This window comes from Parafrankia sp. BMG5.11 (assembly GCF_004337455.1).
Map to the genome: position 1 here is coordinate 1 of NZ_SJXI01000058.1, position 51424 is coordinate 51424.

General features: G+C 73.2%; 36 protein-coding genes. 15 read left to right on the forward strand and 21 right to left on the reverse strand.

The annotated features are described in order from the left end of the window. Positions 1-339 precede the first annotated feature (339 nt). From E0504_RS32810 to E0504_RS32820, 3 genes are all read right to left on the reverse strand, one after another. On the reverse strand, positions 340-2103 hold the full coding sequence (locus tag E0504_RS32810) for a biotin carboxylase N-terminal domain-containing protein (RefSeq protein WP_112105624.1): 1764 nt from the start codon (positions 2101-2103) through the stop codon (positions 340-342). 134 nt (positions 2104-2237) lie between these two features. Then, positions 2238-2489 carry an acyl-CoA carboxylase epsilon subunit gene (locus E0504_RS32815; protein ID WP_112105625.1) on the reverse strand — a complete coding sequence of 84 codons (252 nt, stop codon included), beginning with the start codon at positions 2487-2489 and terminating at the stop codon, positions 2238-2240. A gap of 160 nt (positions 2490-2649) precedes the next feature. Further along, positions 2650-4245 carry an acyl-CoA carboxylase subunit beta gene (locus E0504_RS32820; protein WP_071066305.1) on the reverse strand — a complete coding sequence of 532 codons (1596 nt, stop codon included), beginning with the start codon at positions 4243-4245 and terminating at the stop codon, positions 2650-2652. An 83-nt stretch (positions 4246-4328) separates the two neighbouring features. On the opposite strand from E0504_RS32820, the gene E0504_RS32825 reads away from it, so the two are divergent. Beyond that, positions 4329-5258 (forward strand): biotin--[acetyl-CoA-carboxylase] ligase, encoded by a 930-nt coding sequence (locus E0504_RS32825; RefSeq protein ID WP_112105631.1) that lies wholly within the window; start codon positions 4329-4331, stop codon positions 5256-5258. A 73-nt stretch (positions 5259-5331) separates the two neighbouring features. After that, a complete protein-coding gene (locus tag E0504_RS32830; RefSeq protein WP_112105626.1) occupies positions 5332-5841 on the forward strand; it encodes a PH domain-containing protein in 510 nt (169 codons plus the stop codon). 24 nt (positions 5842-5865) lie between these two features. On the opposite strand, the gene E0504_RS32835 is transcribed toward E0504_RS32830, so the two are convergent. From E0504_RS32835 to E0504_RS32855, 5 genes are all read right to left on the reverse strand, one after another. Beyond that, a complete protein-coding gene (locus E0504_RS32835; RefSeq protein ID WP_112105627.1) occupies positions 5866-6546 on the reverse strand; it encodes a hypothetical protein in 681 nt (226 codons plus the stop codon). Continuing rightward, positions 6543-8654, reverse strand: a complete 2112-nt coding sequence (locus E0504_RS53610; RefSeq protein ID WP_131626525.1) for a hypothetical protein — start codon at positions 8652-8654, stop codon at positions 6543-6545. Before E0504_RS53610 ends, E0504_RS32835 begins: the two co-directional genes overlap by 4 nt. Before the next feature lie 230 nt (positions 8655-8884). Then, entirely contained in the window at positions 8885-10174 is a 1290-nt protein-coding gene (locus E0504_RS32845; RefSeq protein WP_131626526.1) for a hypothetical protein, read from the reverse strand. A gap of 426 nt (positions 10175-10600) precedes the next feature. Continuing rightward, positions 10601-11203 carry a TetR/AcrR family transcriptional regulator gene (locus E0504_RS32850; protein ID WP_020463351.1) on the reverse strand — a complete coding sequence of 201 codons (603 nt, stop codon included), beginning with the start codon at positions 11201-11203 and terminating at the stop codon, positions 10601-10603. A 245-nt stretch (positions 11204-11448) separates the two neighbouring features. Further along, positions 11449-12024, reverse strand: coding sequence for a GtrA family protein (locus E0504_RS32855; protein WP_235014902.1), 576 nt, complete (start codon positions 12022-12024; stop codon positions 11449-11451). Positions 12025-12450: 426 nt separating this feature from the next. On the opposite strand from E0504_RS32855, the gene E0504_RS32860 reads away from it, so the two are divergent. Next, complete coding sequence (locus E0504_RS32860; protein ID WP_112108887.1) at positions 12451-13029, forward strand: carbonic anhydrase; 579 nt, start codon at positions 12451-12453, stop codon at positions 13027-13029. Positions 13030-13071: 42 nt separating this feature from the next. Here the strand turns inward: E0504_RS32860 and E0504_RS32865 are convergent, their stop codons facing one another. The 4 genes from E0504_RS32865 to E0504_RS32880 form a co-directional block, all read right to left on the reverse strand. Continuing rightward, positions 13072-14502, reverse strand: coding sequence for a UDP-glucose/GDP-mannose dehydrogenase family protein (locus tag E0504_RS32865; protein WP_165938682.1), 1431 nt, complete (start codon positions 14500-14502; stop codon positions 13072-13074). A gap of 40 nt (positions 14503-14542) precedes the next feature. Continuing rightward, positions 14543-15508 carry a TIGR03089 family protein gene (locus tag E0504_RS32870; RefSeq protein WP_112108886.1) on the reverse strand — a complete coding sequence of 322 codons (966 nt, stop codon included), beginning with the start codon at positions 15506-15508 and terminating at the stop codon, positions 14543-14545. Between the two features lie 202 nt (positions 15509-15710). After that, positions 15711-17252, reverse strand: a complete 1542-nt coding sequence (locus E0504_RS32875) for an LCP family protein (RefSeq protein ID WP_112108885.1) — start codon at positions 17250-17252, stop codon at positions 15711-15713. Between the two features lie 165 nt (positions 17253-17417). After that, positions 17418-19304, reverse strand: a complete 1887-nt coding sequence (locus tag E0504_RS32880) for an LCP family protein (protein ID WP_131626527.1) — start codon at positions 19302-19304, stop codon at positions 17418-17420. A gap of 282 nt (positions 19305-19586) precedes the next feature. Between E0504_RS32880 and E0504_RS32885 the strand changes: the two genes are divergently transcribed. Continuing rightward, complete coding sequence (locus E0504_RS32885) at positions 19587-20657, forward strand: glucose-1-phosphate thymidylyltransferase (protein ID WP_112108883.1); 1071 nt, start codon at positions 19587-19589, stop codon at positions 20655-20657. A gap of 516 nt (positions 20658-21173) precedes the next feature. Here the strand turns inward: E0504_RS32885 and E0504_RS32890 are convergent. Then, positions 21174-23216 carry a glycosyltransferase family 39 protein gene (locus E0504_RS32890; protein WP_243657727.1) on the reverse strand — a complete coding sequence of 681 codons (2043 nt, stop codon included), beginning with the start codon at positions 23214-23216 and terminating at the stop codon, positions 21174-21176. Positions 23217-23356: 140 nt separating this feature from the next. Between E0504_RS32890 and rfbD the strand changes: the two genes are divergently transcribed. From rfbD to E0504_RS32915, 5 genes are all read left to right on the forward strand, one after another. Further along, complete coding sequence (gene rfbD / locus E0504_RS32895; protein ID WP_112108881.1) at positions 23357-24262, forward strand: dTDP-4-dehydrorhamnose reductase; 906 nt, start codon at positions 23357-23359, stop codon at positions 24260-24262. 108 nt (positions 24263-24370) lie between these two features. Then, positions 24371-26068 carry a methionine--tRNA ligase gene (gene metG / locus E0504_RS32900; RefSeq protein WP_112108880.1) on the forward strand — a complete coding sequence of 566 codons (1698 nt, stop codon included), beginning with the start codon at positions 24371-24373 and terminating at the stop codon, positions 26066-26068. A 66-nt stretch (positions 26069-26134) separates the two neighbouring features. Continuing rightward, a complete protein-coding gene (locus tag E0504_RS32905; RefSeq protein WP_112108879.1) occupies positions 26135-27778 on the forward strand; it encodes a hypothetical protein in 1644 nt (547 codons plus the stop codon). Continuing rightward, positions 27775-28632 (forward strand): NAD(P)-dependent oxidoreductase, encoded by an 858-nt coding sequence (locus tag E0504_RS32910; protein ID WP_131626528.1) that lies wholly within the window; start codon positions 27775-27777, stop codon positions 28630-28632. The genes E0504_RS32905 and E0504_RS32910 overlap by 4 nt, the downstream gene beginning before the upstream one ends. 88 nt (positions 28633-28720) lie before the next feature. Then, complete coding sequence (locus tag E0504_RS32915) at positions 28721-30436, forward strand: hypothetical protein (RefSeq protein WP_243657728.1); 1716 nt, start codon at positions 28721-28723, stop codon at positions 30434-30436. Positions 30437-30625: 189 nt separating this feature from the next. Here E0504_RS32915 and E0504_RS32920 read toward each other — a convergent pair whose 3' ends face one another. The 5 genes from E0504_RS32920 to E0504_RS32940 form a co-directional block, all read right to left on the reverse strand. After that, on the reverse strand, positions 30626-31765 hold the full coding sequence (locus tag E0504_RS32920) for a glycosyltransferase family 1 protein (protein WP_165938683.1): 1140 nt from the start codon (positions 31763-31765) through the stop codon (positions 30626-30628). Between the two features lie 64 nt (positions 31766-31829). Beyond that, the gene (locus E0504_RS32925; RefSeq protein WP_071066289.1) at positions 31830-33479 is read right to left on the reverse strand and encodes a glycosyltransferase; all 1650 of its coding nucleotides are present in this window, start codon (positions 33477-33479) and stop codon (positions 31830-31832) included. Next, positions 33476-34876: a glycosyltransferase family 2 protein gene (locus tag E0504_RS32930; RefSeq protein ID WP_235014903.1), complete on the reverse strand. Its 1401-nt coding sequence runs from the start codon at positions 34874-34876 to the stop codon at positions 33476-33478. Before E0504_RS32930 ends, E0504_RS32925 begins: the two co-directional genes overlap by 4 nt. Before the next feature lie 26 nt (positions 34877-34902). Continuing rightward, on the reverse strand, positions 34903-36159 hold the full coding sequence (locus E0504_RS32935; RefSeq protein WP_071066288.1) for an ABC transporter ATP-binding protein: 1257 nt from the start codon (positions 36157-36159) through the stop codon (positions 34903-34905). After that, positions 36159-37091, reverse strand: a complete 933-nt coding sequence (locus tag E0504_RS32940) for an ABC transporter permease (RefSeq protein WP_071066309.1) — start codon at positions 37089-37091, stop codon at positions 36159-36161. The genes E0504_RS32935 and E0504_RS32940 overlap by 1 nt, the downstream gene beginning before the upstream one ends. A 341-nt stretch (positions 37092-37432) precedes the next feature. On the opposite strand from E0504_RS32940, the gene E0504_RS32945 reads away from it, so the two are divergent. Beyond that, positions 37433-40024 (forward strand): HAD-IA family hydrolase, encoded by a 2592-nt coding sequence (locus E0504_RS32945; protein ID WP_071066287.1) that lies wholly within the window; start codon positions 37433-37435, stop codon positions 40022-40024. Next, positions 40021-42336, forward strand: coding sequence for a class I SAM-dependent methyltransferase (locus E0504_RS52470; protein ID WP_243657729.1), 2316 nt, complete (start codon positions 40021-40023; stop codon positions 42334-42336). Before E0504_RS32945 ends, E0504_RS52470 begins: the two co-directional genes overlap by 4 nt. A 114-nt stretch (positions 42337-42450) precedes the next feature. Here E0504_RS52470 and E0504_RS32955 read toward each other — a convergent pair whose 3' ends face one another. The 3 genes from E0504_RS32955 to E0504_RS32965 form a co-directional block, all read right to left on the reverse strand. Then, positions 42451-45060: a WD40 repeat domain-containing serine/threonine protein kinase gene (locus E0504_RS32955; RefSeq protein ID WP_131626531.1), complete on the reverse strand. Its 2610-nt coding sequence runs from the start codon at positions 45058-45060 to the stop codon at positions 42451-42453. A 63-nt stretch (positions 45061-45123) separates the two neighbouring features. Next, positions 45124-47220 (reverse strand): DUF2142 domain-containing protein, encoded by a 2097-nt coding sequence (locus E0504_RS32960; RefSeq protein WP_131626532.1) that lies wholly within the window; start codon positions 47218-47220, stop codon positions 45124-45126. 4 nt (positions 47221-47224) lie between these two features. Beyond that, positions 47225-47857, reverse strand: a complete 633-nt coding sequence (locus E0504_RS32965) for a DapH/DapD/GlmU-related protein (RefSeq protein WP_112108872.1) — start codon at positions 47855-47857, stop codon at positions 47225-47227. A gap of 182 nt (positions 47858-48039) precedes the next feature. On the opposite strand from E0504_RS32965, the gene E0504_RS32970 reads away from it, so the two are divergent. The 4 genes from E0504_RS32970 (at position 48040) to E0504_RS32985 (ending at position 51379) form a co-directional block, all read left to right on the forward strand. Continuing rightward, a complete protein-coding gene (locus E0504_RS32970) occupies positions 48040-48984 on the forward strand; it encodes a glycosyltransferase family 2 protein (RefSeq protein WP_020463328.1) in 945 nt (314 codons plus the stop codon). Between the two features lie 8 nt (positions 48985-48992). Next, a complete protein-coding gene (locus E0504_RS32975) occupies positions 48993-50177 on the forward strand; it encodes a glycosyltransferase family 4 protein (protein WP_131626533.1) in 1185 nt (394 codons plus the stop codon). Between the two features lie 130 nt (positions 50178-50307). Then, a complete protein-coding gene (locus E0504_RS32980; protein ID WP_071067006.1) occupies positions 50308-51021 on the forward strand; it encodes a class I SAM-dependent methyltransferase in 714 nt (237 codons plus the stop codon). A 163-nt stretch (positions 51022-51184) separates the two neighbouring features. Beyond that, a complete protein-coding gene (locus tag E0504_RS32985) occupies positions 51185-51379 on the forward strand; it encodes a hypothetical protein (protein ID WP_071067007.1) in 195 nt (64 codons plus the stop codon). Positions 51380-51424: the final 45 nt, after the last annotated feature.

Here is a 51424-nt window from a genome sequence, read left to right on the forward strand (position 1 = left end):
GACTACCTGACCGGCGCTCTAGAGTGTGGCGGAGCTTCGGCGCCCCGAACCGCGTGACGCCACCGTGCGGCGCACCCGATCGGAGTACCACGGCGGGAGCGTTCCGCATCGCGGCCGGCGCGCCGCCCACCGCGATCAAGCCGCCGCCCACCGCGGTCGAGCTGAAGCTCAGAGTGATCGGATCGGGGGCCGGGACGATCGGGCCAGCGCCGACCGCGGATGGCTGCCACCGCCACCGCCAGTGTCACCGCCAGTGTCACCGTCACCGCGGCCGTGCCGGAAACGACGGCGGCGGCGCTCCCCGCCTGGGGAACGCCGCCGCCGGTGGGCGTCGTTCGGTCAGTCCTTGATCTCGCAGAGAATGGCACCGCTGGTCACGACAGCCCCGACCGCTGCCGCGAGCCCGCCGACGGTCCCGGCCCGGTGCGCGTTGATGGGCTGCTCCATCTTCATCGCCTCGAGGACGACGATCAGGTCGCCGGCCTCGACGGTGTCGCCGTCGCTGACCGCGACCTTGACGATGGTGCCCTGCATCGGGCTGGTCAGCGCGTCGCCGGTGACCTTGGCCGCGGCCTTGCTCGCCGAGCGCCGCCTGGGTGCCGCGGCACCGGCGGAGACGGCCGCGCCGCCGCCCGCGCCGAACCCGGCGGGCAGGACGACCTCCAGCCGCTTGCCACCGACCTCGACGACCACGGTCTCCCGCGGGTCGGTCTCGGTGTCGGCGTCGGTGCCGCCGGCGAACGGCGGGATCGTGTTGTCGAACTCGGTCTCGATCCAGCGGTTGTGCACCCGGAACGGCTCGTCCGCCGCCTCCGGTGCGAACGCCAGGTCGCGCACGACCGCGCGGTGGAACGGCAGCGCGGTGGCCATGCCCTCGACGACCATCTCGTCGAGCGCGCGCCGGGCTCGCTCCAGGGCTTCCTGACGGGTCGCCCCGGTGACGATGAGCTTGGCGAGCAGCGAGTCGAACGCCCCGCCGATGACGCTGCCGCTCTCGACGCCGGTGTCCAGGCGGACCCCGGGGCCGGCCGGAGCCGTGAACGTGGTGACGGTGCCCGGCGCCGGGAGGAAGTTGCGACCCGGGTCCTCGCCGTTGATGCGGAACTCGATCGAGTGGCCGCGCGGGGTCGGGTCGACCGGGTCGAGGGCCTCGCCCTCGGCGATGCGGAACTGGGCCCGCACCAGGTCGACGCCGGAGGTCTCCTCGGTCACCGGGTGCTCGACCTGCAACCGGGTGTTGACCTCGAGGAAGCTGATCATTCCGTCCTTGGCGACGAGGAACTCCACCGTGCCGGCACCGACGTAGCCGGCCTCGCGGATGATCGACTTGGACGCCTCGTACAGCGCGGTGTTCTGCTCCTCGGTGAGGAACGGCGCGGGGGCCTCCTCGACGAGCTTCTGGTAGCGCCGCTGCAGGGAGCAGTCGCGGGTGCCGACGACGACGACGTTGCCGTGCGTGTCGGCCAGGATCTGGGTCTCGACGTGGCGGGGCTGGTCGAGGTAGCGCTCGACGAAGCACTCGCCCCGGCCGAAGGCCGCGACGGCCTCGCGTACCGCGCTCTCGAACAGCTCGGGCAGCTCCTCGGCGTTCCACGCGACCTTGAGCCCGCGGCCGCCGCCGCCGAAGGCGGCCTTGATGGCGACCGGCAGGCCGTGCTCGTTCGCGAACGAGACCACTTCGCCGACCCCGGCGACCGGGTCGGCGGTGCCCGGGGCGAGCGGGGCGCCGACGGCCAGCGCGATGTGGCGCGCGGCGGTCTTGTCACCGAGTCGGCGGATGGCCTCCGGCGGCGGGCCGATCCAGGTAAGCCCGGCGGAGATCACGGCTTCGGCGAAATCCGCGTTCTCCGAGAGGAAACCGTAGCCGGGGTGCACCGCGTCCGCGCCGGAGAGCTCGCACGCCTGAAGAATCTTGTCGATTCTCAGGTACGAGTCGCCGGGCGTTGTCCCGCCCAGCGCGTACGCCTCGTCCGCGACCCGGACATGCATGGCGTCGATGTCGGGCTCCGCATACACGGCGACGCTTGAATATCCCGCGTCGCGGCAGGCCCGCGCCACCCGGACGGCAATTTCCCCCCGGTTGGCGATGAGGATCTTACGCACGTTCCTCCCGTCCTCGTCCGGCCTGAGTCTAGGCGAGTCGGGCCGCACCATATTTCTTCTTTGCCATTCCTGCTCTGCCAGCGAGGGTGGAAAGGACCGGCCCCGCCGCCGACGCCATGATCGGTTTTGTCTGGTCACCCGCCCGCGGGAAAGCGTATGCCGCCCGTGCGGGCCGACCGGCTCCAGCCACCGGGCCCGGCCGCGACCCCGCAACGCAGGCGGAACGCCGGGTCGGCCCAGGTGGACCTGACCCGTGCGGGCGGCGCGGCCGGGGCCGACCGTGCGGCCAGGACGGCCACGAGCGCGGCGATCTCCTCCGGGGTCGCGTCCCCGCGGACCAGCCGCAGGTGCGCCCGGCCGGGAAGCTCGTCGGGTCTGTCGGCCACCGGCCGTTCCTCCTCGGTCCTTGGTCGTTCGGTCCTTGGTCGTTCGGTCCCGCGATCCCGGCTCCGGCGGGCTGCCCGTCCCCGCGGCGGCGGTGCGCCACGACCACCGCGGTGCGCCGCGACCCCGGCGGATGCGCCGGCTCCGGCGGAGTGCCGCGGCCTACAGCGGGATGTTGCCGTGCTTCTTCGGTGGGAGCGTCTCGCGCTTGGTGCGCAGCAGGCGCAGCGCCCGGATGACCTCGCGCCGCGTCACCGACGGCGGAATGACGGCGTCCAGGTATCCGCGCTCCGCGGCGATGTACGGCGTCGCGAAATGCTCGGTGTAGTCCTGGATCAGTTCGCTGCGGCGTTGCTCGGGCGCTTCCGAGCCGGCGAGCTCGCGGCGATAGATGATGTTCACCGCGCCGCGGGCGCCCATCACGGCGATCTCGGCCGTCGGCCACGCCAGGTTGATGTCGGCGCGCAGATGCTTCGAACCCATGACGTCATAGGCGCCGCCGTAGGCCTTGCGTGTGATGATCGTCACCTTGGGAACGGTCGCCTCGGCGTAGGCGTAGATGAGCTTGGCGCCGCGCCGGATGATGCCGTTCCATTCCTGCGACGTTCCCGGCAGGAAGCCGGGAACGTCCACGAACGTCAGCACCGGGATGTTGAACGCGTCGCAGGTGCGCACGAAGCGCGCGGCCTTCTCGCTGGCGTCGATGTCCAGGGTGCCGGCGAACTGCATCGGCTGGTTGGCGACGACGCCGACCGAGCGGCCGTCGATGCGCCCGAAGCCGACGATCATGTTCTGCGCGAACTGGGCGTGGACCTCGAGGAAGTCCTCCTCGTCCAGGACCCGCTCGATCACATGGTGCATGTCGTACGGGGTGTTCGGCGAATCCGGGATGAACGTGTCGAGCTCCGGGTCGACCTCGGCCTCGACGTCGGCGACCTCGGTGTAAGCCGGCACCTCGTCCATGTTGTTCGACGGCAGGTAGGACAGCAGGGCGCGGGCCAGCTCCAGGCAGTCGGCCTCGTCCGCGGCCTGGAAGTGCGCGACGCCGCTGCGGGAGTTGTGGGTGGTGGCGCCACCCAGCTCCTCCATGCCGACGTCCTCGCCGGTGACCTCTTTGATCACGTCCGGGCCGGTGATGAACATGTGGCTGGTCTGGTCGACCATGAGCGTGAAGTCGGTGATCGCGGGTGAGTACACCGCGCCGCCCGCACACGGGCCCATGATCAGCGAGAGCTGTGGCACGACGCCGGACGCCATGACGTTGCGGTAGAAGATCTCCCCGTACAGGCCGAGCGAGACGACGCCCTCCTGGATCCGCGCGCCGCCGGAGTCGTTGATACCGACGACCGGCACTCCCGTCCTGAGCGCGAGGTCCATGACCTTGACGATCTTCTCCCCGAAGACCTCGCCCAGGCTCCCGCCGAAGACGGTGAAGTCCTGGCTGAAGACGCAGACCTGGCGGCCGTCCACCGTGCCGTAGCCGGTGACGACGCCGTCGCCGTAGGGGCGGTTGCGGTCCATCGCGAAGTCGTGCGAGCGGTGGCGCGCGAACGCGTCCGTCTCCACGAACGAGCCGGGGTCGAGGAACGCCTCGATCCGTTCCCGGGCCGTCATCTTTCCCTTGGCGTGCTGCGCGTCCACCGCGCGCTGCGAACCAGCATGGACGGCCTCGTCGGTCACCGCTTGCAGCCGGGCGAGGCGGCCGGCTGTGCTGTGCGGTTCGGGCGTCGGTTCTTGCGGGGAAGCCGGGAGAGCCATACCGCGAAGCGTACGGCGGTCGGTGGTCCACGTGCGCGATTGTTGTGGAGACCGTCTCACCCGACCTCTGGGAAGGTGGTCCCGTGCCAGTGCATCCCGCCGAATCCCCCGGGCGTCGAACGGCCCCCGCCGCGCCGGCCATCTCGCCCCCTGCCGCAGGTCACAGCCCAGCCCCGGCGGTGCCGCCAGGGGCACGACGGCCGCTGGACGCCGACACTCTCCGCCCGCTCGCAGCCCGTCTCGGGCTGGCGCTCGCCGTCGTCGACGAGATCGACTCGACCAACGCCGAGCTCGGACGGATCGCCCGCGGCCTGCCCGGCGCGGTGGGACTGCCCGCGGTCACCCGCTCGCCCACGGTTACGGACGGTGCCCCGGCCGGGCTCGTGCTCGCCGCCGAGCGGCAGATCGCGGGCCGCGGGCGGCTCGACCGCTCCTGGGAGTCAGCGGCCGGCGCTGGGCTCATGGTGTCCGTGCTGGTGCGCCCCGAGATCGAGCCCCGGTGGCTCGGCTGGCTGCCGATGGTCGTCGGCATCTCGCTCGTACGCACGCTGCGCGGGTACGCGGGCGTGCCCGCGGTGCTGAAATGGCCGAACGACGTGCAGGTCGACGGGGCGAAGCTCGCCGGCATTCTCGTGGAGCTGGCCCCGAGCCCGGCCGTGCCGCCGGCGGCCGTGATCGGGTTCGGGCTGAACGTCACCGCCCGCGCCGCGGAGCTGCCGCCGCGCTCCACCAGCCTGCTGCTGCTCGGCGCCGACCCCGCCCGCCTGGACCGCTCCGCCCTGCTCGGCGCCCTGCTGACCGACCTCGTCGATGCGTTGGGCCGGTGGGAGGCGGCGCCCGAGCGGGCCCGCGGGGAGTACCGCGACACGTGCGCCACGCTGGGCCGGCGGGTCCGCGTCGAGCTTCCGGACGGGACGTCCACGCACGGCACGGCGACCGACGTCGACGAGCTCGGCCGGCTCATCGTCGACGGCCGGGCGTTCAGCGCCGCCGACATCGTCCATCTGCGCTGACGACGGCTGTGTTGTGCCAGCTGGGGGCGGCCCACCGGTGTGCCGCGGTCGTCCGGGATGCGACGATCAGGCGGTGGCGTTCCCCGACGACGTTCTGACCGACGACGAAGATGTGGTCCTCCACCTGCACCCGCACTGGGGCAGCCTGGTGGTGCCGGCATTCTCCGTCGTCGCCGCGCTCGCCCTCACGACCTTCGGCGTGTTCTTCGTTCCGGACGGCTTCCTGCGTGAGGCGGTCCAGTACCTCGTCCTCGCCCTGGGGCTGGCCGCCATCGGGTACTTCGGAGCGGCCCCCTGGCTGCGCTGGATCACCACCCACTATGTGATCACGACCGAGCGGCTGATGATCCGTGAGGGGATCGTGACCCGCTCCGGGCGCGACATCCCGCTCGTCTGGCTCAACGACGTCTCCTATGAGCAGAGCCTGCTCGACCGGATGCTCGGCGCGGGGACGCTCTCCATCGAGAGCGCGGGCGAGCGTGGGCGGATGGTCCTCTCACACGTCCCGCGGGTCGAGGATGTGCACGCCACGCTGTACGAGCTGGCCGAGGCAGCGGACGGCCGCCGCCGCTCCGGCGGCTGACCGGATTCACTGCCGGGCCACGGCTCAGAGTGGGTCGAAGCCGCGCCACCAGGTGATCAGCCCGGCCGGGTCGTCGCTCTGCGCGACGAACGCCACCCGCTCGCTGTCGATCGTCCAGTAGGCGGCGAAGCGGCCGGGGGCAGCCTGGCAGACGAAGGTGCCCGTACGCCGGGACGGCAGCAGGTACGCCTCGGTGCTGGTCTGGCCCGCCTCGCAGGAGCCGACGTCCACGATCGCCGCCGCGCGCCGGGCCGCGTCGGAGGCCACGGCCGCCTCGTCGATGTAGCCGAGCACGAGGACGTCTGCCGGCGGCGTCCCGGAGGCCGCCACCCCCGGCACGCACCGTAGCGCGGCCTGGACGCCGGCCGCCCGCGGGTCGGCCGGGTCGCCCGATCCGCCCGGGGCGGTGGCCTCGGTGGTCGCCCCCCGGCAGCCGGTGATCTCGAACGAGGACAGTCGGGCCGCCAGCTCGCGCTCAGGGCCGTCCAGGTCCGCCGGCTCGGGCGAGGTACTCGTGCCCCGGGGGGCCGGTGGCGCGGAGACCGTCGCCGGCGGCTGTGATCTCCCGGTGTCCGGGTCAGCCGAGGTGGACGGCCCGCCGGCCGCGCGGGCGATCAGCACGCCCGCCGTGGCGACGGCGGCCAGGGCCAGCCCGCCGGGGATCAGGACGCGCGTCCGCCCGCCCGCCGGCAGGAGCCGCCTCATCGGCGGATGGGGTCAAACGTCTGCCACCAGGTGATCAGCCGCTTCGGGTCGGAATCCGAGGCGGAGAACGCGACCAGGTCGTCGTCGATGGTCCAGAAGGTGATGAAGCGCTGGGCGAACAGGTAGCACAGCCGTGACCCGCCGTTGGGCTCCAGCGGCGAGTTCCACTCCTCGGAGCTCTGTTGGCCGTCGTCGCAGTTGCCGACATCGGTGTAGTAGGTCTCGCGTGCCCCGATCTGGCGGTCGAGCGCGGAGTGGTCCGGGAAGTGGTAGGCCGTCACCGTCACGCCTTCGGCGCCCACGCACTGCAGCGTGGCGTCCGCGTAGGCGCCGTCGCTGACCGGCGGCGTCTCGCAGCCCGTCATCGTGACCGGGTTGAGCAGCGAGCGCAGGGTGTCCTCGGGGCTGCTGGTCTGCGGCGTCGGCTGCTGCCCCGCCGGGGCTTCACCGGGGATGTCCGTGGGGACGCCCGCGGCCGCGGGCGGGATCGAGGTGGCGGTCGTCTCGGCGCTGTCGTCCCCGCGGGTCGCCAGCACGATGCCGATGACCGCGCCGATCACGATCACGGCGGCCACGGCGGCAATGATGATCACGCCGCGGCTCGGTCGGCCGGCCGGCTCGGGCACCTGACCGCCGTCGCCGGCGGGCGGGAGCCCCGATCCGGACGGGTACTCCGAACCGGCCGGGTACCCGGAGCCGGCCGAGAAGTCGGAGCCGGCCGAGAAGTCGGATGAGAACTCGGACTCCGGCGAGCGGCGGGACCCCGGCGGGGGGTCGCCGGCCGCGCCGTCCCTGGTCATCGTGATGTCGGGCGGGATCGCCGGCAGCAGACCGCCGCCGGACGGCGAGTCGAGGTAGCTGGGCGGCGGCACCGGCCAGACGGGCCCGTCCGTGATACGGCCGGGTGGCGGCAGCATCGGGCGTCGCATGGTGAACGACTCCCTGGGCGGCGGCGGCAGCGGATGCGGCCCGGTCAGGGCCGGGAACTCGGAAGACCGGTCCTCGTGGTTCCCGCCGTCGGACGCGTGGGTGGCCGGCTCGTGGCGAGTGCTCTCGGCGCGGCCGGCGTCGGCGTCGGCCGCGGCCGTCAACCCGGGGCCGTCCCCGGCGGGGGAGTCCGCCCGGTCCGGGACGGCGGGGGGCGGCCCCGGCGGGGCGAGCCGGTAGGTCAGCTCGTCGTCCGGCGGCTTGACCTGGGCCTCGGCCGGCGTCGGCGACGCTGCGGGCCCGGGGTCCTCCGCGGCACCGGGACCACCGGGGGAGCCGGCCCACCCGGTGGGAGCGCCGGCTGGTCCTGGGGGGAAGGGCGTTCCGGGCGGGTTCCCCTGGCCCGGTGGGATCGGCGGGAGGTCCGGCCCGGGCCTGCCGGGCGGCCCGGGCTGCCCGTACGGGGCCGGCTGCCGGTACAGGTGCCGGCCGTCCGGCACCTGCCCGTAAGGCGACCGGCCATACGGCGGCTGGCCGGGCTGGCCGGGCGGGATCTGGCCGGGGGGCAGTGGCTGGCCGTACGGGGCCTGGCCGGGCGGCAGCGACTGGCCGGGTGGCGGCTGGCCGTAGGGCGTGTGCGCGCCGGACGGCGCGGGCTGGCCGTAGAGCGCGTGCGGCGCCGGTGGTCCGAACTGCCCGGGCGGCACGGCCGGGCCTGGCGACCCGGGCCCCCGGGGCGGTCCGCCCTGGCCGGGTGGCACCGGCGGCGGGGGCGGGAAGCCACGGTCACCGGGGTGGGGTGGGTAGCCGGTGCCGGGTCCCGTGCCGGCAGGCGGCCATCCCGGCCCGCCCGCTCCTCCCTGCGCGGGCGGCTGCGGACCGGTGTGCGGACCAGGGCGCAGACCCGGGAAGCCACCGGGAGCGGGACCGCCGCCGAACGACACCGGACCACGCGAAGGCACCGGCGGGCCCGGAGGCGGTCCGGTCCACCCCGATCCGCCGGGCGGCGGGGCACTGAGCGAGAGGCCGGTCCGCGCGCCGTCCGGCCTCAGTATCTGCGTGCTGTCCAGCTCGTCCTCGATGTCCGCGGCGGTCTGCGCGTCGTCACGCGACGAGAGCGGGCCTGCCGGCGGCTCAGGGACGGGCGACACGCCGTCGTCGCCGGGGCCATGGCTGGGCACGATTCCTCCCGAGAGGGGATCTGGCCGGAATAGATGCTGCCGGGACGGATGATGGCACCATGCTGATGATGCCGCGCGTCACAGGGTAGGCACACGGTTCCGCCGGATCGTCCCGAGGCGTCCCGACCAGGGGCCTGTTGCGCCGGTGACGGGCCGTCCGCGGCGGGCGCTGGGCATCCGGCGGGAGCCCGGCGGGGATCCGGGCGCCGCCGCCGGATGCCGGCGGCCGCTCAGCCTCGCGGGATCGGGTCGAACTTGGCCCACCACTCGTACAGCGCGGAGGCGTTGTCGTTCAGCGCCATGAACGAGACCTGATCGCGGTCATAGGTCCAGAAGATGAAGAAACTGTTCTCGTAGTAGTAGCAAAGGGCCGTGCCCTCGGTCTGACCTTCCTTGAAATTCCACGTGAAGATGTCGGGGTCACCGGATGCGCAGTCACCCTGGTCCTCGACCTGCGTCTTCCGGAACTCGACGTCGTTGTCGAGGTGCGAGGCGTCCACATAGTGGTAGGCGGCGACGAGCTGGCCGTTGTCGGCGGTGCAGAACAGCGAGGCGTCGATGTCCTCGTCCTCGCCGCCCGGGTTCGCCTCACAGTCGGTCATCGTCGTCGGGTCCAGCTTCGCGAGCAGCGCCGACTGTGCCGCCGTGAGCGCGCCGGAGCTCGCCGACGGGGACGCCGACGGCGACGGCGACGCGCTGGTCGGAGCCGTTGACGGGCTGGCACTGGGGCTCGTGGAGGCGGACGGGGTCAACGATCCCGAGGCGACGGGCGGCGACGGCTTGTCGTCGGAGCCGCCGGTCGCGACCAGCGCGACCGGAATCGCGATGGCGAGTGCCACGGCCGCGGCCACCGCGATGATGATGATGTTGCGGCGCTTGTTCGGGTTGGGCGCGCCGGGGCCCCCCGGGCCGCCCGGGTAGCCGCCACCGGGCGGGTAGCCCTCGTAGCCCTGCTGGCCGTAGCCGGGCTGCTGGTAGCCCTCGGTCTGGTAGCCCTGCTGGCCGTAGCCGGGCTGCTGGTAACCCTCGGTCTGGTAGCCCTGCTGGCCGTAGTCGCCGTAGCCGGGCTGCTGGTAGCTCTGGCCCGTCTGGCCGTAGCCCTCCGCGCCCGGCGCGGCGCCGTAGCCCGGAGGGAAGGCCTGGGTCTGCTGGTAGCCCTGCTGCCCTGGCGGGTTCTGCTGGCCGTAGCCGTCGTATCCGGGCTGGCCGTATCCAGGCTGCTGGTAGCCCTGCTGGCCCGACTGGGGCTGGCCGTAGCCCGCGCCCGGCTGCTGCGCGTAGCCACCGGTCGACCCGTAGCCGGGCTGCTGGTAGCCGCCGCCCTGCTGGTAGCCGCCCTGCTGGTAGCCGCCTGCCGCGCCGCCGTCGACGCGCCGCGTCGCCTCGTCACCGGGGTGCGCCGCGTAGCCGCCGTCGTTCACGAGCCGGGTCTCGGCGTCGTCGCCGTAGCCCTGGCCACCGCTGTCGACCCGCCGAGTCTCGGCGTCCGGGTCCTGCGAACCCGGGTTCGGTGGCTGCATGACGTTCCTCCTGATGTGCCTATGTCGCCCGCGTCGACGGTCGGCATGGACCGTGGCCGGCGGTGGAGCGGCGGTACCTGAGACCGCCCCGCGGGACGGCGCCGTATGGGCTGGGCGCCGAGGCGCCGGGCGTTTGCGGGCGCCCGGTCGTCCCCCGTCTCCGAAGGGCGTCGAGCGCGTGCCCGCGGAGGGTCTTGTGAGGGTTCGACACCAGGCGCCGGCTCAAGCGTAGGAGTTCCGTGTTGATAACGAAGGCGCGGGTCGTATTTCGGACATGACTGATCGGTTCTGGTTCTCGCACCGTCACAGCACGGAGCGGATGCGTCGCCGATCTCCCGCGGACCTGTCCCGCTGTTGTCCCGCCGCCGCGGTCTCCAGGTGGCCCGCTACCGGCGGGCCCGTTTCGGAGCTGGCCGGGCCCCGCGGTCAGCCGCGGCTGGCGTAGGCGATGATCACGTCGTCCACGACGTGCTCGATGAAGGCGGAGTCGACCGGGTCCCCGGTGATGAGCAGCCGCTGCAGGATCAGCGCGGTGCCGATCTCCATCAGGATGGCCGGGTCGGCCTCCGGGGTTATCTCGCCGCGCGCGATCCCCCTGGTGATGATGACCTCGGACATCATCTTGCGCTGGCTCCACATGCGCTCGCGCACGGCGGCACGCAGCTCCGGATTGCGCGGCATCTCGGAGACCATCTCGGCCATGATCCGGCCCTGCTCACTGCCGACCAGCTCATGGAACGCGGTCAGGAACAGGATCATCTCGGTCCGCAGCGAGCCGCTGTCGGGGATCTGCAGCGTTTGTTCGGTGAACTGGGTGATCGAATCCATCACCAGTGCGACCTTGGACGGCCAGCGCCGGTAGATGGTGGCCTTCCCGGCCTTGGCGCGGGTGGCGACCCGGTCCATGGTCACGCCGTCGTAGCCGTGCTCGGCGAGTAGCTCGAGGGTCGCCTGGCGGATCGCGCCGTCGCGGCTCTCGTCGCGCGGGCGACCGCCCGGCCGGGGCGATGCGAGCGTCGGCCGCGTCACGGCGCACCCTCCTGGCTCTCGAACCGGCTGCGCGGCGGTCCCGGTGAGCGAGTCACCACTGGTGGAGAACCGGGCACGCTGTGCATGGGCTGGCCTCGAGAGCCTAGCGCAGCCGGGCGCCAGGAGAACTGATCGGTACCGGAACCCCGTGGTTCTCTTAGAGTCCCGATGGGATGAGAACGGGACAGGGCGCCGTTCGGCGCCGGGTCGCGAAGAACCCGGAGCCTTGCGGCGCCCTGGGTGGATCAGGCCTGGCCGGCGGGCTCGGGGACCCGGTCGGCCTTCACCGGAGGTGCCGCCACCTTTGGGTGGTCCGGGTGCAGGAAGACGTATTTCTTGTACGCCCAGAAGCGGAAGACCGTGCCCAGCCCGGTGCCCAGGACGTTCCCGAACAGGTTGAACGCGAGTACGCCCTCGAGGTGGAGCACGTACTTCGCGAAGCCGAGGCAGGCCAGCGCGATAGCCAGCCCGACCGCGTTCAGGATCACGAAGAGCGTGTACTCCCGGCGCAGGCCCGTTCGGGCGCGGTGGTTGAACGACCATTGCCGGTTGCCGACGTATGAGCAGGTCGCCGCGACCACCGTCGACACGGTCTTCGCGCTGAGCGGGCCCATCCCGAGAAGGGTGTGGCACAGGTTCGAGACGGCGAAGTCGATCGCGTAGCAGACCGCGCCGACGACGCCGAACTTGCCCACCTCATGGATGAGGACCTGAAGTGGTGAACGTGGAACCCGATGGCTCACCACGGGCGGCGCCGATCGACTTCGAGAACATCGATTTTGACCACCAGGAGAGACTACCGACGACCTGCGCGGCGCCATCTGCCACCCCCGAATGCGCACTCCGCCGACGCCTGTCCGGTCGCCGTCCCGAATCGTCCGTTTACCAACTGGCGTCCGTTCCTTGAGGGGAACCGCGCCCGCCGCCCGGGCGCTCCGCCGGGTTCGCCGCCCTGTGGCGCCTGTCATCGTGCCCCGGCCGGGCCAGGTGCGCCGGCCGGGAGCGACGCCTCGGCGTGGCCAGGGCAAAGACAACGTCAGGTGACGGGTCACTGCCTTAGTGTTCCCACCTGTGCGCTGCGTGATACGTCGGCACTCCTGGGCGTGTCCGTGATCCGATGCACCTGCCCGATCGCGGCAGATGGGTGGCGGTGGACGTCCCGTCCACTGCATTCTTGTCAGAGTGGCAAGCCTCCGCGGCGGTGACGCCGTGTGAGCGACGTAACCGACGGAGGTGACCCCCCGGTCATGAGCGCGCCCGAAGAACTCGGACACGCCCAGGGCACGACCGACATCCTGCTGGCACGTGCGGCGAGCTTCGCCGCACGGCGCCGCGCGGCGGGCGGCGGCTCGGCCCGGCCGGCCAGCCCGGCCACCGGCGTGGCAATCGTGGCCTGCATGGACGCCCGCATCAACCTCGAGGCGATCTTCGGCCTCGCGGAGGGCGACGCGCACATCCTGCGCAACGCCGGCGGGGTGGTGACCGAGGACATCGAGCGATCGCTGGCCGTCAGCCAGCACGCACTCGGGACCACCGAGATCATCCTGATCCACCACACCAGGTGCGGCATGGAGACGCTCACCGACGACGGCTTCCGCGCCTCACTGGCCGAGCGGACGGGTGTGCGCCCGAGGTGGCGGCTCCAGTCGTTCACCAGCGCCGCGGAGGACGTCTGGCGTTCGGTCACAGCGCTGCGCTCGTCACCGTTCCTGCGCGCGTCGGCCTCGGTGCGCGGGTTCGTGTACGACGTCGAGACCGGTGAGCTCGATGAGATCACCGAGAGCCCACAGTCGGCCGCGTCCGCGCCCACCCAGGCGACCGCCTGACCCGCGCGGCTGAGCCCCGGCTGGCTGAGCCCCGGCTGACGGTCAGGCCGGTGGACGGCCGAGCGCGTAGTACGCCCACCCGGCCTGGCGCCAGGCCGGGCCGTCGAGCGCGTGCCGGCCGTCGACGACGACCCGCCCGGTCACCCGCGGGGTGAGCGCGTTCGGGTCCAGGTCGCGGAACTCGGTCCACTCGGTGAGCACCGCAAGCGCGTCCGCGCCGGTCGCCGCCTCGTGCGCGGACGGCGCGTACTCCAGCTCGGGGAAGCGCCGCCGGGCGTTGGCCATCGCGGCCGGGTCGTACACGACCACCCGGGCGCCGGCCCGGTGCAGTTCGGCGGAGATCTCCAGGGCGGGTGAGTCGCGGATGTCGTCCGAGTTCGGCTTGAACGCCGCGCCGAGCACCGTGATCCGCCGGCCCTCCGCGCGGCCCCCGAGGGCCCTGGTGATCAGGGTGACGGTCCGCTCCCGGGCCCGCAGGTTGATCCGGTCGACCTCGGCCAGGAAGCCCAGTGCCGGGCCGGCGCCGAGCTCGGCCGCCCGCGCGTGGAAGGCCCGGATGTCCTTGGGTAGGCAGCCGCCGCCGAAGCCGATCCCCGGCCGCAGGAACCTCCCGCCGATCCTGGCGTCGTGGGAGAGCGCCCGCGCCAGGCTCGTCACGTCCCCGCCGGCGGCGTCGCAGACCTCCGACATCGCGTTGATGAAGGAGATCTTGGTCGCCAGGAAGGCGTTCGCCGCGACCTTCACCAGCTCGGCGGTGGCGTAGTCGGTGACGATCACGGGCGTGCCGGCCTCGATCACCGGCGCGTAGACGGCCCGCAGCACCGCCTCCCCGCGCCCGCCCGGCCGGACGCCGAAGACCAGCCTGTCCGGGCGCAGCGTGTCGTCGACCGCGAACCCCTCGCGCAGGAACTCCGGGTTCCACGCCAGCTCGACTCCGCCCGGCGCCGGCTGTGCCGTCCGTGCCCGGCCTGTCCCCGTTCCGCCCGGCGCCGCCTCGCCCGTCCGGGCACCGCCCGGCCCGGTGCCGCCGGTTCCCGCTGCCAGCCGGCGCGCGAGCCGCTCGGCGCTGCCCGCCGGCACCGTCGACTTGCCGACCACGAGCGCGTCCGGCCGCAGGCCGGCGCGGATCAGCGTCTCGACGGCCGCGTCCACGTAGGTCATGTCGGCGGCGCCGTCACCGGCCCGCTGCGGCGTGCCGACACAGATGAAGTGGACGTCGGCCCACCCGGCGACCTCGGCCGGGTCGCAGGTGAACGACAGCCGGCCCGCCTCCAGGTTCTTGCGCAGCAGCTCCTCGAGCCCCGGCTCGAAGAACGGCACCTCGCCCGCGCCGAGCCGGCGGACCTTGTCGGCGTCCGTGTCGAGCCCCACGACCTCATAGCCCAGCTCGGCCATGCAGACCGCGTGCGTGGCGCCGAGGTAGCCCGTCCCGACCACGCCGATGCGGCGGACGGCCGGCAGGTCACCCGTCATGAGCGGCCGGGGGGACCGCGGGTAGCCGGTCACGTCGTCGCTACCGCCGCCGGGCATGCGCGTCGACGGGGTCGATGGGACGAACCCCGGCCGGCAGGGCTTCGGTGAGTGGCCCCGGCACGGACCAGTCCACCGCGGTGATCCGTTCGCTGTCGGCCCGGCGGGCCAGCGCCGCCGGTTCGATGCTGGCCAGGTTGCGGCACAGCACGACCGACGCGCCGCTGACCAGCGGGATGAGAATCCCGGTGAGCAGGCCGACGGCGGTGGCGGGCCCGGCCGCGGTGAGGATCCGGTCGTCCGGGCCCAGCCCGGCGCGGCGGGCGGCGCTCTCGGCGATGCGGATCAGCCCCGCCTGGCCCGCGGGCGGCGGCGGCGCCGCGTAGCGGTCGCCGTGCGGCGGCACCTCGACCGCGTAGTCGAGCACGCCCGGCACCGGACGCCGCAGCCGGCCACCGAGCGGACGCAGCGACAGCGCGACGATCTCGTCGACGCCCAGTCCGGTGGCGATCTCGAGCCGGTCCTCGCTGACGAAGACGACACCGAGCTCCTCCGGAGCGGTGCCTGCGCCGGTGTAGCCGCCGGCGCCGGTGGCCGGCGACCCGGCACCCTCCGCTCCCTCGGCTCCCTTGCCGCCGGGGCCGCCGTCCGGCGTCTCCGGGCCGACGGCGACATGCACGTCGAGCCCCGCCGACCAGGCCGCCAGCAGGATGACGCAGGTCGTCCAGTGCGCCGGCAGGTCGACGCCCACCGCGTCCCCGGGCGCGAGGCCGACCGTGTCACCGAGCAGGTTCGCCGTCTTCGCCACCCAGTTGTCCAGCGTCGTGGTGGAGAACTCCACCCGCTCGCCGGTGGCGTCGTCGTAAAAAGTGATCATCGGACGCGCCGGGTCGCGCGCGAGCCGCGCGGCGAGCGCGGCGGCCACCCCGGGGAACCGCGCGGGCGGCGCGTCGGGCGGCACGGAGCCGTCGGGAAGGATCGACGGTGCTGGGACGAACCGGACGTCCAACGGTTCTGGTCTCCAATCCGGTCGTTCGTCGGCGGGCGGGCGGGCCCGGCGGTGGTCGGGTTCCGGCGAGCTGAGCGCCGGCGATCCGCCGCGGGCGGTAACGCTACCGACTCCCGTCCCCAGCTCGGACGTTCACAGGCACGACACGGCGCGGACGCCGTTCGCGCACCGGGGATCGGGCCCTCTCAGCCGGGTTCGGCGGTCAGGGGGTGCAGGAGGTGTCGGCGGGCACCGGCACCGCCGATGCCGTCCCAGCGGCGGTGCCGGGGAGCGGCGTCGTGCCGGCGGCCGCGGTGCGGTCGGCCGTCGTGCCGGTGGCCGTCGTGCCGGCGGACGCTGTGCCGGCGGACGCTGTGCCGCTCGGGCTGGCGGAGGGGGAGGCCTGCGCCGTTCCCCCCGGCGTGGTTGCCCCCGGCGCGGCGCCGGCGGCCACGGAGACGCCCGGCGCTGTGGGCGATCCGGAGCCGCCGCCGTTCTCGGCCGTGGCCCGCATCGGGCCCACGATCGCCTCCAGGCCGGCCGGGTCGTGCAGGAGGACCATGCCGTGCGGCGGGATCGTGCCCATCTCGTCGACGGCGCCGGCCGAGGGCAGCGGGACATACGTCGGGATCGTGATGAACCGCAGGCCGCCCGGGCCGAGCTCGCTGATCCGCTTCGCCAGCCGGAGCATCTCCGTCTGGGTCAGGCTGTCACTGATCTGCAGCGCGCCACCGACGGCGCCGAGCAGACTGGTGATCCGCGCGGGATTGGTGAGCACACCGGCGCTCGTCGCCGCGTCGAGCAGCCGGGAGAGGAACTGCTGCTGGCGCAGGATGCGCAGCCGCTCCTCGCCCAGCGCCTTGCGGGTGCGGACGAACGCCAGCGCCTGGTCCCCGTTGAGCCGGTTCTCGCCGAGCTGGCCCCGCCACCCCGACTCCCGGTCCCGGAAGTTGCGGGTACTGCCGTCGGGCAGCGGCCGGACGCATACCGTGACGCCGCCGACGGCATCCGTCATCGCGCGGAAGCCGGCGAGGTTGATCGAGACGGTGTGGTCGATCTTGAGCCCGGTGAACGCCTCGAGGGTCGAGATCAGGCCGGGCACGCCCGCGAGCGGGATGACGTCCGCGATTTTCGACAGGCCGTCCGGGGCGGTGGCGGCGGCCGCGGGCACGACGGGCACGAGCGTGTCGCGCGGGAAGGACACCAGCGTGACGGAGCGGTCCGCGTCGAAGTGGGCGACGATCGTCGTGTCCGCCCGGATGCCGCCCGGGTCGCCGAACTCGCCGTGGGTGCCCTCCCGGCTGTCGTTGCCGAGCAGGAGAACGTTCAGGTCGCCCGGGACCACCGCGGGCCGGGCGCCGGCGACGGGCGTCCAGTCCTTGCGGTCGATCGCGCTGTCGAAGTGCCGGTAGGCCGCCCACCCGACCGACGTGGCCCCCAGGACGCACAGCGAGATCATCGCGACCAGCGTGACGGACAGCCGGCGCAGCGGCGAGCGCCGCCGCCGGACAAGACGCGGGCTCAGCTCCGGTGGCAGCGCGGCGTGCGACCCGATCGCGGGCGTCGGTTCCGCGAGGCGCGCCTCCGTGAAGTACGGCTCCGCGGAACGCGGCTCTGGGAGGTTCGGCTCCGCGACGCGCGCTTCCCGGAAGTGCGGCTCGCGTGGGCTCGGTGGACGCCAGGTCGCGGGCGCGGGCGGCTCGGCCGCATCCGACCAGGTCAGGTCGGATCTTTCGGCTGAAAGCTCGTCTCTCGGGCGTCTCATCGCAGACTTCAGACGCCCGGTGATGGCCGGTGGTTGTTTGGGGTGATCCGAGGGTGGTGTGTGACGCCCCGCACATTCGCGCCGTTCGCCGGCGCCGTGGGCGGCCCGCGGATAGAGGGCGCCCACGGCCGGATCGGCGCGCCGCCGGTCAGGAGGTGCCGCCGGTCAGTACGTGCAGCCGGTGGTCAGCTCGGTCGCCGTCACCGGGGCGGTCGGCCTGGTGGGGGCTCCGAACAGGGTCGAGCCCGCCGGGCCCGTGGACCCCGTCGAGGCGCTGCCCGGTGCCGACGGGCGCATACCGGAGACCGCTCGGGCCCCGGCCGCGGGGACGCCGGTCGCGTCCACCTTCTCGAACGACTCGCCCAGCACCAGGGAGATCCGGTCGGCCAGGTCGTCGTCGCGGACAAGCCTGGCGTCGGGCACGACGGCCCGCACGGCGCGCGCCGCCGCCTCGCCGCCGGGCCCGTACCGCACCTCGCTGGTCTGCAGCGAGCCGGCGGGCCAGTCCCGCGGGGTTCCGACGCGGAACCCGAGACCGGCGAGGTCACTGCGCACGGCCGCGGCGAGCCCCCCGACCCGCGCGGCGTTGAACACGTCGACGGAGACCTCGCCCGGGGGCGACGCCGGCGGGGTGGGGACGGCCGTCGGGCTGGTGCCGTCCCGGCCGCGCAGCGGCGCCAGGAACGCGTCCAGCTGCGCCTGGTCGTAAAGCTGCACGGAACCGAACCGGGGCAGCTCGCCGAGCGCGTTCCCGCCCTCGGCCGGCGACGGCGCGTGCACGGGGATCGTCACGAACCTGATCTGGTCGGAGCTCATCGACCCCATCCGCTTCGCGAGCAGCCGGAGATCCTCGATGTCCGTTCCGTCGTCGATGGTCAGGGCCCGCGTCACCGCGCTGATCAGGTTCTCCAGCCGGGCCGGGTTCGTCAGCACGCCGTCGCTGGTGGCCTTGCGGAAGACCGCCCCGATGAACTGCTGCTGCCGGCGGATGCGGTCGAAGTCGTTGTCGGGCAGGCCGTGGCGCTGGCGGACGAACGAGAGGGCCTGGTCGCCGGTCAGGTGGTTCTCGCCGACCCGCCCCCGCCACTGGGACCACTCGTCACGCAGGTTCGTCCGCCGTCCGTCCGGCAACGCCTTCACACAGACCGTGACCCCGCCGATCGCGTCGGTCATCTCGCGGAACCCGGCGAGGTCGACCGACACATAGTGGTCGACGCGGATGTCGGTGAGATTCTCGATGGTCCGGACCAGCAGCGCCGGGCCCCCGATGGAGATCGCCTGGGTCAGCTTGTCCCGGCCGTGCCCGGGGATGCGCACGAGGGTGTCGCGCGGGAACGACACCAGGGTCGTCGTCCCGTTCGCGTCGAGGTGGGCGAGGATCGTGGTGTCCGAGCGCTGGCCGGCGACCTCGCCGCCGCGCTGGAACTCGCCCCCGGTGCCGGCCCGGCTGTCCGAGCCGACGAGCAGGAAGTTGGTCGTCCCCTCGACGGGGCTTGCGGGCCGGTCGCCGTCCAGGCTCAGCCGCAGCCGGTTGATCTGGCGGTCGAAGTGCTCGTAGACGGCGAACCCGCCGACGGCGAAGGCGAAGATCAGGCACGACAGGATGGCGGAGACGACGACGGCGAGCCGCGACGCCACGCCACGCCGCCGACCGGCCGACCCCGGGAGCCACCCTGACCCGTGGCCGTGGCCGTGGCCGTGGCCGAGGTCGGTGCTGTGGTCGTGGTCGGTGGTGTCGTCGTGAACGCCGTCCTGGGCGTGGTCCTGACTCTGCTCCAGGTGCTGCTCCCGGGTTCGGGCGTCCGAGCCGGCCTCGCCCGGGTTCCGGCGCTGGAGCCTGTCCCAGCCGCCGCGGCGCTGGTTCGGTCTCGGTTCGGTGAGCTCGGCCTCCGACCCGTCCTGGTTCGCGTGGGTGACCTCGCGCTGGCGCGAGCGTGCGCGCGGCCGTGACCTCGGCCGGCGCCGCCCGCCCGCTGCGGGGTCGGAGCCGGTACGGGGCGACTCAGGCCCCTGTCGAGGCCCTGTCGAGGCGCGCGGTCCAGCGCCGGTCACCGCGTCCCCCCTCTGTGGTGTGCCGGGTATCTCGGCGTGCCTGTCGGTCGACCGGCCTGCCCGTCGGACGGCTGGCACGCCGGTCCGCGGTGGCGGCGACCCGCACCCCTGGTTACTCAACGTACCCGGAACGTGACGGCGTAAGCGCTCATGGGTCGGCGTCCGCGCGGACTTGTCGAGGGAGAAGGTCGATGTGGAGATCTGGCTGTGGCGTGCATCACGTTTTGGTGACTTTCAGTCAGGGCCTGTCTCCTGGAACGACCCACGATAGGGTTTCGGATCATGAAGGCACTCGTGCTCGCCGGTGGCTCCGGGACCCGTCTTCGGCCGATCACCCACACCTCCGCCAAGCAACTCGTGCCCGTCGCCAACAAGCCGGTGCTGTTCTACGGGCTCGAGGCGATCCGCGGCGCCGGGATCACCGATGTCGGGATCATCGTCGGCGAGACGGCGGCCGAGATCGAGAACGCGGTTGGTGACGGATCGCAGTTCGGCATCACCGTCACCTACATCCGCCAGGAGGCGCCGCTCGGTCTGGCGCACGCCGTCCTCATCGCGCGGGACTTCCTCGCCGGCGAGCCGTTCGTGATGTACCTCGGCGACAACATGATCATCGGTGGGATCTCCGGGCTGGTCGAGGAGTTCCGCCACACCACCTCCGATGCGCTCATCCTGCTCACCAAGGTCGACAACCCCTCGGCGTTCGGCGTCGCCGAGCTCGGCGCGGACGGCCGGATCGTCCGGCTCGTCGAGAAGCCCGCCGACCCGCCGAGCGACCTCGCGCTCGTCGGCGTCTACATGTTCGGTCTCGCGATCCACGAGGCCGTCCGCTCGATCAAGCCCTCAGGACGCGGCGAGCTCGAGATCACCGAAGCGATCCAGTGGCTCGTGGACGGCGGCTACGACGTCGCGCCGCACCTCGTCGAGGGCTACTGGAAGGACACCGGCCGGCTCGACGACATGCTGGAGACCAACCGGCACATCCTCGAGTCAATCGAGCCCGCGATCCACGGCACCGTGGACGAGCACAGCACCATCGTCGGCCGGGTGGTGATCGAGGAGGGTGCGTCCCTGGTGCGCTCGACGGTGCGCGGCCCGGCGATCATCGGCCGCGGCACCCGGCTCGTCGACACCTACGTAGGCCCCTTCACCTCGATCTACCACTCGTGCGTCGTCGAACGAACCGAGATCGAGTACTCGATCGTGCTCGAGCGGGCCACCATCCGCGGCATCGGCCGCATCGAGGACTCCCTGATCGGGCGGGACGCCGAGGTCGTACCGTCGAGCGCTCTCCCCAAGGCGCACCGCCTGATGATCGGCGACCACTCCAGGGTCTCGGTCGCGACCAGCTAGCAGCAGAAGGACCCGACTCCCGCCCGGCCTGCCCGCCGCCGGCCGAGCGTCGGCTGGCGGACTGACGGTGGAGGCCCCGGTCCGTTTCTGGTGCTCGGCTACTCGCCGTTTGACTTCTTTCTCGCCGTTTCGGGCGGCATTTCCTGCGAAATTCGCTCCGAAAGGGCGAGAAGGATGCCAAACGGCGAGCAGGCCACCCGGGTGTGCGGGGATTTTGCCCGATAGATCGCGGTCTGGCCGTGTGATGGTGGTGGCGGCGCGGGCTGTGGCTTCACTGCTCGTGCGAGTGGGACTGAGTCGACACCTGGCTGGCCTGGGGTGGGACCAGGTCGACACCAGGCTTGCTGTTCGTGAGGGCGGGACCGCCTCGACACCTGGCTCCCTCGCGGTCGACCCATGAACTCCGACCCCCGGCGCACAGACCTCCAAGGCCCGCGCACCCGCCCTCGACCTCCGAGCCCCGAGGCCTTGGGTCGGTGCGGATCAGCTGGTTCGGTTTGCCCTGGCGGGCGGCGGTCAGCTGGCGGGGGTGTTGGCGGTGGCGTCGGCGGGGGTGCGGTGGCGCAGGGCCGGGATGAGGGTGAGCGCGAGGGCGATGATCCACAACAGTGCCGTCCCGACGACGACGGTGATGGTGACGCCCACGGGGAGTGGGGCCCAGCGGGAGATCGCGGCGACGACGTCCGGGATGCGGGCGGGAGTGAAGGAGACCTGGCGCGGCAGCCAGTAGTAGCTGCACACGGCGAGCAGGGCGAGGGCCTGCATGACGAGCCCGCCGACCAGCATGAGCACCGGCGCCCACCGGGCACGCGCGCCCAACAGCCGGCCGAGCCCGGCGACCGCGACGACCGCGAGGCCGACGATTCCCAGGTACAGGTAGCGGCCCTGGACGGCGATGCCGCGGGTGTAGCGCTCGTACTCGGCCCAGCTCCGCTGCCCGACCATCAGGTACGCGAAGGCAACCGGGGTGAGCAGCACCAGCGGCGCCGCCAGCCGAGCCAGTCGAGCCTGCCAACCGGGTGTCCCGGCGGGTGTCCCGGCGGGGGACGGGGCGCGACGGACGGCAGTGATCACGGCGAGGGCGCACAGCGCGGTCGTGACCACTGTGGCGGCGACGATCGTGACCGGGGAGAGCTGCGGTGGCTCGAACATGCCGAGACCGCCCCAGAACCTGCTGATCATCGTCCGGACGAAGTACCAGAACCAGGTGAGGAACGAGTCGGGGAGCAGGAGAGGCTCGCGGCGCGGCGGGTTCGTCGCCCAGCCGTTCGGCTGGAGGGCGTCGTACAGCAGGTAGTTGCGGACCCACCACCAGCCGCCGATGGCCAGCCCGAGCCCGACGGCGATCGCCGCCGGCAGCACCGGCAGCCGGCCCCGGGGCCCGCCCCGAACCGACTCGGCTCCGGGTTCGGGTTCGGAGCCGGCTGTAGCTGCGGACGTCCGGGCTCGCCGGGTGTGGAGCCAGCCGACGAGGTAGGCGGCGGCGATTGTGAACGGGAGGGCGAAGGCGAACGCCTTGGACAGCATGGCCACGCCGAACCAGACGCCGGCCCACAGCGCGGTCCGCCTGCGCAGGTCGCCGCGTACGACCCCGGCCAGGACCACGGTGAGGGCACCGGTCGCCAGGATGAGGATGCCGTCGTTGTTGAAGGTCGCGCCGACCCTGGTGAACCCGGGTATCGCCAGCGGAAGGGCCGCCGCGGCGGTGGCGAGCGGGCCGCGCAGGCCGAACCGGCGCGCCGCGGCCCAGGCCAGCAGGGGCAGCGGGGCCACGATCAGGATGTTGAGCAGCCGCAGGACCAGCACCTGCTGGTCGTAGGCCCAGTTCTCGGAGCCGGGCAGTGCCTCCAGCAGGCCGGCTCCGATCGCGTAGACGAGCGGCGGATGCTGGATCATCTGGTTGGACAGCCGGCCGTCGTCCACCGGGGTCGGCCCGCCGAGCTCGTCGAACGACTGCCGGGCGTCGCGCGGGGTGGGGGCGATCTCCGCGAACGACGGGGAGCCACGCCGCTTGCCGCCGGACTGGAACATGTCCTGGAACCGGCCGCGGTCGAAGTCGTCGGATGTCGCCGCGACCCCGGTGGCGATCATCTTCTCGCCCGGTGCCGGCCAGCCGGCCCCGTGCTGCAGGCCGTAGACCATGTCGACGTGCTGGGCCTCGTCGTAGCCCGCCCAGGTCGTGTACACGAACGAGTAGGTCACGAGCAGGGCCACATGCAGTGCGGTGATGAGCAGGACGATCACCGGAACGCGCCGCGGTCGCCGCGGAGACCGGGCCGCGGACGCCGCCACGCCTGGTGCGGGCACGTCCGACGCGGGCGCGGGCGGTGTCGGTGTCGGGGTCGGGGTCGGTGCGGACGCCACTGGTCCGGCGGACGGGGCCGGTACCGGGATGGCTGGCACCGGAGTGGCCCGTGCGGCTGGCACGTCCGGGCCGGGAGGCGCGTCGAGGTCAGCTGACTCTTCCCTGAAGGCGGTTGTCGCCTCCTCGGTGCCCGCGCCGGCCGGGCCGCCTGACCTGCGGGGCTGATCCTCGCGCAGGTCGGGCTTTTCGGTCATTGGCGTCTCGGGCGTCACCGGGATCAGGGTAGCCGCACCCTTCTCGGGCCGGTCGGTACCGGTCCGGCCGACTGCGCGTGATGGCGACGTCACTGTCGGGGTGTCGCCGGCTGTTCGTATACGTCTGCCAGACTCGCGGGGTGCGCATCCTCGTCACTGGTGCCGGTGGACAGCTCGGTAGCGACCTGTGTCGTCTCCTCGACGCTCAGTCGCAGGTTGACAACCCGCGAGTACGGGCCTGGTGCGGGCTCGCCCGATCCGAGCTCGACCTCGCCGACGCGGCCCAGGTGCGCGCGGTCATCGCCGACCAGGCCCGGCCGGCGAAGATCCAGGGCGGGCTCGTCGTGATCAACACCGCCGCCTGGACGAACGTGGACGGCGCCGAGTCGGACGAGGCGGGCGCGTACGCCGTGAACGCCACCGGCGCGGCCCACCTGGCCGCCGCGTGCGCCCAGGCCGGCGCGGCGCTCGTCCACCTTTCCACCGACTACGTCTTCGACGGTGACGCGACCAAGCCCTACGAGACGGACGACCCGCCGGCGCCGGTGTCGGTGTACGGCCGGACGAAGCTCGCGGGGGAGGAGGCCGTCCTGGCGCTCTGCCCGGAGTCGTACGTCGTGCGGACGGCGTGGGTGTACGGGCGTACCGGCGGCAACTTCGTGAAGACGATCGCCCGGCTGGCCCGGGAGCGCGACGAGCTCGCCGTCGTCGCGGACCAGCACGGCAGCCCGACCTGGTCGGCCGACCTCGCCGCCGGCCTGCTCGACCTGGTCACCGCGCGCCCGGCGCCCGGGGTGTACCACTGCACCGCGTCCGGGGAGACGACCTGGTACGGCTTCGCCCGCGCGATCGTCGCCGCGCTCGGCCAGGACCCGGCGAAGGTCAGGCCGACGACGACGGAAGAGTTCCCCCGCCCGGCGCGCCGGCCGGCCTACTCGGTGCTCTCGGCCCGGTCCTGGCTGGACGCCGGCCTGCGGCCGCTGCGCTCCTGGGACGACGGCTTCGCCGCCGCGTTTGCCGAGTTCGGCGCCGAGTTGCGGGGCTGACACCGCCACTGCCACGGCCACTGCCACGGCCACGGGCCGCCCGGCCCTCGACCAAGCCGGGCACTCGTCGTCGGTGCCGATCTCGGCTGACGTCCAGCGGGTAGCTTGATGGCTGTGAGCACTCAGACTCCCGACACGGCGGCGCGGCACGGCAGCCGTCCCGTCCTTGTCGCCGTCGCGTGGCCGTATGCCAACGGGGCACCGCATCTCGGGCACATCGCCGGCGCCTACCTGCCCGCGGACATCTTCGCCCGCTACCAGCGCATGGCGGGCAACCGGGTGCTGATGGTCTCGGGGTCCGACGCGCACGGCACCCCGATCACGGTCCGGGCGGACGAGGAGGGCGTCTCCCCGCAGGAGATCGTCGACCGGTACCACCCGGAGTTCCTGCGCATCTGGTCCGAGCTCGGGATCAGCTTCGACCTTTTCACGAGCACCCGGACGGACAACCACAGCGCGGTCGCCCAGGACGTGTTCACCCGCCTGCGCGAGGCCGGTTACATCTACGCCAAGGAGACCTCGCAGTTCTACGACCCCGACGCGGGGCGCTTCCTGCCCGACCGGTACGTCGTCGGCACCTGCCCGCACTGCTCGTATCAGCAGGCGCGCGGCGACCAGTGCGAGAACTGTGGGCGCACCCTCGACCCGGAGCTGCTGATCGACCCGCGCAGCAAGGTGACCGGGGCCGTCCCGGAGATGCGCCAGACGACGCACTTCTTCCTGCGGCTGTCGGGCCTGGCCGACCAGCTTCTCGACTGGTTGCAGACCCGCCAGGGCTGGCGCCGGCACGTCCTGAACTGGTCGGTGCAGTTCGTCAAGGACGGCCTGCACGACCGCGCGATCACCCGGGACCTGGACTGGGGCGTCCCGCTGCCGACCGACGAGCTCGGTCCGGGCAAGCGGCTCTACGTCTGGTTCGAGGCCGTGATCGGCTACCTGTCGGCGAGCAAGGAGTGGGCGGCCGCCACGGGTGATCCGGAGGCGTGGCGGGCCTGGTGGGAGGACCCCGAGGCGGCGGCGTACTACTTCGTCGGCAAGGACAACATCCCCTTCCACACCGTCATCTGGCCGGCGATGCTGATCGGCTACGGCGGCCTGAACCTGCCGACGGACGTCCCGGCGAACCAGTACGTCACCTTCGGCGGGGCGAAGGCGTCGAAGTCGGCGGGCATCGGGCGCGGGGTGCGCGAGTACCTCGACCTGCTCCAGCCGGACGCGCTGCGCTTCGCCCTGGCCTCGGTGCTGCCCGAGCAGAACGACACCGAGATCTCGGACGCGGACATCATCCGCCGGGTGAACGACGAGCTGATCGCCAACTGGGGCAACCTCGTCAACCGGGTCCTCGCCCAGATCAACAAGTTCTTCGACGGCGAGCTGCCGGAGACCGGCGAGCTCGACGGCGTGCACGCGGCGCTGCTCGACTCGGTGGACGCCGGCCTCGTCCGGGTCGGCGAGCTGCTGGGCAAGGTCGAGCAGCGGGCGGCGCTGCGGGCGGCGATGGAGATCTCCGCCGAGGTGAACGCCTACCTCTACCGCGAGGAGCCGTGGAAGACCGTCAAGGTCGACCGGGCGGCCGCGGCGCGCAGCCTTGCGGTCTCCATCCAGGCGATCTCCGGCATCACCACCGCGCTGGCCCCGTTCCTGCCGTTCAGCTCGGCCCGGGTGGCCGAGGTGCTGGGCATCGACCTCGACGGCTGGGAGCGCCGGCCCGTCCCGGCCGGTCGTCGCCTCGCGTGGTCCGGCGGCCTGTTCACCAAGCTGGACGTCGGCGCGCTGGACAAGGCCTCGCTGGACGCCCACGCCTGACCTGGGCGGCCGCCGTGCCGGGGGCGCCGCCGAACGCGTCGGACCGGCCTGGGAGACTGTGGCGCAATGGCGAGCTCATCGGGCCCGCCGCCCGTCCTGGGCACGCCACCCTCCCAGGCCGGGCCGGCGGCGGGGAACCTACCGCTACAGCCCGACCCTGCCCAGCCTGATCGTCACAATTCGCGACCTCATCGTGAGGATCGGTGGCGCGCGGATCGGCCGTCCGCCGCGCCGCGCCGCTGGGGCTTCGTGCGGCGCCATGCCGCCTTCCTGATCCTGCTCACGCTGGCCGTCGGGGCCCGGGCCGCCGTCCTGCTGGCCTACCGGCCCGCGCTCTTCTACTACGGCGACTCGCCCGCCTACCTCGACCAGGCCACCAACCGGCTGTGGGCGGGCGACTGGCGGCCGTCGGGCTACCCGATGTTCCTGCGGGTCATCGGCGCCCCCGACCACCTGACCCGGCTGGTGGTCGTGCAGCACGCGGCGGCCCTGCTGGCCGGGGTCGCCCTCTACGCGGCGTCGCGTCAGCTGTTCGAGCGGCACGGTCCCGTCGCGGCGGCCGGCCGCACCGGGGGCTGGCCGGCCGCGGTGGTCGCGGTACCGGCACTGCTGGCCCCCTGGGTGCTCGACCTCGGCCAGTTCGTCCTGGCCGACAGCCTGTTCGGGACGCTCGTCCTCGGCGGGCTCGTGCTGCTGGCCTGGCCCGGCCGGCCGGCCGCGTGGCGCTTCGCCGTCGCCGGGCTGCTGCTCGGCGCCAGCCTCACCGTCCGCACGGTCGGCTACGGCCCGCTCGCGGTGGGCGCGGCCGGTGCCGTCGTCCTGGCTGTCACGCACTGGCGGCGGGCCCACGCGGCGGTCGTGGCGGCGGGGGCCGTGCTCGCGTTCGTCCTGGGAGCGGCCGTCCCGGTCGTCGCGTACTCGGCGTGGAGCGCGGGGCAGGGGAAGGGCTTCACCGTCACCGCGCACTCGGGGTTCTTCCTGTACGGCCGGGTCGCCCCGTTCGCCGACTGCGCCCGCCTGCCCGACGATCCCGACCTGCTGTCGCTGTGCGACCCGCGCCCGGTCGGCGAGCGCGGCTCCCCGGTGACCTACCTCTGGCCGGACGACTCGCCGCTGCGCCAGGGCAACGACCTGGTCCCACCGGGTCGCGAGGAGCTCGCCGGCGAGTTCGCCCGGCGCGTGATCCGCGAGCAGCCCTGGACGATGGTCACCTCGACCGCCCGCTACCTGGCCGGGTACTTCTCGCCCGTCCCGTACGAGAACAGGCTCACGAGCCGCGCCGACACCTGGGAGCTGCCCCGGACGGGCACCAACCGCCTCGTCTCGGACGGCCCGCACGCCGCCGACGGGTACTTCTCCGTCGCGCGGCTGAACGACCCTCCGGTCGAGCTGCTCGCCTTCTATTCCCGGCTGGGCTACGGGCCGATGCCCCTGGTCGGCCTGGGTCTGCTCGCCGGGCTGCTGGCTCAGATCGTCGGGCGGGCGCGCGGGCGCGCCGGCCCCGGTCGGCTGTTCTGGCTGCTCGGGGGAGCAAGCCTGTCCACCCTGCTCCTAAGCTCCCTGACCTCGGCGTTCGATTACCGCTACCTGGGATCGGTCGTCGGCCTGCTCGCCCCGGCCGCGCTGCTCGGCGCGGCCGGGCTGGCGCGGGTGCTTCGACCGCGGCCGGTCGACCGCGGCGGGAGCGTCAACGAGGGAGGTATCGCGTGAAGGTCGCGTTTCTCGGCCTGGGCCGGATGGGCGTCCGGATGGCCCACCACATCCTGGCCGCCGGGCACGAGCTGGCCGTCTGGAACAGGACACCCGGGCGCGCCGGCGAGCTGACGGCCCGCGGCGCCAGCGAGGCGGCCGACCCGGCGGCCGCGGTGCGCGGCGCGGACGCCTGCGTGTTGATGCTGTTCGACCCGGCGTCGGCGGCGGATGTCCTCGCCGCGGTGATCCCCGCCGCGCCGCCCGGCCTGCTTGTGATCAACTGCACCACGGTCGGCCCCGCGGCCGCCCGCGAGCAGGGCAGCGTCGCCCTGGCAGCGGGCCTGCGCTACCTGGACGCGCCGGTGATCGGCACGATCGGGCCGGCCGAGGCGGGCACCCTGCGCGTCCTGGTGGGCGCCGCCGACGCCGATCTCGCCGCGGCCCGCGGGATCCTCGAGACCTTCGGCGACCCGGGGCGCATCGACCATGTCGGGCCGGTCGGTGCCGCCAGCGCGCTCAAGACGGTGTTCAACCTCGGCCTGGCCGAGGCGACGGCCGCCGCCGCCGAGGTGCTCCGCTACGGCACCGCGCTCGGCGTCGACCGGAGCCTGCTGCTGTCCGAGCTCGCCGCCGGGCCGCTGGGATTCATCGTCGAGTACAAGCGGGCGATGCTGGAGTCGGGCGACTACTCCACGCCGGCCTTCACCGTGGCCGGGCTCGCCAAGGACGTCCGGCTGGCCACCGAGTCGGTCGCGGGACGGCTGCCGATCGCCGAGGCGACCCTGGCCCTCACCGCCGCCGCCACCCGGGCCGGCCACGCCGAGCACGACTTCGCCGCGCTGGCCGCCGCGGATGTGCCCGACCCGGCCTGAGCCCGCCCCACCCGGAGCCGTCCCGGGTGGGCGCCGCTCAGGCTGGTTCCGGTCGAGTCCGGGTGAGCGCCGCTCGGGCTGGTTCCGGGTGGACCCGCGGCGGCGCTGGCTGGTGCTCGGCGTGGCCGGCGCGGGCCTGCTGTTCGGCTCCGTCGGCCTGCTCACCGCGTTCGCGACCGCCCCGTTCGCGGGGGCCGACGAGGCGCAGCACACCGCCTACGCCCTCGAGGTCGCCGACGGCCGGCTGCCGGAGCTGGACACCGCCGTGCGCGCGGCCGTCCCGGGCATGTCCGGGCTGCCGGCCGGCTGCCGGGTGCCCCCCGAGGAGGCGCGGGCCGCGATCGACCTGCGGGAGGTGGCGATCCTGCCCGCCTGCGCCCGACGCCCCGGCGGGCTGAGCAACTTCGACCTCGTCTACACGGCGAACCATCCGCCGCTGTTCTACCTGCTCGAGGCCGTCCCGCTCGGCGGTGGCCGGGCCGCGGGGCATCCGCTGGCCGGCTTCTACGGGGCGCGGCTGCTCAACCTCGCGATCGGGATCGGCGCCCTGGTGGCCACGGCGGCACTGGCCCGGGCCCTGCTGCCCACCCGGCCCGACCTGGCGGTCGCCGCGGCGGCCTTCACCGCTGTGATCGGTGGGTTCGTCGCGGTCGCCGGCCAGGTCTACAACGACGCGCTCGCCGTCACGCTGATCACCGGAGCGACGGTGGCGACGCTCACGCTCGCCCGGCGCGGGCCGTCGGCGCGCACTCTGGTCCTGCTGGCGCTGCTGATCCCGGCGGCCGCGCTGAGCCGGGCCAGCGGCGCGCTGGCCGCCGCGGTTCTCGTGCCGGCGGTCGGCGTCGCGTTCGTGCTGGGCCGCGGCGCGCCGGGCTGGGCCCGCGCCGAGCGGGCCCGCACCCTCCTGCTGGGAGTCGCCGCCGCCGTCGCGACGGCCGCGCTCACCGTGTTGGTCGCCGGATGGTTCTACCTGCGCAACATCAGGCTCTACGGCGATCCGACGGCCACCGGGCTGATCGCCGACATGTTCCCCGCCGGAGCGGAACCGCGGTCGGTGCGCGAGGTCCTCACCTCCGGTGACTTCTGGTGGTTCGTCTACCGCGGCTTCTTCGGCCGCCAGGCCCTGCTGACCGGCGCGGCCCGGTGGATGGCCGTCTGCGTCGGCCTGGTCACGGTCGTCGGACTGCTCGCCGCGGCCGTCCGCGCGGCCAGGAACCTCCGGCGCGACAGCGGCCGTGGCCGGTGCGACAGCGGCCGGTGGAGTACCGCGGTGGGCGTGCTGTGCTGGCTTGTCGCGATCGCGCAGGCTGTGGTCGCGGGCGCGACGCTGGTCGGTTTCGTCGCGGCCGGGGGCGCTCCCTTCACCCGTTACCTGCTGCCGGCGTTGCCTCTGCTGGCCGTAGCGTTGGCCGGCGCGTGCTCGGCGCTCCCGGCCGCGCGACGCGGTCTGCCGACGTCCGCTCTGGTCACGGCGCTCGGGATCACCGTCGTGGTCATGCTCGGCCGTGAGCTGGCTCGGCGTGATCCGCAGCTCGCCGGGCGGAATGTCCTCGGCCGGCTGCACGACGCGCTCGCGGCGACGGCCGTCGGCCCGGATGGTGCCCTCGTGTTACTGAGCGTCCTGGCTGTGCTGGGCGCGCTCGGAGTAAGCCTGATCGGCCTTTCGATGGCCATGCTGGGCGCCGCGGAATCTCGAAAGAGGACGAAGCGTCCGGCCCGGGTCAGTGCTGATCGGCAGCCGGAGGGTGCTCGACCGCTGGAGGACTCCGATCCGGTTCCGCAGGTAGCCGATTACCCGAGGTAGCGAACACCGCGTTTTCTGATGCTCGGCTCCTCGCCGTTTGGTTTCTTCCTCGCCGTTTGAGGCAGCATTCCCGGCGAAATTCGCTCCGAAAGGGCGAGAAAGGCACCAAACGGCGAGCAGGCCACCCCGGCGCACGGGGGCGTCACCCCGGCGCGTCGGGGTGATGGGGGTACCGGGGTGGCGGGGGACTCAGCCGGCGACGCGGCGGTAGACGGCGGCGGTCAGCTCGGCGGTGCGCCGCCAGGTGAACGCGCGGGCGTGCTCACGGCCGGCGGCGGCCTGGGTGGCGGCCTGGGCGGTGTCGGTCGGTTCGGTGAGCGCGGCGCCGAGGGCTCCGGCGAGGTCGTCGGCGAAGACGTCCCACCGGCCGGGGATGACCAGGCGGACACCGGCGGCGGCGCCGACCACCTCGCGCACCGCGGGGATGTCGGCGGCCACGACCCGGGTACCGGCGGCCAGCGCCTCCAGCGGCGGTAGCCCGAAGCCCTCGTAGCGGGACGGGAAGCACAGCGCGGCCGCGCCGGCGACCACGGAGCGCAGCTCGGCGTCGTCGAGGTAGCCGACGGTGACGACGGCGTCCGCGGGCAGGCCCGAGGTGTCGAGCGTCGGGCCCCAGCCGGGCGGGCCGACGAGCGCCAGCGGCGGGGTGTCGGGCGCGTCGGCGCGCAGCCGGCGCAGCGCCTCCAGCAGCACCGGCAGGTTCTTGCGCGGCTCCGCCGACCCGACGAACAGCAGGTACCGCTCGGGCAGCCCGCGCGCGGCGAGCCAGCCGCGGGCCGGGGGAGCGGCGTCGAACCAGGCGGCGTCGACGCCGAGCGGGGTCGGGGTGACCATGTCCGGGTCGAGCCGGTAGGCGGCGATCACCTCGTCGGCGACGGCGCGGCTGGGGGTGAGCACCGCGGCGGCGCGGCGCAGCCCGCGCGGCACCAGCGTCGCGTAGCGCGCGGAGGCAGCCGACACCGTGTCCGGGGTGCGCAGGTACGACAGGTCGTGCACGGTCAGCACACCGCGCGCCGATGACAGCGGGCCGAGGACGAAGTTCGTCCCGTGCACGATGTCCGCCCGCCCGGTGAGCCACTCGGTGGGCGGGCGCTCCGAGCGTGTCCAGGCGTCCTGTAGCAGCCGCGCTGGGACGCGGCGCGCCGCCGGGCGGACCCCGGCGGGCAGGGCGGCGTCGAGCCCCGCCCCGCCGCGCCAGGTGAAGGCGGTGGCCGCCACGTCGAGATCCGCCCCGGGCAGCTCGACGAGGCCGGCCAGCAGCGCCGCCGTGTATCGGCCGACGCCGGTGCGCGGCCCGAGCAGCGGGGTTCCGTCGAGGACGACGCGCAGCTTCGGCACCGTGGTCAGGAGTCCGTGCTCAGGAGTGAGTGCGTGCTCAGGAGGGGGTCCACGGTCAGGAGTAGAGCCGGCGCTGCTCGGCGATGCCGTGCCAGCGTTCGGCGAACGCGGCGTCGGAGAACTGCTGGGCCCGCTGCACGGAGGCGGCGGCCAGCCGGGAGCGCAGCCCGTCCTCGGCGGCGAGCCGGCGGGTGAACGAGGCGACCTGCTCCGGGCCGGTCCAGCGGTAGCCGTCCACCCCGTGCCGGACGATCTCGCGCTGCCCGGCGCGGTCGATGACCACGGGCACGCAGCCGCCGGCCATCGCCTCGACGGTCGTCATCCCGAAGTGCTCCGCCGTCCAGGGACGTTTGCGGTCGTCCTCGCCGTAGCCGGTCGCGGACCAGAAGACCGAGCTGGTCGACAGCAGCCGCTCCACCTCGGCGCGCGGGGCGTTCGGCAGGACCTCGACGGGCACCCCCGCCCCGGCGGCGCGGACCTGCTCGACGTACGGCTTCTGCGAGTCCTCGCATCCGCCGACGACGTACATCCGCCAGTCGGGCAGCGCACCGGAGCGGTACAGCTCGGCGAACCACTGCACCATCTCGAGCTGCCGCTTGGCATGGCCGAGGCCGGGGGCGAAGAACCGGCCGACGGTGATGACGGCCTTCTCGCGCTCCGGCGCCGGGGTGAGCCGGTCGACCTGGATCGGCGGGAACAGCACGTCGGAGTCCCGCCGCCACATCCGCCGGATCCAGCCCCGGGTGTACTCGGAGTTGGCCATCACGGTGTCGTAGCCCTCGAGGTAGCCGAGGTCGGCCGGGTCGCGCAGCAGCCAGGGGAAACGCAGCGCCATCCGCTCCAGCGGCCCCTCGTCGGCGTCGGTGACCCGCGGCCGGCTGACGGCCACACCGAGCTCGCGGACGTCCGCCGGCCCGGGGGAGAAGACGTCGCTGACGAAGGTGAGCTCCGTCCCGGCGGTCGACGACGGCAGGGTTACCTCGAACGGCGCGAACGCCTGGTCGATCTGGAGCTTGGCGAGGACGGTGCCGTCCGCGTCGACGACCCGCAGCCGCACGGCCCCGCTCGCCCCGGGACGCCCGATGTCCGCGCGCAGGGTGCGCCCGCCGCCCGGGTTGACGGCCAGGATGCCCTCGCCGTTCGTCCACGTCCACTGCCGGCGCCGGCCGCCCTCGGGCGGGTACCAGCCCTGCCCGAAGCTGACGGCCGGGCTCACCCCGCGCAGCAGCGGGCCGGCGGTGCGCACCGCGGCCTTGCGCCAGGCGGCCATGTCGTGGTCGAACGGCGTCGGGAAGAAGCACAGGTAGGCCGACCGCGGCGAGCGCGGGGCGAGCCGGCTCATGTACGAGCCGTTCACGAACAGGTGGTACGACTCGGACAGCGCGGCGATCGCGTCCTCGCCACGGTCCGGCAGCCGCCGGTACCGGCAGCCGGAGAGATCCAGGCCCAGGTGGCTGCCGAGCGCGTCGAGGTCGACGTCGGAATGCCCGATCAGGTCGACGTCGAGCCCGTCCGCGGCCAGCACCTGCGCGATCATGCCGTTGTGGCGCTCGCCGCCGCCCATCGAGTGCCAGAAGCGGTTGTAGACCGCCGCCCGCAGCCCGGGCGCGACCGGCGGGCCAGGTGCCACCGGCTCCACGGTCGTCGCCGGATCGGTCGCCGGCTGGTCGGTTGCCGCGGGCTCCCCGGAGCCGGGCGTGGTCATCGCTCCACCAGCCAGCTCTGCAGGCTGACCCGGCGTTCGGTGGCGGTCGCGCCGATCTCCCGGCGGCGGCGCAGCATCGCCGGCAGCAGCCGCAGGTAGGAGGCGAAGACCCGAACCCGCAGCACGGTGGGCCGCACCGCCGGGCGGCTGCGCGAGCGCAGTGCCTGTCGCCATGTCCGCACGGCGATCGACGCGGTGGTCAGCGGGTAGCGCGTGACCGCCGAGACGGCCGTGCGCACGGTCGCGTCCTTGGTCAGCATCAGCAGCCGGTTGCGGTCGGTGTGGAACACGAACAGCGGGGACCACTCGACGCTCGACGCCGAGTGGACGTGCCGCAGCACCGCGCCCGGGACGTAGCGGATCTGGTACCCGCGGGCCCGGATGCGCCAGGAGAGGTCGGTGTCCTCGTAGTAGAGGAAGAAGTCGTCGTCGAACCAGCCGAGCGCCTGGCCGAGCTCGGTCCGCATCGCCATGCCGTTGCCGCAGGCGGTGAAGACCTCCTCGGGGTTGTCGAACTGGCCGGTGTCGATCTGCTGGTAGCCGCGGTCGGCGCCGTAGCCGTCGGTGAGCACGATCCCGCCGACGTTGTTGATCACATCGACGCGCGGGGCGCCCTCGTCCACGGTGAACGACACGGTGGACGGCTCGGTGCCCACCGGCAGCGTGCGCGTCGCGGTGGTGTCACCGGCGCCGGCCCAGCCCAGGGTGACCTGCTTGGCGGTGTCCGCAGCCCAGGCGAGGCCGATGGTGACCGGGCCGCCCTCGGGCACCGGCACGCACAGCTCACCCTCGCCGCGGGTCCAGAAGAACGGCGCGTCCGCCGGGCCCTCGGCGCCGAAGGTGAGCTTCTCCCACAGCACCTCACGCAGCGCCTCGCGGCCGTTCACCGTCACCGAGCTCACCCGGACGCCCAGCTCGCGCGGGTCGTGCGGCCCCGGCGAGAAGGTGGGCGTCGACAGGGTCAGCCGCAGGAAGCGGGGGAGGAACACGACCTTGCCGGTGACGGCGCCGAGCCGGTTGCCGCCCGGCTCGGCGAACGGGGCCAGCAGCCGGGCCAGCCAGTCCGGCTCGGGGATCGCGTCGTTGTTCAGCAGTACCGCGTACGGGGTCGTGACACCCCGCAGGGCGAGGTTGTTGCCGCCGGCGAAGCCGAGGTTGCGGTCCGAGGGGACGAGCTTCGCCCACGGGTAGCGCTGTGCCAGCACCTCGCGCGAGTCGTCGGCCGAGGCGTTGTCGACCACGTGCGTCTCGAAGGTGAACGGCGCGTCCTGCTTGGCGACGGCGTCCAGGCAGGGCGGGAGCAGGTGGGCACCGTTCCAGTTCACGATGACGATCGTGGCGAGCGGCTCGGGTGCCGCCTGGCCCGTCATGGCCACGTTCATGGCCATGGTGGTCATCGCCCCGTTGCTCGTCGCCCGGTCCGTCATCGGCGCAGCCTCGCCTCGTAGTCGACCTTGAGCAGCCCGGCGACCTGCGGGCCGCTGACCCCGAACAGCTCCTCGAAGCGCCGTACCGTCACCGGCTGGCCGGTGGCCGCGTCCGACACCCGGACGTTGATCGCGAACGCCCCCAGCAGCTCGGGCAGCCGGGGGACGACGAAGTCCACCACGGCGGTCCCCGGGCCGGGACTGACCCCGCCCGGCGGGGTCTCCATCATCCAGATCGGTATCTCGCCCTGCCCCATGATCTCCACGTGCAGGTAGACGTACTGCGGCGCGCTGTCGGTGAGGTCGAGCTCGACGCTGACCGTGAGCTGCTCACCCGGGTCGTACTGCACCTCGGTCGGCCCGCCCGGGTTGCGGCTGAACGCCACCGCCGTCGGCTTCACCGGCGCCAGGTCGAAGGGGATCGGACTGTCCGCGGGCAGGCTGCCCAGCCGCTGGCGCAGCAGCTTCGTCCCGACGACCGGCTGCCCGTCGAAGATCAGGCCGCCGGACTCCAGCACCAGGATCCGGTCGCACATGTTCTCGATCAGGTCGAGGGAGTGGGTGACGAACAGGATCGTCCGGCCCTCGTCGCGGAACTGGGCGATCTTGGCCAGGCACTTGCGCTGGAACGCCTCGTCGCCGACGGCGAGCACCTCGTCGACGAGCAGGACGTCCGGGTCGACGTGCACGGCCACGGCGAAGCCGAGGCGCACGTACTGGCCGGACGAGTAGTGCTTCACCTCGTCGTCGATCTTGTGGCGCAGCTCGGAGAAGTCGACGATCGAGTCGAAGAGCCGGTCGATCTCGCGCTTGGACAGGCCGAGCAGGGACGCGTTGAGGTAGACGTTGTCCCGGCCGGAGAGCTCGCCGTTGAACCCCGCGCCCAGCTCCAGCAGGGACGCGATCCGACCACTGACGGACACGCTGCCGTGGGTCGGGCGCAGGATGCCGGCGAGTACCTTGAGCAGCGTCGACTTGCCCGAGCCGTTCGCCCCGGCGAGTCCCACCGTCTGCCCGCGGCCGATCTCGACGTCGATGTCGCGCAGCGCCCAGAAATCCTCGCCGCTCGTCGTGTCCCGCCGGACGAAGCGTTCCTTCAGGCTGGTGGCGCGCTTGTGGTAGGCGACGAACTTCTTGCCGACGCCGGCGGCGCGGATGACCACCGGCGCGCCCGGCGCCGGTGGTGCCGACGGCACGACGGCGGCCGGCTGCGCGGGCTGCATCGGGGGCGGGGCGAGCGGTTGCGACGGCACTAGAGGTCCTCGGCGAAGTCGGCCTGCAGCCGCCGGAACACTCGCAGCCCCAGCCACAGCACGGCCAGCGAGATGAGCCCGGCGATCGCCAGGTGTTCGAGGTAGTAGCGGTACCCCAGATCGGCAAGGATCGGCGCCGAGCCGGTCGAGTTCCCCTCGGGCGGATCGTAGATCGCCCGCTGGAAGGTGGTCACGACGACCGCCATCGGATTGAGCATGTACACCCACGTCCACTCGTTCAGCCTGTTCTCGATCAGGCCGAACGCGTAGACCATCGGGTTGATCCAGAACCAGGCGAGCAGGGCGACGTCCAGCAGGTGCTGGGTGTCGCGGTAACGGACGTTGAGCGCGGACACCAGCACCGACAGCGCCACGGTGAACAGCAGAGCCACCGCGCCGGCCGGGATCAGCAGCAGTAGCTCCGGCCCGAGCAGGCTGTAGCCGAACCCCAGCATGACGACGAAGAGCACCGCGAGCTGGAGCGCGAAGTGCACCGCGGAGAAGCCGACCGCCGACAGCGGCAGCACCAGCAGCGGGAAGCGCACCTTTTTCACCAGGTTGGCATTGCCCACCACGGCGCCGCAGGCGGCCGAGACACTGCCTGAGAACGCGTTCCAGACCAGCAGTCCCGACATCAGATAGAAGCCGAAGTTGTCGATCCCACTTTTCAGAACGACCTGGAAGACGAAGGTGTAGACGGCCAGGAGGAGCAGCGGATTCGCCAGTGACCAGGCGAAACCGAGCGACGACCCCTTGTACTTGACCTTCAGGTCCTTGCGGATCAGGTTTCGCAGCAGCTCCCAGCGGACCCGGGTCTGCGCACGGCTGCGATGGTCGACGTGACGCGCACCGGACCCGCGCGGACGGTTCGCCGGAGCGCCGCGCGTCGGCTCCGGTTTCGGGAGCGTGGACAGATCAGCCACCCTCGACATGGCCTGCTTCTCCCCGCGTCGGGCGTGCATCTCGGACCCGCACCGTGCTCGGCCCCTCCTCCGCCCAGCGCAACCGTCACCGGTTGGCCTCGAGTGTCGTCAACTCGGGTTCGTGACGATGGCCGTAGACCGTACCGCGCACCCGCCCGAGAGGTGATGCCCCCAGTCCGGTGACTGCCACCTCCAGGGTGGTTCATAGTATCGACCCGTCTATCTGGCTCCGGCCGGCAGCCGCCACGACCCGAACACCGCGTCTCGTACCCGAGCCGCATGTTCCCGCCGGGCGCCTGGCCGGCCCAGAAGAGGTGACCGGGGACCCGGTCGCCTGGAGGGGGCGGGCAGTGTTCACCGACGTCCGACTTCGCGAGGTCTGGTCGCATCTGGAGTCGGGCGGTGCGCAGGCCCTGACTCTGGACGTATTCGACACTCTGCTCTGGCGCATGGTGCCCGAGCCGGTTCACGCGTTCATCACCCTGGGGCACCGGCTGGCCGACCTCGGCCAGCTGCCGTCCGGCGTCACGCCGGGCGAGTTCGCCCGGCTGCGGGTCTTCGCCGAGCACAAGGCCAGGCTGCACTCGCACGAGGTGCGCGGCACCCACGAGGTGCGCCTGGACGAGATCTGGCAGGTTCTCGTCCCCGCGCTGCCCGGGGCGGGCAGCATCGGCGACCTGATGGACGTCGAGCTCGCCGTCGAGCGGGACCTGTGCCGCGCCGACCTGGCCGTGGTGGAGCTCGCCGAGCTCGCCATGACCAAGCTCGGCCTGCCGGTCTACCTGCTCTCCGACACATACTTCTCGGCCGCCCAGCTCGAGCGGCTGCTCAGCCGCCCGGAGCTCGCCGGGGTGCCGTTCACCCAGATCTTCACCTCCTCCGACTCGGGGATCAGTAAGAGCGACGGGCTGTTCCGGCACATGCTGGCGGCCTCGAACCTGCAGCCCTCGCGGGTCGTCCACCTCGGCGACCACCCGGTCGCGGACGTGGAGAGCGCCCGCGAGCACGGGCTGGTCGCCATCCACTACCCGAAGTACTCGGGTTCGCTGAAGGCGACGATCGAGCTGGAGGGCCTGCTCACCGGCCCCGGGGACGACACCCCCCTCGACGCCGCCAACGGCGACTACGGCATGACCGCGCTGCGGGCCCGCTCGCTGCACCGGGCGGACGCCGCCGCCGTCCCGCCGGGGCTGCGGCGCTACTGGGAGTCCGGGGCGACGGTGTTCGGTCCGGTCTTCACCGGGTTCGCCGACTGGGCGGTGGAACGCACCGGAGACCACGGCGCCGACCACATCTACTGCCTGATGCGGGAGGGTGACTTCCTCTCCCGGCTGATCGCCGACCCGGGCGCCGACGCCGGGGTGACCACCTCGACGCTGTGGGCGTCCCGGCAGGTCTGCGCGCTGGCCAACGTGTTCGAGGGCAGCCCCGAGGAGCTGCGCGGGTTCCTCGTCCGCCGGCACGCGCCCAGCGTCGGCCAGCTGCTGCGCCAGCTCGGGGTGGCCATCGACAACGTCGCCGGCATCTCCTCGCTCACCGACCGCCGGCTCGACGTCCCCGGCCTGCTCGACGACACCCTTGAGGCGCTGTGCTCCGACGAGCGCATCCGCAGCGAGATCGTGCTGACCGCCGGCCGGCTGCGTGACCGCTACGTCCAGTACCTCGACACCCAGCTGCCAGACTCGGGCCGCATCGTGCTGGTCGACCTGGGCTGGGGCGGCACCATCCAGGCGCTGCTCGCCCGGCTGCTCGCCTCCACCGGGCGCGAGTTCGACGTCGTCGGCCTGTACATGGCGACGAACGCCGCCGCCGGCACGCACCGCCTCGCCGGCCTGCAGATCGAGGGTTACGCGGCCTCCGGCGGGCAGCCCGAGCTGATGGCCAACCAGCTCATGCGCAGCCCCGAGGTGCTCGAACAGCTCTGTATGCCCGACATCGGCTCGCTGGTCTCCTTCGACGACGACGGCCGGCCCGTCCTGAGCATCGACCGGACGTCGCGGACCCAGGTCGCCCAGCGGACCGCCGTCCAGGACGGCATCCTCGCCTTCCAGCGGGAATGGCTGCGCTACCGGCGCTCGGAGACGGCGATGCCGTCGCTGTCCGAGCCCGGGGCCCGGCACGCGTCGCTGCGGACGCTGACCCGGTTCGTCTCCCGTCCCACCGCGGCCGAGGCGTCGGCGTTCGGGGCCTGGGCGCACGACGACAACTTCGGCTCCGACTCCACCGAGGGCCTGCTCCCGCCCGAGCTGGTCCGCCGGATGCCCTACCTGACCCCCGCGGACGTCGAGAAGATCACGATGCGGGAGCTGTACTGGCCCGCGGGCGTGGCCGGGGTCGCGAACCGGTCGCTCGCGGTGATCAGCGGCCTGGCGGCCGCGGCCGGGGTGCCCGCCGAGGAGGTCTCCCCGGAGGCCGCGGCCGGCCCCGTCGAGGTGTACGTCGACACCGGCACCGACTTCGTCCACGGGCAGAAGGAGACCGCGGTCACCCGTTCCGGCCGGGACGGGATGTCGATCGTGCGCCTGCGCATCGACGGGGTCGGCGTCCGGCGGGTGCGCATCGACCCGGCCGGCCGTCGCGGCCTGCTCCGTCTCGACTGGCTGACGATCTCGTTCCACCTGCACAACGCCGTCGAGCCGTACAAGGTGACCGTCACGTCGCTGGACGACCTCGCCGGCCAGCAGATCGCGCTGGTCGGGGTCCGCCTGCTGCAGGCCAACCTGCTGGAGATCGTCGGCGACGATCCCCAGATCATCTACACGATCGATTTCACCTCCCAGCCCACGCTGGGCGGAACGTACGCGATCGAGGTCGAGATGGCTTTCGGCTGGTTGGGGATCCGGGCCGACCCGCTTCAGGTGCGCACGGCCGGTGTCGCCCGCACCGGCCTGCCTGTCCGCGCCGCCCGCAAGATCCGTCGCGAGCTGGGCGGCCTGCGATGACGTCCGAGCCCGGCGGCCCGGAGGACACCGACGGGACCGGCCGGGACCGTGCGGACAGCCGGGACCGTGCGGCTCTGGGGCGGGATGCCGGGAGGCAGCCGGCCCAGGGCCAGGACGACCCCGCCGGCCAGCCGGGCGGGGTCGACGCGGCCGGCCGCTGGTTCCGCCCGTCGACAGACCAGACGGTGGCCTGGCCGGGCCGCTCGTCCGAACGCGGTGCCTCCGGCCCGGGGCAGTCCACGCCGCGGAGCGCGGTGCCGCCCGCGAGTGCCGCGCCGCCGCCGACCGTGGTGCCGCCGCCGACCGTGGTGCCGCCGGCGGCGCTGCCGCGGACCCCGGCCGAGCAGCGTCCGTCCGTGCGGCCCTCGGCGACGCCGCCACCGACCGCGCTGCCCCCGTCCTCGCTCTTCACGCCGCGCTCGGTGCCGCCCCCCGAGGCGGCCCCGGCCTCGGCGCCCGGCGAGCGGCCGACCGGACCTGTGTCGTCGCGGCCGTCCGGACCATCGGGCACCGCTGGACCACCGGTAGCCGCCGGGCCGCCGGTCACCCCCGGGCCGCCGGCAACCGCCGCGGAACGACCTGGGCCGCCGGGGAGCCCGACCGCTCCCGTCTCGTCCGGCTACGTCGTCTCTCCGGGGAGCTCCGCGACGTTCGACGTGCTCGCGGGTGGGTCGGATCCACTGGCTGGAGGAAGGCGTGGCAGCGCCGGGACCGCGCCACGTCGTTCCGCCGCGAGCGGCGGCGGTGTGCCGGGGCCGGGTTCAGGTGGCGCCTCGCCGGCCGGCCCCGAACTCCGGGCACCGGGCGGCGGCACCCGCGGTGAGGCCGCGTCGAGTGACGTGACGCCGGAAGACGCAGCCCCGGAAGACGCAGCCCCGAGTGGCACCGCCCCAGGCGGCACCGCCCCGGGTGGCGAGGCGCCAGCCGGCAGCGAGTCGGGTGATGCCGGGGCAGGCGGGGCAGGCGGGCGCGCACCCGCCGCCGCGGGGACGGATGTCGAGGTGCGCGACAGCTTCGCCGAGCTCGCGGCTGTCACCTACGACGGCGGCGACCACGCCCCCGAGATCACCGAGATCACCGAGAAGACACTCGCCCCCCTGCTGCTGCACTCACTGTCGGACCTGCGCGAGATGTGGGTTCCGCTGCTGGAGGCATCCGGCGCGCGCAGCATCGCCGAGATCGGCTCGGAGAGCGGCGTGACGACGTCCCTGCTCGTCGACCTGCTGCGGCGGGGCGGCGGCGGGCGGCTGCTGGTCATCGACCCCGAACCGGGCGTCGCGCCGTCCTCCGGCGGTGGTCTCGACGTCGAGGTCATCCGTGGCTACAGCCCCGAGGCGCTCGACGGCCACGCCCCGACCGACGCCTATCTGATCGACGGAGACCACAACTACGCCACGGTCCGCGGCGAGCTCGGGATGATCGAGACCGCCGTGCGTGACTTCGGCCGCTCCTACTTCCCGCTGGTGATCCTGCACGACGTCGGATGGCCCGCCGGCCGCCGGGACCAGTACTACGCCCCCGACCGCATCCCGGAGTCGGTGCGCCAGCCCAACTCGTGGGACGTCGGCGTGGAGATCGACAGGACGGACGCCGTCCCCGGCCGGGGCTTCCGCGGCATGGGCGCGTTCTCCTGGGCCCTGGCCGAGGGCGGCCCCCGCAACGGTGTGCGCACCGCCGTCGAGGACTTCGTCGCAGAGCATCCCGACCTGCGCTTCTTCACCATCGCGCCGATCTTCGGCCTCGGTGTGATCCTCGACCGCCGTGCCCCCTGGGCCCGCCGCGCCGCCGACCTGCTCGCCCCCTGGGTCGCCAACACCCTGCTGGCCCGGATGGAGCGCAACCGCGTCGACCTGTACCTGCGTGTCCTCGCGCTGCAGGACGACGCGGTCGGTGCTGCCCGCGCCCGGCAGCGGGAATGGGCCCGGATCGACGCCGAGCGCAGCGAAGCCGCCGCCCGTGACCTGCAGCGGCTGAACCGGATCAGCGAGCTCGAGCAGGAGCTGGCCGCCGCGCGCAAGGTCCCCCGCCCGCCGTGGGCGCCAGCATCCCCGGACGAGCCGAAGCTGGTCACCGCGGCCCGGATCGCCAACGCCGCGCTGCGGTCCCGCCTCGGTGGCGGGTCCAGCGGCTCAGGAGGATCCGGCGCGCCGTCCGCCGCGAGCTCCCCCGCCAGCCGCGTCGGCGGTGCCGTCGTCGCCCGGCTCGGCTCCGGCCTGACCCGCCTCGCCGACCACGGATCCGGCAACAACCGCCCCGCGGCCGGGCGCACCGGCCCGGCCGGATCTGCCGGATCTGCCGACGCCGAGCACTAGGCTTCCGAACCGTGGCGGTTGGGTGATAGCCAGGACTCACTGAGCCGCCACGCATTGGTGGAGAGCGCTGCCTTGCCGGTGGCGGGCCGCCCGACAGCACCGGTCGGTCCGGCGCTAGCAGACCGGCTGGTAGGGGACGTCCATGATGTCGCGTTGCCACTCGGCCTCGGTGATCTGGCGGGACGGGTCCGCGCAGGCGCGCGCGACCAGCCCGGCGTCGTCGATCCGGGAGATCCGGGCCGTGTGGTCGTCGCTGACGGACACGATGGACGTTCCGTCCGGAGTGAATTCGACGGCCTGGACCCAGTCGCCGTGGCCGGAGACCCGGCCGGCCGGTGCGGGCTGGCCCGGCGCGGTCAGGTCCCACAGATGGACGCTGGTATCCCAGCCGGCGGTGGCCAGGGTCCGGCCGTCCGGGCTGTAGGCGACGTCGAAGACCCACTTCTCGTCCGCGCGGAACGAGGCGGTCGCGCCCGGCCTGGTCGGGTCGGTGATGTCCCAGATCTTGACCAGGCCGTCGTAGGCACCGGTGGCCAGACGCCGCCCGTCGGGGCTGAAGGCCACTGTCCAGACGAAGTCCGTGTGCGTGGTGATGGCGGCCAGCGGGCGGGGCTGGCGCGGGTTGGCGATGTCCCACAGGCGGGCCGTGTGGTCCGCGCTCGCGGTGGCGAGGAGCTTGCCGTCCGGGCTGAAGGCGACCTCGTTGACCCAGCTGGTGTGCCGGTCGAGCACGGCGAGCTCGTGGGGCTGGCGCGGGTCGGTGATGTCCCACAACCGGGCGGTGTTGTCGTAGCCCGAGGTGGCCAGCATCCTCCCGTCGGGGGAGAAGGCGGCGTCGAGAACGTACCCGTTGTGCGCCAGCATGGGCGAGAGCTGCTTCGGCCGGGTCCGGTCGCTGATGTCCCACAGGCGCGCGGAGCGGTCGTAGCCGACGGTCGCGAGCAGCTTCCCGTCGGGGCTGAACGCCGCGTCGAGCACCCAGGCGCCGTGCGCGTCGATGGTCGACAGCTGCCGGGGACGCGTCCGGTCGGAGACGTCCCACAACCGGGCCACGTTGTCGGCGCCCGAGGTGGCGATGGTCCGCCCGTCCGGGCTGATGCCCAGGCCGAGCACGGAGCCGGTGTGCCCGGTCAGTGCGGTCGCGGTGGCGGCCGAATAGGACGTCCGCAGGCTGGCGCGGGCCTGCGGCACCGGGCTGATCCGGAACGCCGCGAGGCTCAGCCGCGCCGCGCGGCCGGCGTCGGAGTCGCGCACCGCCTCGGCGGTCGAGGCCACCCGCCGCGCCACGTCGGCCTGCGTCTCCTCCTTGCCGGCGCCGGTGCTGAAGGCGAGCGGGATGAGCGCGGCGATCAGCAGCAGCGCGATCACCGGCGCGGCGAACAGCGCGAACCGGCGCCGCGAGGTCGCCGCGAGGAACCGGGTGGCCCGGGGGCCGTGCCCGCCGCCCGGCGCCGGCTGGCGGGGGCCGCCGGCCTGGTCGTGCTCGGGCGCCGGCTGCGCGGGGACATCGGCGAGCGAGCGTGTCTCGTACCCCGCCGTCCCGCCGCTGGCGGCCGCGCCGGTCTTTCCCGCGCCGCCCGCACCGGCGCCCGTGCCAGCACCCGTGCCGGCCACGCCGCCGCCGGCGCCCGTTCCGGCCGCACCAGCGCCGTGGCCGGCACCGGTCGACTGGCGCGGCAGCGCGGCGCCGCCAGCCTGGCCTGACGGCGCGGCGCCGGCGGGAGCGCCGTCCGACGGTGGTGCCCCGGAGTCGGCCCGAGGGTCCGTGCCCGGGGTGATGACGGGGGGCGAACCGGTCTTGATGACCCGCGTGACGTCGGGGTCGGGATGGGTCGCCGGCCCCATGCCGACCAGCCGGAGGAACAGCTCCTGCGCGGACGGCCGCTCGGCCGGGTCCTTGCGCATGGCGTGCTCGACGATCGGCCGCAGTGCGGGGTCGAGGCCGTCCAGCAGCGGTTCCCGGTGGACGACCCGGTAGAGCTGGACCGGCGTCGGCCCGTCCCCGAACGGATAGGAGCCGGTGCCGGCATAAGTGACGAGCCCGCCCCAGGCGAAGATGTCGGCCGCGGCGGTCACCGCCAGGCCGTTGGCCTGCTCGGGTGCCATGAACGCCGGCGTCCCGATGCGCTGGATCTCCTGGCTGAGCATGGTCTGGGCGTCGAGGGCGCGGGCGATACCGAAGTCGATCACCCGCGGGCCGAGGGTCGAAAGCAGCACGTTGGACGGTTTGAGGTCACGGTGCACCAGCCCGGCACCGTGGATGGCCGTCAGCGCGGCGGCGACGCTGACCGCGACGCGCTCCAGGTCGGCCGAGCGCAACGGGCCCTCGACGGCCACGGCCTGCGCCAGCGTGAGACCGTCGACGTACTCGGTGACCAGGTACGGCTGCCCGTCGGGCGGGTCGACGACGTCGAGCACCTCGGCCGTGCAGAAGCGGGCGACCCGGCGCGCGACGTCCGCCTCCCGCCGGAACCTGGCCCGGAACTCGGGGACGCGGGCCAGGTCGGCCCGGATCACCTTGACGGCCACGAGCCGGTCGTCCGGGCTGCGCCCGAGGTAGACCGTTCCCATGCCGCCCTCGCCGAGACGTCCGAGCAGCCGGTAAAGCCCAAGTTGTTCGGGGTCGTCCGAACCGAGTGGCAGCGCGATGTTCGACGCGGCGGTGGTCGAGGGCCCGGTGGGATCCGGAGGCGGCGCGGTCTCCCAGTCCCGCTTTCGGCGCACGGCTCCCCCCGAACCGAGATGGCTGACACCGCAGAGCCTACGCGTGCGCTCCACAGCCTGGATTCAGTGTGACGGCACCGGGCTCGTCATGCTCGGCGGGTCGCCTTTTGCCGTGGAACGCGTCGTCGAGGTACTCGCCGCCTGGGAACGCCCCGACTCAGGAGACCCGGTGTCAACAGGTGTGGTGTCCATAGGGTCGGAGTCCACAGGTGCCGAGTCCATCCGCGCGGATTCGGTTGGTCCGGCCTCGGAATGCGCCGATCCCGAGTTCACCGGTGCCGAACCGGTTGATCCCGACGGCGCCGGTTCCTGATCCGACGGATCGGGACGCGCCCAGACCGAGCTTTCCGGCTCCGAATCCACAGGTTCGAGAACCGCCGGCCCCGAATCGACGAGATCCAGGCCCAGGGGCGCGGAGCCGGCCGGGTCCGGGTCGGCCTCCGGCCCGGAGCGGAACGCGATCCACACGCAGCTCACCAGCACTGCCAGCGCGAACGCGGCGCCGATCCACATCGTGGTGACGGCGGCGGCCGGCGGCCAGGGGGACCAGGCCGTCATCGCGTCCCAGGCGTCGACGAGATCGCCACCAGGGGGCTTCCAGAAGTACGGCAGAACGGTTTTGATCGACCACCACTGGGCCGCCGCGGCGGCCGCGAAGAAAAGGGCGGGAAAGAGCCGGGAGGCCCGCCGGCCGAATGCCAGAACACCCATTCCCACGCCGATCGCCAGCGAAGGTAGGCCCGCGTACAGATAGCGCCCCGAGATCCCGCTGACGTGGTGATGGTCGGCGAACGCCAGCGCCGACTGCAGGGTCATCAGCCCGAACAGGCCGATTGTCGGCCACAGCAGGAACAGTAGATTCACCCGCGTCCGGCTGTTGCGTCCCCGGATGATCGCCAGCGCGAAAAGAACGACCACGGCGACGCTCGCGGAGCGGACGAACTCCGTCGGCAGGTTCGACTCGAACCAGCCGAACGAGCCCCACCAGCGCAGGATCGTCCCGTTGACCAGTACCTCGGTGTAATCCCCCCAGTCATTCAGGTGGTCGCCGAGGGGGAATCCCGGGGTCTCGGGCTGGAAGGTCCGGTAGCGGACGACGTTGACGACCCACCACCAGCCGCCGAACCCGATCATGAGCGCGCCGCCGAGCAGGACCTGCCGCCACGGGGGCCGGGTCGAACCCGGTGGCACCGCCATGAGACCGGTCTCGGCGAGCAGGAACGGGTCGTCCGGGCCGCGCCGCGCCGCCGGCGCGGGCAGGGCGCGCGCGTCCCGCCGGGCGCGCCGCCAGGCGACGAGGTAGGCGAGCGCCACCATCGGCACGAGCACGATCGCCAGCGATTTCGAGAACAGGGCGAGCCCGATGAACACCCCGGCCCACGCGGCCGTGCGCAGGGACGTGTCCCCGCACAGGACGTAGACGATCGTCACCGTGGCCAGGCCCGCGGTCAGCGCGAGCAGGTTGTCGTTGTTGACGCTCGATCCGATGTGGGTGAGCTGCGGAATCGCCAGGGGCACCAGCGCGGCGCAGGTCGCCGCGACCCGGTTGCCGTCGCTGAGCCGGTGCGCCCCCGCCCACGCGAGCAGCGGGAGCGGCGTCACCATCAGCGCGCTCATCAGACGCAGGATCCCGATGGTGACGTCCCAGCGCAGGCCGTCGCCGTCGCCGCCGGGCAGCGCCCGGAGCACGGCGGCGCCCACCCAGTAGTACAGCGGTGGGTGCTGAACGAGCTGCTGGATCTCCCCGGGCGGCTGCGGCTCGCCGTCAGGCTGGCGGGTGTCTCCCATCTCGTCCCAGGTCGGCCGGTCGGCGCGCGGCGTGGCGTCGCCCTTGGCGATCGGGGCGTAGTCGAGGTCGTAGGGGAGCGCGTCGGTTCCGTAGGGTGACGCGGCGATAGTGCCGACCCCGTCGGGACGGACGAACGCGTGGCCGGGATGCGGCCATCCGGCGCCCTGGACCAGCCGCATCACCGCGTCGACGTGGTTCGGCTCGTCGGGCGCGTGGTACTGCGGCACCAGCACCGACCAGCTCGCGAGCAGCGCCGCGAACAGCCCGGTGATCAGCCAGATCGGCAGCGGCGCCGAGCGCAGCAGCATGATCGGCCGGAAGCGCGCTCCGACCGGGTAGCCGGCGGGGGAGGCGGCCAGCGACACGGACACCGGCTCAGCGCCAGTAGTCGATGTGCCCGACGATCTTCGCCGGTGAGCCGGCAGCGACCGCCTTGGGCGGGACGTCCTTCGTCACCACGGCACCGGCGGCGACGACGGCGCTCTCCCCGACGGTCACACCCTTCAGCACGATCGCCCCGGCACCGATCCAGGCCCGGTCCTCCAGCACGATCGGCCCGCTCATGGGCTGTTCCACGCCGTCCACGACCATCGGATGGAAGTCGTTGTCGAGCAGCTGGGTGTTCCACGACACGTTGCAGTAGGCGCCGATCCTCACCCGCTCCCGGACGAGGATCTTCGCGAAGCCGTTGATGTTGGCGAACGGGCCGAGCTCGAGCACCCCCGAGTCGACCACGACGCGGATCCCGCGCTGCAGCGAGACGACGCCCTCGCAGCGCACCCGGCCCTCCGGGTGCACGCGCAGGATCGAGACGTCGTGCTTGGTGGTGAGCCCGAACGGGGCGAGCCCGATCCGCAGCGCGGCGCCGTCGGCGAACTCGATCCGCTCATGACCCTCGATCACTGTCGGCGAACCGATCCAGATCGGCTGCTTGTGTGCGAGTGGATACCGAAGACCGGCCACGAACGAACGGGCCGAGGTCTCCCGCGCCGCCCGCAGAGTCCGCACATGGCGCACATACTCCCGTAGATCACCTCTGAACGTCCCCACGAGCGGTAACAGTAGGCGCAGTCGGGGGGCGACCGGAGTTCGGGCCCCGGCGCAGGCCGTGTCACCCTGGAGAGCGGACTGCCCGCGACCTGCCGGGGACGGAACGCGGGCGCGCAACGACGACCGGGAGTCACACCGACGTGAGTGTCAGCGCCATCCATCCAGCCGAACAGCCGACCAAGACGGCTGTGGAGACACCGCCCTACGTGACCGTGGTGCTCCCCTGTTACAACGAGCAGGATCACGTCGTCCTCGAGCTCGAGCGCATCACGGCGGCGATGGACGTCAGCGGGTACAGCTACGAGCTGCTGGTGATCGACGACAAGTCGACCGACGGCACGCTGGACGTCCTGCGCGACGTGGCGGCGAACTTCCCCCATATGCGGCTGATGCCCTTCCGGCGCAACGGCGGCTCGGGCACGGCGCGGCGCATCGGCACGCAGGAGGCCCGCGGGAAGATCGTCGTCTGGACCGACGCGGACATGACGTACCCGAACGAGCGCATTCCGGAGTTTGTTCGCTACCTGGACGAAAACCCTGACGTCGATCAGGTCGTCGGTGCACGGACGACCGAGGAGGGCACGCACAAGTGGGCCCGCGTGCCGGCCAAGTGGTTCATTCGCATGGTCGCGCAGCGGCTGTCCGGGACGAAGATTCCCGACCTGAACTCCGGCCTGCGCGCGTTCCGCCGGGACGTGTCGCTTCCGTACCTGCGCCTGCTCCCGCCGGGATTCTCCTGCGTCACCACCATCACCATGGCGTTCCTGTCCAACCAGCACCCCGTGGACTACCTGCCGATCCACTACGCGAAGCGCTCGGGGACGTCCAAGTTCCACCCCTTCAAGGACGCCCGTCGATACATCCTGCAGGTGCTGCGGATGGTCATGTACTTCGATCCGATCAAGGTCCTGATGCCGGTCGCCCTGTGGATCATGGCGCTCGGTTTCGTGAAGTTGATCGTCGACCTCGTCCGGTACGACCTGCGGGTGACCACCTCCACGCTGCTCGCGATCCTCGTCGGGTTCCAGATCGTGGTCCTCGCGCTGATCGGTGACCTGGTGGCCCGGTCACGCAGCGACACCTGAGCCTCGGCGTGCGTATCGCGATCATCGGGCCGACCCACCCGTACAAGGGCGGCATAGCCCAGCACACCACCGAGCTGGCGCACCGCCTCACCGCGCGCGGGCACGAGGTGCGGATCGAGTCGTGGTCCCGCCAGTACCCGGCGCGGCTCTACCCCGGACAACAACGGGTGGACACCCCGGAGGGGACGCCGTTCGCGGCGACGTCCTACCCGCTGTCCTGGCGCCGCCCCGACTCGTGGTTCCGGCTGGGCCGCCGGCTGCGTGCTCCGGCCTCGGGCGGCCCGGGTTCCGGCGCCACGGTGGACCTTGTAGTCCTCGTCGTCGTCACCCCGATCCAGGCTCCCGCCTACCTGGGCATCCTGGCCGGGCTGCGTGGGCGTTCGGGGGGCGGCCGGTCGTCCCGCGGCGTCCTCGCGCTGTGCCACAACGTGCTGCCGCACGAGCGCCGGCGGATCGACGAGCCACTGGTCTCCGCGGTGCTCCGCCGCTGCTCAGCCGTCCTGGTGCACACCGAGCCGCAGGCCAGGCTCGCCGCGGAGCTCACCGCCGCCCCCGTGCGCGTCGCCGAGATGGCACCCCACCTGTGGACCGCCGCCGGCGGGGACATGATCCTGTCCGGGTCCGGGTCCGGGTCGGCGCACGCGCCAGAGGCGGGATCGTCGCGGCCGTCGCCGTCGCGCGAGTTGCTCTTCTTCGGGCTGGTCCGGCCGTACAAGGGCCTCGACGTGCTGCTGCGCGCCCTCGCCGCCGGCCCCGAGGACGTCCGCCTGACCGTGGCCGGGGAGTTCTGGGGCGGCATCGAGAGCACTCGTACCCTGGTGGCCGAGCTGGGCCTCGGCGAGCGGGTCACGCTGCGCCCCGGCTACGTGCCGGCCGAGGACGTCCCCGCCTTGTTCGCCGCCGCGGACGCGCTGGTCCTGCCGTACCGGGCCGGCACCGCCTCGCAGAACGTCGACCTCGCGCACCTGCACGGTGTCCCCGTCGTCGCCACCCGCGTCGGCACCCTCACGACGTCCGTGCGTGACGGCGTCGACGGCCTGCTCGTGCCGCCCGACGACCCGGCGGCGCTGGCGGCGGCCCTGCGCCGGCTGTACGAGCCGGGAGTCCTCGCCGCCCTGCGCGCCAAGGTGACTCCGCCCGACGTCGACAGCGCCTGGGACAGCTACCTCGACGCAGTGCTGAAACCGTGCTGACGGCGAAGGCGCCGCTGTCGGCGGCTCAGGAGCGGGGCAACCCGAAGTGTGTCGCCTATGAGTGTGTTCAGTTGGGTGTTCAGCGGGTCGGGACCAGGTCCCGCCTGGTGGGAAAGGCAGACTGTGCGCCATGAGTTCCCTACGTGACGACGCCCTGGCCTACGCCGGTCACCAGGTGCATGTCATGCGCCGCCGCGAGGTCGGGACCCTGCTCTCCTGGGCGGGCGACCTGCACGGACGGACCATGCTCGACGTCGCCGGCGGTGACGGCTACTGGGCCGGCCAGGCGGTCCGCCGCGGCGCCCGCGCCGTCAGCCTGGACCTCGCCCGCCACAAGCTGGACTTCGGCAGCCGCCTGAAGCACCGTCCCAGCCTCGTCGAGGGCGACGCGCTGCGCCTGCCGTTCGCGCCCGCCACCTTCGACATCGTCATGTCGGTCTGCGCGATCGAGCACTTCGACGACGGCCCCGCCGCCCTCGCCGAGATGGCCCGCGTGCTGCGCCCCGGCGGCGACCTGGTGATGTCCGCGGACGCCCTGACCCGGGCCGACCGCTGGCCGGACCTGTTCGCCAGCCACCGCGAGCGCTACCACGTGCAGCACACCTATCCGGGTGAGCAGCTCACGAAGCTGCTCGCCGACGCCGGGCTCGAGGTGGTCCGCCAGACCTACATGTTCCGGTCCGAACGGGCGGAGCGCCTCTACCTCAACCTGTCCGCCAAGGGCGGGCGCATCGGCTGGAACGCGGCCGCGGTCTTCTCCCCGCTGGTCGCCCTCTCCGACCGCCGTGCACCCGACACCACGGGCAGCGTCGTGCTGACCCACGCCCGCAGGCGGCAGCCCTGAACACCCCGCCCCCGCGGCCGCGCACACCCCGGCCACGGACGTCGACAGCCCAGCTCCGGCCGGCCCAGGACCGGCCGGCCCAGCTCCGGTCGGCCCAGCCTCGGGTGGCCCAGGACCGGGTGGCCCAGCATCGGGTGGCCCGGCTCCGGATCGGAGCCGTCTCGTGAGCGCGCCTGCGCCTCCCGCGCAGAAACTGCTGGCCGCGTTCCTCACCGTCATGCTGTTCGCGCTGGTCATCTTCGGTCTCGGGGCCGCGTTCGACTCCTTCGGTCACCGCGGCTGGGGCTACGTCGTCGGCATCAGCTGCTGCATCATCATGGTCATCGCCGGCCTGGCCGCAGCCCGCCGCGACCGCTGACCCACCCCCACCTGTCTGAGGATCTGTGGCGGGTCAGTGAGTCCA

Bases quoted from the DNA above. Each gene is read 5' to 3' on its own strand.
- E0504_RS32820 (WP_071066305.1), bottom strand. From the start codon at position 4,245: ATGGCTCTCCCGGCTTCCCCGCAAGAACCGACGCCCGAACCGCACAGC.
- E0504_RS32835 (WP_112105627.1), bottom strand. From the start codon at position 6,546: ATGAGGCGGCTCCTGCCGGCGGGCGGGCGGACGCGCGTCCTGATCCCC.
- E0504_RS32845 (WP_131626526.1), bottom strand. From the start codon at position 10,174: ATGCAGCCACCGAACCCGGGTTCGCAGGACCCGGACGCCGAGACTCGG.
- E0504_RS32855 (WP_235014902.1), bottom strand. From the start codon at position 12,024: ATGGCGCCGCGCAGGTCGTCGGTAGTCTCTCCTGGTGGTCAAAATCGA.
- E0504_RS32860 (WP_112108887.1), top strand. From the start codon at position 12,451: ATGAGCGCGCCCGAAGAACTCGGACACGCCCAGGGCACGACCGACATC.
- E0504_RS32865 (WP_165938682.1), bottom strand. From the start codon at position 14,502: ATGACGGGTGACCTGCCGGCCGTCCGCCGCATCGGCGTGGTCGGGACG.
- E0504_RS32875 (WP_112108885.1), bottom strand. From the start codon at position 17,252: ATGAGACGCCCGAGAGACGAGCTTTCAGCCGAAAGATCCGACCTGACC.
- E0504_RS32885 (WP_112108883.1), top strand. From the start codon at position 19,587: ATGAAGGCACTCGTGCTCGCCGGTGGCTCCGGGACCCGTCTTCGGCCG.
- E0504_RS32890 (WP_243657727.1), bottom strand. From the start codon at position 23,216: ATGACCGAAAAGCCCGACCTGCGCGAGGATCAGCCCCGCAGGTCAGGC.
- metG (WP_112108880.1), top strand. From the start codon at position 24,371: ATGGCTGTGAGCACTCAGACTCCCGACACGGCGGCGCGGCACGGCAGC.
- E0504_RS32905 (WP_112108879.1), top strand. From the start codon at position 26,135: ATGGCGAGCTCATCGGGCCCGCCGCCCGTCCTGGGCACGCCACCCTCC.
- E0504_RS32925 (WP_071066289.1), bottom strand. From the start codon at position 33,479: ATGACCACGCCCGGCTCCGGGGAGCCCGCGGCAACCGACCAGCCGGCG.
- E0504_RS32930 (WP_235014903.1), bottom strand. From the start codon at position 34,876: ATGACCACCATGGCCATGAACGTGGCCATGACGGGCCAGGCGGCACCC.
- E0504_RS32940 (WP_071066309.1), bottom strand. From the start codon at position 37,091: ATGTCGAGGGTGGCTGATCTGTCCACGCTCCCGAAACCGGAGCCGACG.
- E0504_RS52470 (WP_243657729.1), top strand. From the start codon at position 40,021: ATGACGTCCGAGCCCGGCGGCCCGGAGGACACCGACGGGACCGGCCGG.
- E0504_RS32980 (WP_071067006.1), top strand. From the start codon at position 50,308: ATGAGTTCCCTACGTGACGACGCCCTGGCCTACGCCGGTCACCAGGTG.